The organism is Rhodococcus sp. 06-418-5 (assembly GCF_002258285.1).
GTDB lineage: Bacteria > Actinomycetota > Actinomycetes > Mycobacteriales > Mycobacteriaceae > Rhodococcoides.
Window position 1 is genome coordinate 57,672 of record NZ_NOYE01000012.1, and the last position, 57,671, is coordinate 115,342.

Consider the following 57,671-nt stretch of genomic DNA (forward strand, 5'->3'; position numbering starts at 1 on the left):
GAGACCGGACACTCGGAGTTCGTGGTGCACGAGGTCTCCGACCGGGTTCGCGCAAGCTCGCAGGACAAGGCACGACTGATGCTGTGGGGTCGTCGTCTCCTCGGTGAGGCCATCACCCAGGCGCAGTTCGTGCTCGCTCGCCGCGAGTCGTTGACCGATCTCGTCATCACCGCGTCGGGAGATCTCAACGGTGTCGTCGCACTGTTCGATCGCATGCAGGAACAGCATGCGGAACGGATGTCCTCACTCGGCCTGGACTGACCGCACTGGGCGCTGTTCGCTGACAGCACAGGGCGTCGGGCATCCGGGGCGACCCCTCTGCACTAGCCTGGCGTGAGCAGAGTTGTCGAGAGTTCGGAGGTTGACCGTGGAGGTCAAGATCGGTGTTTCGGAGAGTTCCCGTGAGCTCGTCGTGAACAGCACGCAGTCCCCGGCCGAGGTCGAAGCGCTCGTATCGACCGCCTTCGCCGGTAAGGACGGAGTGCTGTCGTTGGAGGACGAGAAGGGACGCAAGTTCTTGATTCAGGCTTCCAAGGTGTCGTACGTCGAGATCGGTCCGTCCGATGCTCGCAAGGTCGGATTCGCGACCGCCTGAGACCGCGCGGAACGAAAAACACGCCCCTCACTCGGATCGAGTGAGGGGCGTGTTGCGTTCGTGGGTCCGTTCCCTACGGTGCCTGCAGGGGAACGTGTGACAGACCGCCCCAGGCCAGCGACACCGTGGTGTCGACGGCGTCTTCCTTGGAGATCGGCCGGTCGGCTTCGAGCCAGTACCGAGCGGTGAACTGACTGGCACCGACCAGGCCGACAGCCAGTACGCGGGCCCGGTACGGATCGAGTCCGGAGTCGTGAGCAACCAGGTCGAAGACGGCGTCGACGCAGGCTTCCGTCGCCTGCTCGACGCGCGCATTGACCTGCGGGTCGCCCATCAGATCGGACTCGAAGACCAAGCGGAAGCCCTGTGTGTCGGTGTCGACGAAGTCGTAGAACGCCAGCACTGCGGCGCGAACGCGCTGCCTGTTGTCCGTGGTCGAGCGCAGGGCCTGGCGGACTCCCGCGATCAGGGTGTCCACGTAGCTCTGCAGCACCGCCAGATACAGCTCGAGTTTTCCCGGGAAGTGCTGGTACAGGACCGGCTTGCTGACACCGGCGCATTCGGCGATCTCGTCCATTCCGGATGCGTGATATCCGCGGGTCACGAATATTTCGCTCGCAGCAGCGAGCAGTTGCGCCCGACGGGCATCGCGCGGCAACCGTGCGCCGCGGCGATTGCCGGTGGTGGCCGGCCGGTCGGAAGACCGCCGGTCGTCGAGATCTGTCATCAATTATGTTCCCATCCGCGTCGACAGCTGCGCTCGTCTTGGTTCGACAACGAAAGGTCCGGCATGAACTTCCGGCGGGTGGCCGTCGGTTCGGACCGTTCGTAGCGCAGATCACGGGCAACGATACTCGTGGCTGCCCACACTCACGGGATCCTGGGGGACCGTTGCGAAAAGTGGGCGATACCGGATCATGTCGAGCGGTTTGTTCGTACGATGTTTTCGTACCGAAAACCCGATAGTTCCGTTCCCGGTATCGGCGTGCCGAGCAGCGGGCGGTGAGGATTGTGAGATCGTGATCGAGTGACTGACCGAGGCGGGCCGCGTATCCGCGGTGGTGTGCAGTCGGGCGGCGTCGGCGAGAGCTACGACGATCGGTCGGACGACTTCCCACGCACCGTGGGAAGTCGTGGGTCGCATCAACCGCTCCGCGCGCAGTGGGACCCGACGCAACGCGAGGTCAAGCAACGCAGTCCCAGACCGGATCGCGATATCAGGAAACAGAGCAAGCTCGGAAAGTTCGCGTCCACGTACGGCTGGCGGGCGTACGCGGTTCCGATTCTGATCGTGGTGACCGCGCTCGTCGTGTTCGATGCCGTGCGTACCGGTGACCCCGTTACCGGCACCGCGGCGCAGTCCACCAATGTCGATCCCGGATTCGGCACCCTGAGTGCGGACACGACCTCGGGCACCGGAGTCATCGGCGTGCCGCCGCAGGCCGACGGCAACTTCGCGGAATCTATCTCCTCGGGTGAACTACCCGACGGTGGTCCGTTCGCGGTGCAGGGAGCCGGAACGTGGCACACCGTGCCGGGCACCACCGAGCAGGTGGGTCAGGGGACCGAGCGGGTGTTCACCTACACGGTCGAGGTGGAGGACGGCGTGGACACGGTCGGGTTCGGCGGCGACGAGTCGTTCGGCCGATTGGTGGATCAGACCCTCGCCAACCCCAAGAGTTGGACGAACGATCCACGGTTCGGATTTCGTCGAATCGATCAGGGCGATCCCGACTTCAGGATCTCGCTGACGTCGCAATTGTCGATCCGACAGGCCTGTGGCTACGACATCCAGCTCGAGGTCTCCTGTTACAACCCCGGCATCGAGCGAGTGGTGCTGAACGAGCCGAGGTGGGTGCGTGGAGCGATCTCGTTCCAGGGCGACATCGGCTCGTACCGCCAGTACCAGATCAATCACGAGGTCGGCCATGCGATCGGCTACCAACAGCACCAACCGTGCGAGACCGACGGCGGGCTCGCTCCGGTGATGATGCAGCAGACGTTCGGAACGTCCAACGACGACATCGCGCGACTGGACCCCGCGGGAGTCGTTCCGATGGACGGCAAGACGTGCCGATTCAACCCGTGGCCCTACCCCCGAGGCTGATCGGCTGGGTTCGGGACGGGCCGGGGGATTAGATTCGAACGTGGCGTGCCGGGTACTCGGTCGTCGTGTCGAGTCGAGGAGCGTCGCTGCGTCGTGGTCCATCTCCCCCCTCTGGTCGAACCCGCGGGCGAACTGACTCCCGAGGAAGTCGCCCGATACAGCAGGCACCTGATCATCCCCAATGTGGGAACGGACGGTCAGAAGCGACTGCGCAACGCACGCGTGCTCGTCGTCGGTGCCGGGGGGCTCGGTTCACCCGCGCTGCTCTACCTGGCAGCCGCCGGTGTCGGCACCCTGGGCATCGTGGAATTCGACGATGTCGAACTGTCGAACCTGCAACGGCAGATCATCCACGGCCGATCCGACGTGGGTCGTCCGAAGGCCGACAGCGCCAGGGACTCGATTCTCGAACTCAACGACGGCGTCGAGGTGGCGCTGCACCGTGTTCGACTCGACTCCTCGAACGCGCTCGAACTCTTTCGGCAGTACGACCTCGTCCTCGACGGGACCGACAATTTCGCCACCCGATATCTGGTCAACGACGCGGCCGCCCTGGTCGGAATCCCGTACGTGTGGGGTTCGATCTACCGGTTCGAGGGGCAGGTGTCGGTGTTCTGGGACGCCGCGCCCGGTGACGCAGGCATCAACTATCGCGACCTGTACCCCGAGGCTCCGCCGCCGGGCATGGTGCCCTCGTGCGCCGAAGGTGGGGTGCTGGGGGTGCTGTGTGCGTCGATCGGGTCGGTCATGGTGACCGAGGCCATCAAGCTGATCACCGGAATCGGCGAGACGTTGCTGGGTCGATTGATGATCTACGACGCGCTGGCGATGAACTATCGAACCGTCGGCCTGACTCGGGATCCGCATCGAACGCCGATCACCGAGCTGATCGATTACGAGGCATTCTGCGGAGTGGTCCCGGCCACCGAATCCACCGGAGAATCGATCACCCCGGCGGAGCTGCACGAACTGATGCAGTCCGGACGCGAGATCGCCCTCATCGACGTGCGCGAGCCGGTGGAGTGGGACATCGTCCGCATCGACGGTGCGCGTTCGATTCCCAAGGATCGAATCCTGTCGGGCGCGGTGATGGCGGAGCTTCCGCAGCACATTCCCATCGTGCTCTACTGCAAAACCGGCATCAGGTCCGCGGAGGTGCTCTCGGCCCTCGTCGGTGCCGGTTTCTCCGATGCCGCCCATCTGCACGGCGGAATAGTGGAGTGGGCCAAGCAGATCGATCCCGGTTTGCCCATGTACTGATGCGGTCCGTGTGCGCGTCGTCCGCAGTGGTGCCGCGATCGACGGTAGCGTGACGTTCGTGAGCTCTGTCGAACCTCCTCAGCACGTGATCTCTACGTTCGGGCTGCGCGATGTCGAGCCTGCACCGCTCGGTGCGGACTGGGACGGTGGATGGCGTCTGGGTGATGTCGTCCTGTCTCCGGTGGCAGACCATGCCCGAGCCGCGTGGTCGGCCAAGGTACGCGAGACGTTGACCGTCGACGGGGTTCGTCTCGCCCGTCCCGTGCGTTCGACCGACGGCCGATACGTCGTGTCGGGCTGGCGCGCAGACACGTTCGTCGCCGGCGAGCCGGAGCCCCGCCACGACGAGGTGATCTCGTTGTCGATGCGGTTGCACGCGGCGACCGCTCAACTCGAGCGACCCCGATTTCTGGTTCAGCCTCCCGTGGCCCCGTGGGCCGACGTGGACGTGTTCGTCGCTGCCGACAGGGCTGCCTGGGAGGCGGTCCCGCTGCGCTCCGCCCGCGGTGCAGGCGCACCCGAGCCGTCGTCCAGTGACGGCAAGAGCAGTCTGGAATTGGTCAAACAGCTTGCGACACTACGCAAGCCCGTCGAATCACCCGACCAGTTGGTGCACGGCGATCTGTTCGGAACGGTTCTGTTCTCCGGAAGCGAGGCCCCCGGGATCAGCGACATCACCCCGTACTGGCGTCCCGCGCCCTGGGCTGCCGGGGTGGCCGTGGTGGACGCACTTTCCTGGGGTGACGCCGACGACGGTCTGGTCGGCCGCTGGGACGATCTTCCGGAATGGCCGCAGATGCTGTTGCGTGCGTTGATGTTTCGTCTCGCAGTCCACGCGCTTCACCCGCGATCGACGTCGGAGGCCTTCCCGGGCTTGGCGCGAACAGCAGATCTGGTGCGCCTCATTCTGTGAGATCCGCTGCGCGAGCTGATAGTTCCACCGCACGAGCCGGCGATTCGGAGAGTTCGTGGAACAGTGACCTGGCGGCCTGCATCGCACGGGCTGCGTCGCCGTCGATGACCGCCGCCACGAGTGCGGTGTGTTCGTCGATGTAATCGTCGTCGTGCTCGATCGCGTGATGTCGCATGGCGTCGTGGATCACCGGCAGCAGCGAATCGTAGAACTCCAGATAGATGGCGTTGTGGCTGGCCGCGACGATGGCGCGGTGCAGCCGTGCGTCGATCCGAACGGCATCGGCCAGCGGGGTGTCGTCGGACCACGCGGCGTTGCGATCGGCCAGCGCACCCAGCATGGCGCGGATGTCGGCGTCGTCGCGTCGGTCGGCTGCGAGTGCTGCCGCAGTGACCTCCAGGGTTTCGCGCAGCTCGGTGACGTCGCGGTGCCGGGCGTCCGAGAAGTACTTACCCAGTGTCCCGCCGAGGTCGGAGCACGTCATGACGAAGGTGCCCGAACCTTGTCTGCGTTCGACCATGCCTGCATGGACGAGTGCCTGCACTGCTTCGCGCACGGTGTTGCGCCCGGTACCGGTCATCTCGCACAGTTCGGGTTCGGTGGGAATCCGGGTACCCACCGGCCATCGCTGCGACGTGATCTCCTCGCGCAGTGCAGCTGTCACCTGGGATATCAGGCTCGATCGCTGGACCTGCCGCACGTGGGCTCCTCATGCCGGGGACATTGCAGCGTCGATAGTAGTACTTTGCACCCAATGATCCGGTCATCCTATGATTGCGCGGTGAGTGCGCCCACCGTCCCCGCCGGCCGAATCGTCGGTACCTCCCTCCTGCGCGGGCGAATTCTGGTCTTCTCCGCGATCATTCTCTCCGCATTGACTCTGCGCGCCGCCGTGACTTCGATCAGCCCGCTGTTCGGCAGAATCGGCACCGACCTCGAGTTCGGTGCCACGGTGATCGGCATCGTGGGCATGTTGCCTCCCGCGATGTTCGCAGTGTTCGGTTTGGCAACGCCGTTTCTCGCCAAGCGCACGGGGCTCGAGCGGGCCGCTCTGCTGGCCATGGCACTGACCACCGTCGGTATGGCCACCCGCGCGTTCGCGCCGAACACCGCGTCGTTGTTGGCGCTGTCCGCGATCGCCCTCGCAGGCATGGGCATCGGCAATGTCGTCATCCCACCGCTGGTCAAACGCTACTTCTCCGACCGGCTCGCCGTGGTGAGCACCATCTACATCTGCGCCCTGCAGGTCAGCACCATGGTGCCGCCTCTGCTGGCGGTCCCCGTCGCCGACGCCCACGGGTGGCGGCTGTCCATCGGAATCTGGGCGGTCGTCGGCCTGGCCGCAGCACTGCCGTGGCTCGGTGTCGTGGTGGCCCGACGCGGCCACGACGAGAAGGATGTGACGGCCGAGGCCGGATCGGACGCGGTGCACGTGGAGCCGAGCGGCCGAATCCACCGGTCCTCGCTGGCGTGGGGGATGGTCCTGATGTTCGCGATGACGTCCACGATCACCTATGCGATGCTGACGTGGCTGCCGACGCTGTTGATCGATGCGGGTATCGGCGAAGCCCTTGCGGGTGCGTCGGTGGCCGCATTCGGGGCGATGGGCCTGATCACGTCGCTGGCCGCACCCACTCTCTGCGCGCGGGTGCGCAACCCGTACGGCATCGTGGTGGTCGCAGCGGCGTGTTATCTCGGCGGCTTCGCGGGGCTGCACTGGTCGCCGACGGCCGGTACGGTCCTGTGGGTGTGTCTGGTCGGGCTGGGCACGATGACCTTCCCGATGTCGCTGACGCTGATCAACCTCAGGACGCGCACTGCGGTGGGCTCGTCCTCGCTGTCGGGATTCACCCAGGGGTTGGGCTACGTGGTGTCGTCGACCGGTCCGATTCTGTTCGGGCTGTTGCACACGCGGTCCGGTGGATGGGGACTTCCGTTGATACTGCTCACCGGATGCGTGGCAGTTCTGCTGGTCGGAGGGTTCCTGTGCTGCCGACCGCGGATGCTCGAAGACACCTGGTGACGCACGTCGACGTCGACGCGTCATCTCACGACGGTGCCGGTGGACGCGTGAGACCGAGTTAATCAGCGAGTCACCGCACGCAGCGCCGCTGCAACATGGCTTTCCTATGTTCGGTTCACACACCGATCAGGAGGCCACACGTGACCAGCCTTTCTCGCAGCGCTTCGGCAGATGCCGGCTCAGCCACTACGGCGACAGTTCCACCCGGAACAGTTCCCGTCTCCGTGAACCATCACATCGCGCACTGGAATTCCGAGGACGTCGAGGCCTGGGAGGCAGGTGGCAAGCAGATCGCCAAGCGCAATCTGATCTGGTCGGTCATCGCCGAGCACGTCGGATTCTCGATCTGGTCGATCTGGTCGGTGATGGTGCTGTTCATGCCGATGTCGGTCTACGGCATCGACGCGGCGGGCAAGTTCTTCCTGGTGGCCGTCCCCACACTCGTGGGCGCGATCCTGCGGATTCCCTACACCTTCGCCACGGCCAAGTTCGGCGGGCGTAACTGGACCATCTTCAGTGCTCTGGTGCTCCTGATCCCCACCGTGCTGACGATGTACTTCATGCTCAACCCGGCGTCGTACACCACGTACATCATCGTCGCGGCGTTCGCCGGACTCGGCGGCGGAAACTTCGCATCCTCGATGACGAACATCAACGCGTTCTATCCTCAACGCGAGAAGGGATGGGCGCTCGGCCTGAACGCGGGCGGTGGCAACATCGGTGTGCCTGTCATCCAGCTCATCGGCTTGCTGGTCATCGCTACCATCGGCAACACCGCTCCCGAGATCGTGTGCGCCGTCTATCTCGTCTTCATCGCGGTGGCCGCCGTCGGTGCCGCGTTGTTCATGGACAACCTCGACAACCAGAAGACCAACGGCCGCTCCATGATCGACGTGTTGAAGTTCTCGGACTCGTGGTGGATCGCCTTCCTGTACATCGGCACGTTCGGATCGTTCATCGGCTTCAGCTTCGCGTTCGGCCAGGTACTGCAGATCAACTTCCTCGCCGGACTCACCGACGGCGGCCCCTCGACTCCTGCTCTGCAGGCGCAGGCATCGCTGCAGGCCGCTCAGATCGCCTTCATCGGACCGTTGCTGGGATCGCTGTCGCGTCCGTTCGGCGGCAAGCTCGCCGACAAGATCGGTGGCGGCAAGATCACCCTGTACACGTTCGTGGCCATGACGTTCGCCACCGGAATTCTGGTCGCGGCCAGTACCTGGGACGATTCGACGCCAGGGGCGGCCAGCGGCACGGTGATGGTGCTCTTCGTCGTCGGATTCATCGCACTCTTCCTGCTCTCCGGTATCGGAAACGGATCGGTCTACAAGATGATCCCGGCGATTTTCGCAGCCAAATCGGTTGCACTGCAGGGTATGACGGCCGACGAACAGCAGCACTGGTCGCGCAAGATGTCCGGCGCACTCATCGGCATCGCCGGTGCTATCGGCGCTCTCGGCGGCGTCGGAATCAACCTGGTGCTGCGGGCGTCGTACTCGGGTACCGCGAAGTCCGCCACGACGGCGTTCTGGGTGTTCCTCGGCTTCTACGTCGTGTGCGCGATCGTCACCTGGGCGATCTACCTCCGCAAGACCGACTCCGCCGATGCGAACGCTCCGGTAGCCGTCTGAGGTTCCGGCACCGGCAAGAACGAAACGCACTGCACGGCAACGAAGATCGGAAGGACCCGCAATGAAGAACGCGGTAGTGGTAGGTCACGGGATGGTCGGACACCGATTCGTCGAAGCGCTGCGTGCGCGCGACGAGGCGGCCGAGTGGAAGGTGACGGTCCTGTGCGAGGAGGCACTGGCGGCGTACGACAGGGTGGGACTGTCGTCCTACGTCGGTGCGTGGGACCACAAGGAACTCGCGCTGGCGGGCAACGACTATCCCGGTGACGCACTCGTCGAGATGCGCACCGGAGTCCGTGCAGAGCGCATCGACCGTGACCATCGCACTGTCGTGACCTCGGCCGGGGACACCGTCGACTACGACGCTCTCGTCCTCGCCACCGGGTCCTACCCGTTCGTCCCGCCGATCGCCGGTCACGACCTGCCCGCGTGCTTCGTCTACCGCACCCTCGACGACCTGGACAGGATTCGTGCTCGCGCCGACGCTGCGGGCCCCGGAGCCGTCGGTGTGGTGGTCGGCGGTGGCCTCCTCGGTCTCGAAGCGGCGAATGCGTTGAAGAAGATGGGGATGACCCCGCACGTCATCGAGTTCGCTCCACGGCTGATGCCGTTGCAGGTGGACGAGGGCGGCGGCGCGCTGTTGGCTCGCCTCGTCACCGAACTCGGGTTGAACGTACATGTGGGAGTGGGCACGTCGTCGATCTCCGAGAACGACAGCGCCGGTCTGACGGTCGAACTGAGCGACGGCAGCAGCATCGACGCCGCGCTGCTGGTCTTCTCCGCCGGTGTTCGTCCGCAGGACCGACTGGCACGCGAGAGCGGTCTCGAGGTCGGTGAGCGCGGCGGCATCATGGTCGACATCGGTTGCAGTACATCCGATCCGGCCGTCTACGCGATCGGTGAATGTGCCGCCGTCGAGGGCCGGTGCTACGGCCTGGTCGCTCCCGGATATTCGACGGCGGAGGTGGTGGCCGACCGATTGCTCGGTGGCGCAGCGCAATTCCCGGGTGCCGACATGTCCACCAAGCTCAAGCTGATGGGCGTCGATGTCGCGAGTTTCGGCGACGCCATGGCGGCCACTCCCGGTGCGCTCGAGGTGGTGTTCAGCGATGCACCCAAGGGGACATACGCCAAACTCGTCGTGACCGACGACGCGAAGACTCTCCTCGGGGGCATCCTCGTCGGCGATGCCTCCGCCTACTCGCTGCTCCGTCCGCTCGTCGGACGGGAACTGCCCGGCGACCCGGGTGCCCTGATCTCACCGGCAGCCGAACAGGTCGGTATCGGTGCGCTGCCCGACGACGCCGAGATCTGCTCGTGCAACGGTGTGAGCAAGGGGGCGATCTGCTCGGCGATCGCCGACGGGGCCTGCGATCTGGCGGCCGTGAAGAGCTGCACCACTGCGGGCACCACCTGCGGTGGATGCCTGCCGTCCATCAAGTCGTTGCTGGCAGCATCCGGGGTGGTGCTCTCGAAGTCGTTGTGCGAGCACTTCGCTCAGTCCAGGGCCGAGCTGTTCGAGATCGTTCGGGCCACGAACACCCGCACCTTCTCGTCGCTGATTACCAAGTACGGCACCGGAACCGGCTGCGACATCTGCAAGCCCGTCGTGGCATCGATTCTGGCGTCGACGTCCTCGGATCACATTCTCGACGGCGAGCAGGCGTCACTGCAGGACACCAACGACCACTTCCTGGCCAACATCCAGAAGAACGGCACGTACTCGGTGGTGCCCCGGATGCCAGGAGGCGAGTGCACGCCCGAGCAGCTCATCGTCATCGGTGAGGTGGCCCGCGATTTCGGGCTGTACACCAAGGTGACCGGAGGCCAGCGCATCGACATGTTCGGAGCCCGCGTCGAGCAGCTACCGGCGATCTGGAAGCGCCTCGTCGACGCCGGTATGGAATCGGGCCAGGCGTACGGAAAGTCGCTGCGGACGGTCAAGAGCTGCGTCGGCTCCAGTTGGTGCCGCTACGGCGTCCAGGACTCGGTGGGAATGGCCGTCGATCTCGAGAACCGCTACCGGGGTCTGCGATCGCCGCACAAGATCAAGTTCGGTGTCTCGGGCTGCGCGCGCGAATGCGCCGAAGCTCGGGGCAAGGACGTCGGGATCATCGCGACGGAGGGCGGCTGGAATCTGTACGTGGCCGGGAACGGCGGTCAGTCACCCAAGCACGCTCAGCTGCTGGCCTCGAACCTCGACGATGCCACCCTGGTCAGCTACATCGACCGCTACCTCATGTTCTACGTGCGTACGGCCGATCGGTTGCAGCGCACTGCGCCGTGGCTCGAGTCGCTCGACGGAGGCCTCGACCACCTCAGAGCGGTCGTGTGCGAGGACAGCCTCGGCATCGGTGCGGAGCTGGAGGCCGACATGGAACGCCACGTCGCCGGGTACAAGGACGAGTGGGCGGGTGTGCTCGAAGACGACGAGAAACTCGGTCGATTCGTCTCCTTCGTCAACGCCCCGGACGAGGCCGACCCCACCATCGCGTTCGACGAGTCCGGGGCACGCAAGGTACCCGTGCTGATGGGAATGCCGAGCATCGGCGCGTGAACCGCCGAAGGAGCTGACAACCGGCAGGTCACGAGACTGAGTGCATGTGCACAGACGAGTAATCGCGACTTAACGGCCCAGAAACACAAGCAACGTGGAATAGCTGATCAGGAGGTGCGCCATGACTGTCATCGATTCATCAACAGTGAAGTCACCAACAGCGGTACCGAACGGCATCGCTCGTGATTGGACCCCGGCCTGCACACTCGACGCACTGATTCCAGGGCGCGGAGTGGCGGTGCTCCTGCGAGGTGGCACCCAGGCGGCGCTGTTCCTGCTCGACGACGGACGACTGTTCGCGGTGGGCAACATCGATCCGTACGGACACGCAGCAGTGATGTCACGCGGACTGGTGGGAGACCGCGGAGGCGAACCCACCGTCGCGTCGCCGTTGCTCAAGCAGGTCTTCTCCCTGGCCGACGGGCGCTGCCTCGACGACCCGCAGGTCACCCTCGGATCCTTCGAGGTCTCCTGCGTCGAAGGCGTCGTGCTCGTCCGCGGCGGATCTACGTGAGCGAAATCGCCGGGGCAGCACTGCCTCTGGCCGGGTTCACGGTCGGAATCACGGCGTCGCGTCGGGCCGAGGAGTTCGCGACTCTGCTCGAGCGGCGCGGTGCCACCGTGATGCATGCACCTGCAATCCGCATCATCCCTTTGGCCGACGACGCCGAACTCGAACGCGTCACCGCCGCGGTCATCGCGGATCCGCCCGAGATCACCGTTGCCACAACAGGAATCGGCTTTCGTGGCTGGATCGAGGCAGCGGACGGGTGGGGGCAGGCCGAAGAACTGGGGCGCGCACTCGGCGCGTCACGCCTGCTGGCTCGCGGGCCGAAGGCGAAGGGTGCCATTCGAGCGGCCGATCTGCGCGAGGAATGGTCGCCCGCCTCGGAGTCCTCGGCGGAGGTACTCGAACATCTGCTCGCCGAAGGGGTGGAGGGTAAACGCGTCGCGGTGCAGCTGCACGGCGCGACCACCGAATGGGAGCCTGTTCCCGACTTCTGCGAGGTGTTGCGCTGCGCAGGAGCCGAAGTGGTTCCGGTGCCGGTGTACCGCTGGACGGCGCCCGACGACCAGAGCCCGATGGACCGGATGATCGAAGCCGTCGTCGTCGGCGATCTCGACGCCCTCAGCTTCACCTCGGCACCGGCGGTGGCGTCGATGCTGATGCGCGCCGACGAGAACGGCGTGCTCGAACCCCTGCTGCAATCGATGAGATCGAGGGTGCTGCCTGCGTGTGTCGGGCCGGTCACGGCCGCGCCCCTGGAACAACTGAACGTGGCCACCACCCAGCCCGCGCGGGCGCGTCTGGGGGCACTCGCGCGGCACATCGCCGAGGAGCTGCCGAGGCGAACCGGCCGGCTGCATGCGGGCGGACACGTGGTCAGCGTCCGCGGTAAGTGCGTGGTGGTCGACGGGGAAGTTCGACCGGTGTCGCCGGCAGGCATGGCGCTGATGAAGACGTTGGCCCGCAATCCCGGACGCGTCGTCTCCCGCGAGGACCTGTTGGCGTCACTGCCCGGCGGAGGCGGCGACACCCATGCGGTGGAAACCGCGATGACCAGACTCAGATCCTCGCTGGGCGCGCCGAAGGCAATTCAGACCGTGGTCAAGCGTGGCTACCGTATCGCACTCGATCACATCGAGACCGAAACGGACTGCGACTCCGACGAATCGGCCTCGCGTTCGGCCGTCGTCGAAGGAGGGAAGTACTGATGACACCCACTCTGGTGTTGGTTGCACACGGCACCCGAAACCCCCGTGGTGTCGAGATGATCGCCGCCCTCGCCGATGCCGTGTCGACGCAGATCGGTACCACGCGCGTGGCGTTCGTCGACGTTCTCGGGCCGTCTCCGGCCGAGGTGCTGCGCGACACCGCCGAGTCGGCGGTGGTGGTTCCGGCTTTCCTTGCGTCCGGCTACCACGTGCACACCGATGTGCCGCGAGAGATCGCCGACAGCGCTCACACCTCGGTCGCGGTCACCCGCGCTCTCGGACCCGACCGCGTGCTGGCCGAGGTCATGGTCGACCGACTGCGTGATGCAGGTTGGCAGGCGGGTGACTGTATCGTGCTCGCCGCCGCAGGATCGTCGGACGCTCGTGCGTTGGAGGAACATCGGCGCGCGGCAGCGATGCTGACCGACGTCGCCCGGGTCCCGGTCCGTATCGGCTACGTCGCCACCAGTACCCCCACCGTGTCCGACGCGGTGTCGACTCTGCGTGACGACGGGCATGTGCGGGTGTTCGTGGCGTCGTATCTGTTGGCGCGCGGGCTCTTTCACACCCGTTTGGCCGACGCCGGTGCCGACGGCGTCGGTGAACCGCTCGGAGTGCATGCCGCGATCGTCGATCTCGTGGTTGCGCGCTACCGCGAGGGTGTTCGCTCTCTCGGTGAATCTAGTGGTGCGGTAACGGAAGAATTGTCACCGGCTCGTCGGCGCTGACGTCGGCCGGGATCACCGCCAGTGCGTCGCGGCCAACGAGGTGAGCCAGATGTGCCGTGCGGACCTGGGTATCTGCTCGCCACCGCGTGCCGTCCGCGGTGACCGGGACGATGCGAGGAGTCGAGGACCGAACCTCGGCGGCATTGGACAACAGGCCGATCCGCGATGGGCGCACCGTCCTCCCGGTCAGGGCGTCGACGATGGCGGGTGCGGTGAGCATCGCGGTGCCGACGGCGGCCAGCGGGTTGCCGGGTAGGCCGAGCACCACCGTGCCGTCGGGCAGCGCCGCGGTGATCTGAGAACCCCCGGGACGCATCCGCATTCGCCCGACGACGGTCTCCGCATCGAGGCCGACGAGGGTCGTGCGGAGCTGATCGGCGGCCCCGCCTCCGGTTGCCCCGACGACGATGATCACGTCCACGTCCTCGGTGCGGGTCAGCACGTCTCGAAACCCCGTCGCGGTATCGTCGAGCAGCGTCACATCGACGACGGTGATACCGCAGTGTGCCAGGTACTCCGGCAGCACCGATCCGAGAACGTCCCTCGTCTCGCCGGGGGCGAGTGGTCCGGTGGATCGAATCTCGTTGCCGCTGATGACAACTCGCCCGCGGACCGGGCCTCGAACCGCCATCTCGAACACCTCGCCGCTGGCGGCGAGCGACCGTACCGCGGCATCGATCGGGGTGCCTGCTGCGACGAGTTCTGTGCCGGGCAGCCAGTCCTCGCCGCGTCGACGCGTGTCGTCGGACTGCGGGGCCGTCGGCATTCGCCGAGCGGACCCGTCGGGCTCGCGGATCACGTGTTCGTCGCGAACCACCGACGTCGCTCCGGGCGGAAGCGCGGCTCCGGTCGCTATGCGCACCGCCGTACCGTCGGTGAGTTCGGCGATGTTCGAGCTTCCGGCGTACGCGATGTCGGACCGCAGCGTCCAGGGTTCGGTGCCGCAGACGGCGTAGCCGTCCATCGCGGAGATGTCGACTGCTGGCAATGCGGTCCGGGACACGAGTGGTTCCGCGAGAACGGTTCCGACACTGTCCCGCACCGTGACTCGATGGACCGGCAGGGGAGCGAGTCGACGCCGAATTCGCTCGAGCGCGTCGCCGACCTCCAACGTCTCCGGCAGCTGCGCGGCGCGGCGGGCCGCGAGCAGATCGGAACGGGTATCGCAGTCCTCGATGCCGGACATCGGGATGACCGTGTGTTCCGCGGGAACGATTCTGCGCATCGGTGCGCCGTCCACCGAATCGAGCTGTGCCACAGCAGAGCGCAAGGCAGACAGTTGCCAGATGCCGAGCAGGAACTGGGTGCGGCCGTGACCGTCGCGGGCGAAGACGGCGTCGGTGCGCGAGTGGGATATGGAACCGATCAGCGATTCGACCGCCGCGGCGTCGAGAAAGGGCAGATCCGACGCAACGACCACCACCAGATCTGCGGTGCCCTCCGACTCTGCGGAGTCGAGTGACTTCAGTCCGGCGGCGAGGGCGGCGACCGGCCCACCGCCTGCCGGCGACTCGCGAGTCTGCACCACGTGCTCGGGCACTCCGGTTCGGAGCGGACCCACGAGAACCGTTCTGCGACAGCTCGATACCGCGTCCACGGCGATGTCGACCATGCGACGTCCGCCGACGGTCATGGCAGGCTTGTCGACCCCCTCCGACGCAGCGGGGTGCTCGGGATCTGCCATCCTCGACCCTCGGCCGCCGGCGAGAACGATCGCGTCGCAGACCGGCCGTGTCACGGTGCGAGCTCGGTCATGTCGGCAGCGGCACGTTCTGCAGGCGAACCTGCCCTCGCGCAATGGTCTTGCCGCTGTCCGAGGCCGTGATCGTGACCAGCCACAGTTGCTGAACGCGGCCCTGCTGCAACGGTTCTGCGACAACGTCGACGCGACCGCCCTTGCTGGCGCGCAGAAAGTCGGTGCCGTTGTGTACGCCGACTGCGAATTCACCGCGATCCTTGACCGCCTCGCTGGCACCGATGCTGGCGGCGCTCTCGACGGCAGTGGTGTAGACGCCGCCGTGGACGACGCCCCACGGCGTGAAGTGCTCGTCCGTCAAATCGATGTGCCCCGCAACCCTGGTGCCCGAGACCTCGTCGACGACGAGACCGGCGGACGCGACGAAGCTGCTGGCCTTCGACAGAGCGAACTTCGCCGTGGGGCGTGGATCGAACTGCTCGAACGCGTCCCTGATGTTCATTCTCCGAGATTAGTGGTCGGCGCAGTCGGGGGTGGGAGCGCCCCGAGGTCGAACCGAATCGAGGTCAACGGCACGCGCCCGTCGTGACTCGGCACGCCTTCGTCGGCCAGGGCGGCGAGCTGTCTCGCGGCAAGGTGCGGGGCCGGCTTTCCGCTCGCGCCGAGGACTCGATGCCAGGGCAGGTCCGCTGAATCGGTGCGCATGATCCAGCCGACGATGCGGGGGCTGGACAGGTCCGCGGCAGCCGCGATGTCTCCGTATGTGGCAACGAATCCCGGGGGGATCGACGCGACCAGCGCGCGAACCCTTTCGACCTGGGCTTCGGTGATCGGGGCCATCTACAGCACAGATCGCACCAGTTCGGCGACCTCGACCGGCTTGGCCTGGCCGACCATGTGATCGCAGTCCAGCTCGACGGTACGCAGGTTCTCACCGAGTTTCCCTCGCAGTGCAGCAAGGAATTCGTCGGTGACATAAGGGGGTTCGACGCGCATGGCCCGAACCACGATGGTCGGCACGCTCTCGGCGGGGACCACGATCGGACGAGCGAGCTCGCCCCACGTCGCGACGATCGCCGGAATCGACATTCGCCACGCCACCTTTCCGCCTTCTGCGGGGACCAGGTGGTCGGCGACCTCGCGGTCGAGCAATTCGGTGGGCACGTCAGCCCACGCCCCGTGGATCTTCTCCGATCGCGCCTCGTCGGCGTCGGTGTAGTCAGGGGACTTCGCGGTGGCCTCGGCCACCTCGAGCAGCTCGTCCGGCGGCAGAGCGATCGCGGGATCGAGCAGAACCAGCGCCCGCACCGCGTCCGGGAACCTCTGTGCGAGGTGCACGGCCAACGCGCCGCCGTACGAATGCCCGAGCACCACCACCGGACCGCGCGCGTGGGCGTCCAATACGGCCTTCAGAGCCGTGACCTGCGCGTCGATGTCCCAGGGCGGCGTGGCCGGAGAATAGCCGTGGCCGATCAGATCAGGAGCCAGAATTCGGGCCTCGGGCAGGTGATTCTCGGCGAGATCCCACCAGCGGGCACCGTGGCCGGTCACACCGTGGACGGCAAGGATTTCGGGACCGTCTGCGGGTCCGAACGTATGCAGATTCAACTCGGGCACGTCGACCACTATGCCGTATGCGCGGTCGCGTCTCCGGTTCGACGGGTGTCGACGACTGCCGTGGCCCGGTCTGTCGGTGGCTCGTGATTGCATCTGTGTCATGAGCTCGGACGGCAGACACGGCGCGACGGTCACTCTCGTCCGTGCACCCAAGGTGGCTCGCCCGGCGCGGGAGTGGACCGGCTCGGCAGCTCGGCTGCTGTCGTCGACTCCCGACGCGGCAGCAGCGGCCGCGTCGGGTGCGCCGCGATGGAATCCATGGCAGATCCTGGGTGGTCCCGGCACGGGTAAGACTTCGCTCGTCGCCGATTACGCGGTCTCGCGCATCGTCACCGGTGATCCGGAGTCGGTTCTGGTACTCACCCAGTCCAAACGGGCGGCAACCGCGGTGCGCGAGGTCATCACCTCGGGTCTGTTCAGCGGCGATCACGCACTGCGGGCGACGCGTGAACCGTTGGTGCGCACGGTGCACTCCTACGCCTTCGCGGTGCTGCGGCTGCAGGCCTCGCTGTACGGCAATCCGCCACCGCGATTGCTGACCGGTGCCGAGCAGGACGCCGTGGTGCGCGAGATGCTGCGCGGAGATCTGGAGGACGGGGCGGTCGACTGGCCGGAGCGGCTGCGTCCGGCCCTCGGCACCGCGGGATTCGTCACTGCGGTGCGAGACATGATGCTAAGGTCCGCCGAACGCGGCATCGGACCTGAAGACCTGATCAAACTCGGCCGCAGGCACGGCAAGCCCGAGTGGGTCGCCGTCGGGAGGTTCGCTGCCCGATACGAGCAGGCCATGTTGCTGCGCGGTGCTGTGGGAGTGGAGGCGGCGGGAGCCACGGCTCCTGGTCTGGACGCCGCCGAGCTGATCGGTGCCGCGCTCATGGCGTTCGCCACCGATCCCGAACTGTTGCGCAGCGAACGCGCGCGTATCCGGCACCTCGTCGTCGACGACGCGCAGCACCTCGATCCGCAGGCGGCGCAGCTGGTTCGGTTGATCGGCACCGACACCGAATCGACAGTCGTCGCCGGGGATCCCGATCAATCCGTGTTCACTTTCCGTGGCGCCGATCCCGCTTTCGTGGCCGATCTGGTCGAGGCGGACTCGCCGCGCCGCGTGGTGCTCACACGCAACTACCGCTCCGTGCCCGAGGTCGCCGAACTGACCGACATCGTGGCGAGAAGATTGCCGGGCCTCGGTCGCCACCGCTGCCCCGAACCGGTGGGCAGGGCCCGATTCGGAGCGCTGGCAGCGCGGGTGCACGTCGTGTCCTCGCCTGCGAAGGAGGCGGCGATCATCGCCGACGCCATGCGTCGGGCCCACCTGATCGACGGCATGCCCTGGTCGGAGATGGCGATCGTGGTGCGGTCGGTACCGCGCACCCTCGCACCGTTGCGTAGGGCGCTGCACGGGGCAGGGGTTCCGATGATCACCCCGACCTCGGAGCTACCGTTGCACCGCCAGCACGGGGCCGTGGGTCTCCTGCTGGTACTGCGGGCGATCTCCGACCCGAGCTTCGACGGTGAAGATGCACTCGCGTTGCTCTCCGGGCCGATCGGCGGAGCCGACCCGGTGGGTCTGCGGCGATTGCGCCGCGGCGTGCGCAGGCTCGAGCTCGCATCGGGCGGCGAGCGCGACTCGGCGGAGCTGCTCAGAGTCGTACTCACCGACGACGCTCGGGGGAGTGCCGGGTGGACGAACGGACTGTCGGACGTGGAGTCCGCCCCGTTGCGCAGAGCCCTCGGTGTCATCCGGAAGGCGCGGGCTCTCGCCCGCACGGGCCGCGGGGTCGAGGACGTGTTGTGGGCGGCGTGGCAGGCTTCGGGACTCGAGCGGCGTTGGGCCGCGGCGTCCGCCTGGGGTGGCTCGGCCGGTGCTCAGGCCGACCGCGACCTGGATGCGGTGGTGGCGTTGTTCGACGCGGCGGCGGCATACGTGGACAGGTTGCCCCGGGCGCAGATCGGTGGATTTCTCGATTACATTGCGCAGCAGGAGATCCCCACTCTCAACTCACACCGCGCCACGGTTCGGGCCGACGCGGTGACGCTGCTGAGCGCGCATTCTGCCGCGGGTCGGGAATGGGAGCTCGTCGCGGTTGCCGGGGTGCAGGAAGGGCTGTGGCCGGGTCTGCGGTCACGCGGCAGTCTCCTGGGCACCGACACCCTGGTCGACCTCGCGTCCGGCAAGGTCGACGCGGCCGCGGCGCTCGACGGGCGACTGTCGAAGTCGGCACCGTTGCTGGCCGAGGAGCGCACCCTGTTTCTGGTGGCGTGCAGTCGCGCCCGATCGACCTTGCTCGTCACCGCCGTCGATTCCAGTACCGGAGATGCCGATCTGGTCCGGTCGCGATTCGTGGACGAACTCCGCGGCGTCGACGCGGGAGGTGAGTCGGATCTCGTACCCGAGCTCCCCGGGCCCGAGACCGCACACCGAGTGTTGGCGCTGCCGATGCTGGTGGCCGAACTGCGGAGTGTGGTGTGCGATCCGGTTGTCGCCGAGCAGGATCCGGACAAGCGAGCCCGAGCGGCCCGGCATCTGGCCACTCTCGCCGACGCCGGTGTCCGAGGTGCCCATCCCGACGAGTGGTTCGGGGTGGCAGGGCCCAGTACCGACGCGCCGTTGTGGCAGCTCGGCGACGGTCCGGTGCCGCTGTCGCCGTCCACGGTGGAACAACTCACCACCTGTCCGCTGCGGTGGATGCTCGAACGTCACGGCGGCAACGACGGCACCAACACCCATGCGGTCACCGGCACGCTCGTGCACACTCTCGTCCAGGCAGTGGCCGGTCGGATACCACCGGAGCAACTCCGTCGTGCTCTCGAAACAGCTTGGGATGCAGTCGATCTCGGATCGCAGTGGTACTCGCGACACGAGCTCGACCGAACCGGGGCGATGCTCGAGACCTTCGAGACCTGGCTGCAGGGCAGTCGAGGCGAGCTCACCGAGGCCGGAGTCGAAGTGCGCGTCGACGGCATACTCGACGCTCGGTCGGAGGACGAACCGGCGGTGGCGTTGCGCGGCCGCATCGACCGACTCGAGCACGACCCGGACGGACGGCCGGTGATCATCGACGTCAAGACGGCCAAGACCGTGATGTCCAAGGAGGATGCCCAGGGCCACTATCAGCTGGCCACCTACCAGGTCGCCGCAGCAGCCGGTGCGATCGAGGGCGAGCCTGCGGGCGAGCCCGGCGGAGCGCGGCTGGTGTTCGTGGCCAAGCCTCACAACAAGGACGGGGCGACGCAGCGCGTCCAGGACGTGCCGACACCGGAGAAACTCGAGGAGTGGCGAGACACCGTGCACCAGGCCGCATCGGCGACGCAGGGACCGACGTTCGAGGCGCGTGTCAACGACGGGTGCAGGCACTGCCCGGTCAAGTCCAGTTGTCCGGCACACGAGACGGGTAGGCAGGTGACCGAGCAATGACGACATCGACGAAGACACGGACCGGTTCGGTGCTGGTGTCGCCGGTCGAGCTCGCCCGGGCGCTCGGGCAGAAGCATCCACCGACCGACGAACAGGCCGCCGTGATCGCGGCCCCGCCCGGCCCGACGCTCGTCGTCGCGGGAGCAGGTGCGGGCAAGACCGAGACCATGGCGGCCCGCGTGGTGTGGATGGTGGCCAACGGTTTCGTCGAACCCGACCAGGTTCTGGGTCTGACCTTCACTCGAAAAGCCGCACAGCAGTTGACCTCTCGGATCAGAGCTCGGCTGGCTCGGCTGGCCGGATCCGATCTGGTGCGTGCACTCGATCCGAGTTTGGCGCTGCGCGAGCGAATCCTCGGTGCCGAGCCGGAAGTGAGCACTTACCACTCCTATGCAGGCCGCCTGCTCACCGAGCACGGCTTGCTGTTGCCGATCGAACCATCCGCGACACTGCTCTCGGAAACCGAACTGTGGCAGCTGGCCCACCGTGTCGTCAGTACCTGGGACGGCGACCTGGACACCGACCGCAACCCCACGTCGGTGACCGAGGCCGTACTCGCGCTTTCCGGTCAATTGGCCGAGCATCTGGTCGATCCCGAGGACCTGCGCCACGCGCACGTGGAGCTGGAGAAACTGGTGCACACTCTCGGGCCGGGGCCACGACAACGCGGCGGGCCCACCAAGGAGTTGCTGAACATTCTCGACGCGCAGCATCAACGAATCGGGTTGCTGCCGTTGGTGGAACGGCTTGCGCAGACTCTGCGTCGCGAGGGCGCACTGGATTTCGGCTCGCAGATGTCGATGGCGGCGCGGGTCGCCGCCGAGCATGCCGAGGTGGGAATCGCCGAGAGGCAACGGTTCCGGCTCGTGTTGCTCGACGAGTACCAGGACACCGGACACGCTCAGCGTGTTCTGCTGTCGTCCCTGTTCGGTTCCGGCAGCGACCCGCAGTTGGCCTTGACCGCCGTCGGCGACCCGATGCAGTCGATCTACGGGTGGCGCGGCGCATCGGCAGCGAATCTGCCGCGGTTCGCCACCGATTTTCCGAATGCCGACGGAAGCCCCGCACCTCGGCTCGAGCTGCTCACCAGCTGGCGAAATCCGCCCGAGGCATTGACGCTGGCCAACCTGATCACCGACCCACTGCGTCGCGTCGGCGTGCCGGTGCCGACTCTGCGGGCCCGCCCCGGTGCGGTTCCCGGTGATGTTCGCCTGGCCGTCACCGACACCGTGCTGGACGAACGAGAGTGGATCGCGGACCGGATCGCGGGGGAGTACCGCTCCGCCCTCGAGCAGGATCGCATGCCGCCCACCGCCGCGGTTCTGGTGCGCCGCAACGCCGACGCCGAGCCGATCGCGGAGGTGCTGCGCAGCCGCGGACTACCGGTGGAGGTCGTCGGGCTCGGTGGATTGCTGCACGTTCCCGAGGTGGCCGACATCATCGCGATGCTGCGACTGGTGGCCGACCCCACTGCCGGTAGCTCGGCGATGCGCATCCTCACCGGCTCTCGGTGGCAGATCGGGCCGACGGATCTGCGGGCACTCTCCCAGCGCGCCCGAGAGCTCGAGATCCGCGGCGGCTACGGCACCAGCGGACGCGTCGACGACCCACAGGCGCTCGAGGCGGCACTCGGTAGCGCTCTGCCCGGCGAGCAGTCGGAGCAGGCCGGTCTGGCCGACGCGATAGCCGATCCCGGTCCGGCCGAGCGGTACTCGGAGGTGGGGCACCGCCGGATCGTCGCCCTGGCAGGCGAGCTCCACCTGCTACGCGACCGAATCGGTCAACCTCTGACGGAGTTGGTCGGCGACATCGAGCGGATCATGGGTATCGGTGTCGAGGCTCAGGCTCGCACGCCGTTCGGCACCGACGGCGCGGTCGGTCGTGAACATCTCGACGAATTCGCCCATGTGGTGGCCGATTACGCCGACAATCCGACCGCCACGGTCACCGGATTCCTGTCGTTCCTCGCCGCCGCGGAGACGGTCGAGGACGGCCTCGCCCCCGGTGAGGTCGAGGTCGCTCCCCATCGCGTGCAGGTGCTCACCGTTCATTCCGCGAAAGGCCTCGAATGGGAGGTGGTGGCGGTCCCGCACGTGGCCAAGGGTGTGTTCCCCTCCTCGAACGCCTCCTCGACCTGGCTCGGGGCGATGGCCGAGCTGCCGCCGTCTCTGCGCGGTGACCGCGCGCTCGACGGCGAAGGCTCGGAAGGGGTTCCGGTCCTCGAACTCGACGGGCTCCACAATCGCAAGGACCTGGAGGACGCAGTCAAGAGTCACAAGGATGCGTTGGCGAGGCGTCGGCTCGCCGAGGATCGCCGACTGTTCTACGTGGCACTCACCCGAACCGAACGGGTGCTGCTGGTATCCGCGCATCACTGGGACGAGAGCGCCACGAAGCCGCGTGGGCCGTCGGAATTTCTCGAGGAGTTGCACACGCACGTCGAGGAGTTCGCCGACATCGCGGTGATCGAGCAGTGGGCCTCGGCCCCGGAGGACGGGGCGTCGAACCCACTCGGGGCCGTGCCGCACTCCGCGTCCTGGCCGCGCGATCCACTCGGTCCACGACGAGGAGCGATCGAGAGCGGCGTGCAGGAAGTACTGCGCGCGTTGGCAGACATCTCGGCCGCACCGAGCGAAGACGACGGCACCGATGATCGAATTCGGGAGGACCCCGAGAACTGGGCCGCGGACGTCGACACTCTGCTGGCCGAGCGGGCCGCGAGATCGGTCGCAGGAGTCGACGTGGCTCTGCCCGGCAACCTGTCGGTGACACAGCTGGTGGACCTCGCGGCCGACCCCGACGCGTTGGCGTCGCGCCTACGTAGGCCGCTGCCGTTCCCGCCGAACCCGTTGGCCCGCAGGGGAACCGCGTTCCACGCCTGGATCGAGCGGCGCTTCGGTGCGACCCGACTGCTCGACCTGGACGAACTTCCGGGGTCGGCCGACACCGGAGCCTCGGCCGACGTGGACCTGGAAACCCTCCAGCAGGCGTTTCTCGACTCGGAGTGGTCGCTCCGCAGCCCCGTCGAAGTGGAGGTGCCGTTCGAGACGTCCGTAGCGGGAACGGTGCTGCGAGGACGTATCGACGCCGTGTTCGCAGACCCCGACGGCGGGTGGACCGTCGTCGACTGGAAAACCGGTGCCGAGCCGACGGCGTCGGAGCAGCGGGCGGTGGCGATGCAGCTCGCGGCCTATCGGCTGGCGTGGGCCGAGCTGATGTCGATCGGGCGCAGCGAACCGGTACCGCTCGATCGAGTGCGCGCGGCGTTCCACTACGTACGCAGTGGTCACACCATTTCGCCCGAAAACCTTCCGGACGCAACAGAATTGGCCCAACTCCTGGAAGGCCCGGCCGGGCCCGAGCAACCGGGGGTCAGGGTGCGTTCCGACGAGCCTTCAGAGCCTCGGTGACCAGTGGAATCTGCATCGGCAGTCGGGCGATCATCGCTGCTTTGAGAGCCGGTGAGGTCTTCGGGCTCTGCACGTACTTCCACGCCAGGTTGATGTTGGCGGGGAAGACCACGACGAACAGCGCGGCCGCGAGTGCACCGCCCAGTCGACGGGTCCGCGGTGCGGCAAGCGTTGCGGCCACGGCGAGTTCGGCAACGCCGGAGACCTGCGTGTAGGTCCGCGCCGAGCCGGGCAGGGCCGTCGGTACCTGGGCATCGAAGAACTTCGGGGTGGCGAAGTGCAGAACTCCGGCTCCGGCGAGCAGTCCGGCGAGGCGCAGTGCGGCCGCCTGACTCGATCTCTGTGTCATGCCCATACCGTGCCACACCCGGCGTCGTCGGCACAGAAGCCTGGCATGGGGTTACGCTGCGTGCCGTGAATGATCTCGACTTCGGTGAGTACCTCGGCGGGCGACGTGGCAGGTAGGTTGCGAGCGCGGCTGAGTGACAGTGGCGCGCTGACCGACAAGCCCGACTTCGCGCTCGTCGGAGTGCTGCGGGTTCCGGAACTGGAGTCGAGTCCGTGGCGCGCCATCTACAAGCGGGTGCTGATGGCGCTCGGAATCCTGTTCCTCGCGGCATTCGTCGTCTATCTCGATCGAGACGGCTACAGCGACAACCAGAACGGCGAACTGTCGTTTCTCGACGCGTTCTACTATGCGACGGTGTCGTTGTCGACGACGGGATACGGTGACATCGCACCGATGAGTCCGTCGGCGCGCCTGGTCAACATCCTGGTCATCACACCCCTTCGGGTCCTGTTCCTCATTCTGTTGGTCGGTACCACGCTGTCGGTTCTCACCGAGCGATCCCGGCAGGCATTCAAAATTCAGCGATGGAGACGCAGCGTGCGCAATCACACCGTGGTCATCGGTTTCGGCACCAAGGGCCGTACCGCAGTCGACGCGATGCTCGGAGACGGTGTTTCGGCGTCCGACATCGTCGTCGTCGACACCGATCAGACGGTACTCGACGCCGCATCGGCCCTGGGCTTGGTCACCGTGCACGGGTCGGCGACCAAGTCCGACGTGCTCCGGCTCACCGGAGCCCAGCATGCGGCGGCCATCATCGTGGCGACCAACCGGGACGACACCGCGGTGCTGGTGACTCTGACCGCACGCGAGATCGCTCCGAAAGCAAAGATCGTCGCCGCCATCAGGGAAGCGGAGAACACGCACCTGCTGCGTCAGTCCGGTGCCGATTCGGTCGTCGTGTCGTCGGAAACCGCGGGACGTCTGCTCGGCATCGCCACGTCGACCCCGTCCGTGGTGGAGATGATCGAAGATCTGTTGACCCCGGAGGCGGGCTTCGCCATCGCCGAACGCGAAGTCGAGCGTGACGAGGTGGGCGGTTCTCCGCGGCACCTCACCGACATCGTCCTCGGAGTGGTGCGGGGCGGCAAACTGTTCCGAGTCGGCACCCCGGAAGTCGATGCGGTCGAGGCATCCGATCGATTGCTGTACATCCGTCGCGTGGGCGACTAGTCCCGGCCAAGTAGGGTCGTGCGCGTGCCGAAATTCCACCTCGCTCACCCACCTCGACTGTCCCGATCGCCACTGAACAGGGCAGAGGAACTGCGCCGAGACACCGCAACATTGACAGCGGGTTGGCCGACAGCTCGAATCCTGAACGTGGACGGCAGAGGCCGATTCCCGGTGGACGAGCACGGCCTGGTGCTCGGCTCCGCCGCGGACGTCGCCGCCGAGCCGACGGCCGATGCGGTCTTTCTCGGAATTCACGGCGATCGACACCTGTGGGCCAGGCGGGTCGAGGTGGTCGCGGGCACCCTCGGCGACCTGCGCACCGACGGTGATCGCCTCGACAGCGACGCGTTGTCGATGGTGACCGGAGCCCTGGCGATCCTCAACTGGCATGCGAGCGCACAGTTCAGTTCACTCGACGGTGCGCCGTCCGTTCCGTCGAGCGCGGGGTGGTCGAGGACGAGCACCTCCACCGGTCACGAGGAGTTCCCTCGTACCGATCCGGCGGTGATCTGTCTGGTTCACGACGGTGGCGATCGAGTGCTGCTGGCCCGAGCCCCTGCGTGGCCCGAGCGTCGATTCTCGGTGCTGGCGGGTTTCGTCGAGGCCGGTGAGTCGCTGGAAACCTGTGTGACTCGGGAGATCAGGGAAGAAGTGGGCCTCGACGTCTCCGACATCGAATATCTGGGCAGTCAGCCCTGGCCGTTTCCGCGTTCGGTGATGATCGGATTCTCCGCCGTCGCCGACCCGCAGCAACCGTTGCACTTTCAGGACGGCGAGATCGCCGAGGCCCACTGGTTCGACCGAGCAGAGGTGGTCGCAGCGCTCGAACTGGGTGACTGGGGATCGGATTCGACGTCACGGTTGCTGCTCCCAGGTTCGATCTCCATCGCGCGCGGAATGCTCGAGGCCTGGGCGGCGTCGGCCTGACGGTCGGTCAGAGCGACAGCGCGCGCTTGACCTCGGCCAGAGTGGGGTTCGTGGCCGTCGACCCATCGGCGAACAGCACGGTCGGCACCACATGGTTGCCGTTGTTCACGCTGCCGACGAAGTCGGCCGACTCCGGGTTCTGCTCGATGTCGATCTCGGCGTACTCGATTCCGGCCTGGTCGAGCTGGGTCTTGAGCCTGCGGCAGTAACCGCACCACGTGGTGGAGTAGACGGTCAGCGCGGCCGGGGTCTGTGGGGTGTTCTCGGTAGTGGTCACGCCAACAGTCAACAGGAGCGCCGACGCGATTGTTCCGGCCGACACCCGCATCGGGCCGTCGGACAACCGGTTCGGCCCCGGGTGGAGCTGTCGGTAGGCACTGACACAATGGACCTCATGGCTGACGACGCGATGACCGCCGGACTCGATCCGGAGCAATCCGCGGCAGTGTTGGCTCCCCGCGGCCCGGTCTGCGTCCTGGCGGGTGCGGGCACAGGAAAGACTCGTACGATCACCCGACGCATCGCGCACCTCGTCTCGGCGGGGCACGTGTCCTCGGGGCAGGTTCTCGCAGTGACGTTCACTGCGCGCGCGGCCGGCGAGATGCGCGGTCGCTTGCGTGAGCTCGGTGTCGGGGGAGACGGCCCTCCGGTGCAGGCTCGGACGTTCCACGCCGCGGCCATGCGTCAGCTCAAGTATTTCTGGCCGCAGGTGGTCGGCGACACCGGATGGCAGCTTCTCGATCGCAAGTTCACCGTCGTCTCGCAGGCGGCCAACCGCGCCGGGGTGTCCACGTCGACCGACGCCATCCGGGATCTCGCGGGAGAGATCGAATGGGCCAAGGGATCGTTGATCGCACCCGAGGACTATCCGCGCATCGCGGCGAGCAATCGCCGTGACGTTCCGATGGACGCGACCAAGGTCGCCGCCGTGTACGCCGGCTACGAGGAACTCAAGTCACGCGGCGGCGACGGGATGTTGCTCGACTTCGACGACCTCCTGTTGCACACGGCCGCCGCGCTCGAAGAACATTCGTCGGTGGCCGACGAGTTCCGCGAGCGCTACCGCTGCTTCGTCGTCGACGAGTACCAGGACGTGACGCCGTTGCAGCAGCGGGTGCTCGACGCCTGGGTGGGCGAGCGTGACGATCTCACCGTCGTCGGTGACGCGAACCAGACCATCTATTCCTTCACCGGCGCATCTCCGCGGTATCTCCTCGACTTCTCACGGAAGTACCCCGAGGCCACCGTGGTTCGGCTCGAGCGCGACTACCGTTCGACGCCCGAGGTGGTGTCGCTGGCGAACCGCGTCATCGGCGCCGCCCGCGGTCGCATCGCAGGCACCCGACTGCAGTTGATCGGTCAGCGCGAGCCGGGTCCGGAACCGGAGTTCTTCGAGTACGACGACGAGCCGGCGGAAGCGGACGGCGTGGCGCGAGCGATCAAGAGGTTGATCTCGAAGGGCGTGGAACCGGCCGAGATCGCGATCCTCTACCGCATCAACGCTCAGTCCGAGGCACACGAGCAGGCGTTGACCGAGCTGAAGATCCCCTATCAGGTGCGCGGCGGTGAAGGGTTCTTCACCCGACCCGAGGTGCGGCAGGGTGTCAACGCGTTGCGGCAGGCAGGCGGTCGCGACGATCTGCCCGACGGCGCGCAGGCGGGCGAGGGGCTACCGGCTCTGGTGCGAGCGGTGTTGGCTCCGCTCGGCCTGACTGCCACCGAGCCGACGGGTGCGCAGGCCCGCGAGAAGTGGGCATCGTTGGGTGGTCTGGTGCAGCTCACCGAGGAGCTGCTGGTGCACGAGCCCGACCTGACGCTCGACAAACTGCTGGGCGAGCTCGCAGCACGCGCCGAGGCTCGGCATCCACCGACGGTGCAGGGCGTCACGCTCGCCTCGCTGCACGCGGCGAAGGGACTCGAGTGGGACGCGGTATTCATCGTCGGTCTCGCCGACGGCACTCTGCCGATCTCGCACGCGATCGGCAACGACCCCAGCGCCAACAACGAGGCAGCCGTCGAGGAGGAGCGCAGGCTGCTCTACGTCGGTGTCACGCGCGCCCGTGTCCACTTGCATCTGTCCTGGGCACTCGCCCGCAACGAGGGCGGACGCAAATCACGGCGACGGTCGAGGTTTCTCAACGGTCTGATTCCCGAGGACTCACCCGCGTCGCGTATCGCCGCGCCTGCTGCCAAGAAGTCCGGTCCCAAGTGCCGGTTGTGCGGCAAGCCGTTGATCGGCACGTCCGCGACCATGCTCGGTCGGTGCGACAGTTGTCCGTCGAACGTCGACATCGCCCTGCTCGATGCGCTGAAGTCGTGGCGATTGGACAAGTCCCGCGAACTGAAGGTGCCCGCGTACGTGGTCTTCAGCGACAACACGCTGACGGCCATCGCGGAGCAGCAACCGCAGGACGAGCGTGGGCTGGTGGCGATTCCGGGAATCGGGGCCAAGAAACTGGAGCGGTTCGGCGAAGAGGTCCTCACCGTCGTGCGGGCCTCGGACGCGTGACGCAGAGGGTGAGAATTTCCGCGAAACCGCAGGTAGAAAATAACTTGTGCAGATATCGGCGGGGGGCTTAGTCTGTTTCACGTGCCGCGGGAGATCGCGCACTGTCCCATCCGCCGACGAGACCAGAACAGGAGCTGAAGAAAATGATCAACACATTGCACGCCGCCGTTGCCCACGCAACCGTCGCGTTCAGCCCTGTCCTCGGCACGGCACCCTTCGGAGTTGCCCCCCTCGGCACTCATGCCGCCGCCGCAGGCTCTGTTGCGCAGACGTGGATTCGTTCCTCCGCTTTCGGCCCCATCGACGAGTCCGCATACGCGGCCTCGGGTTCGAATTCCGCCCAGGTCGCCCTGGCACCAGGAGCGAAAGCCGTTGCTCAGGCAGCCCGACGTCACCGCGCACCACGTGCGTCCGTGCTCGACAGCAGACACCGACTTCACTGTCGGTAGACGCTTCGACAAGCCCCACCAGGCCACGGACCCGCACTCGCGGACCGTGGCCTTTCTCGTTCAGGTAGTTCCTCTATCCGAGCGTGAGGCCGACAGGTTCGCATCACCCCTCGAACCGATAACGACGCCGCACGAAAAGTAGAGGAGACCGACGTGTCAACCGCCACGATCCGGACGACATGCCGACCAGAGTCCGAGAGTGCCTACGCTGCACAGTATTCGACCGAATCGGTCGAGCTGGCACTGTCGGTGCCCTGCCGAGCGGCGAACCCCGACATGTGGTTCGCCGACACCCCTGCCGAACTCGAGCAGGCGAAGGCGCTGTGCGCCGAGTGCCCCATCCGGCGTACCTGCCTGAGCGCGGCCCTCGACCGAGCCGAGCCGTGGGGCGTATGGGGCGGTGAGATCCTCGAGCAGGGTGTCGTCATCGCCCGCAAGCGTCCCCGAGGACGGCCGCGGAAGAACGCAGCATGATGTCCGAGACCGGTGCCCGGTTTCGCCGAACGATCAGTCGGCGAAGCCGGGCAGCCACTCGGTGAGAATGGCCATGTACGGCGCGTAGGCGTCCAATTGCGCGCAGATACCGACCAGCCCGCCGAGCACTCGGAAGATCATCACGTACTCGGCAGGCATGTTCAACGCGCGAACGGTGCGGAACTGCGCACTGTTGAAATCCGCGGCGGTGCCCGCAGCCTTCTGCAACCAGGCCCTGGTGAAATGGAACGATTCGGTGTGAATCGGATCGGTGAACGGACGTAGATAGTCCTCGATCTCCTTCTGCGTCACCGTTCGCCCCGGCACCACGAAGCCGCTCTCGGTGAACAACACCACGAGTTCGTCGAACTTCTCGTCACGCGCGAGCGAGACCATTCTGCCGAGAACCGGAGGGAGGCCGTCGGGCATCGGAGCGCAGGCACCGAAATCGATGACGCCCATGCGTCCGTCCTCGAGCATCATGAAATTGCCCGGATGGGGATCGGCGTGCAACAACTTCGCCCGCGCCGGAGAGACGAATGCGAACAGTGCGAGCAGTTCGCCCGCCCGATTGCGTTCCTCGGCCGTTCCGTTCGCGATCACATCGGCCAGCGGCCGACCCGTCATCCATTCGCTGACAACCACTTTGGGTGCACTGGCGACGATCTTGGGAATGGCGAACTGTGGATCGCCCGCAAATTCCTTGCTGAAGGCGCGTTGATTCGCCGCCTCGATGCGGTAGTCGAGCTCGTCCTCGGTGCGAGCGGTCAATTCCTCGAGCACCGGCTTGACGTCCGTGCCCGCGAGCACCGTGCTGAACAGGTTCGCGAACCTGTTCAGCGTCTTGAGGTCGGAGCGCAATGCGTCGTCCGCGCCGGGGTACTGGATCTTCACCGCGACATCGCGTCCATCCGACCACGTAGCTCGGTGCACCTGTCCGATGCTGGCCGAGGCGATCGCAGTGTCGTCGAAATCGAGAAAACGTGACCGCCACGCAGTTCCGAGCTGTTGGTCCAACACCCGATGCACGGTCTTCGCGGGCATGGGCGGTCCCTGCGCCTGCAGCTTGGTCAGCGCCTCGCGGTACGGCTCCGAGAACTCCTCCGGAACGGCCGCTTCCATCACCGAGAGCATCTGCCCGAGCTTCATGGCACCGCCCTTGAGTTCCCCGAGGACGGAGAAGAGCTGTTCTGCTGCTTTGGCGGCCATGTCCGCGTCGATTTCGTCGCGATTGCCGCCGGCGAGCTTCTTGCCGAACCCGACGGCAGCACGACCGGCCATTCCGAGGGGAATGCTGGCCAGTTTTGCAGTACGAGTCGATCCACGGCGCGGTATGTCAGACACAGCTCCATCATGGCTGAACCTTCCGACAATTGCTCGGACCGCCCCGCACCGACCGCTGTCGGTCGAGGTGAACTCGCGTTCGGTGCGTTTCGTCAGTGCCAGCAATCGCAGTGCGGATGCTTGGACCACAGCCGTTTGTGCACGGTGGTTCCGGCTGCCGCGAAGTCCAGCTCCATGGTGCAGTCGGCGGTCTCGGGGAGCGCGGCGTCGGAACGGCCGATGAGGTTCTCCAACTGAGCGAACGCGAACGCTGCCGTGGCCAACACCGTCGCGCTGCTGGCTTGGCCGACCGTGCCGAGCAGTTGAGCGGACAGATGTGGCCACTCGGGCTCGAAGTCGCAGCGCGTCAGATCGGCACACCGCAGGCAACTGGTCCGACCGGGCACCACGAAAGGACCGACTATCCCCTTGCCGTCTCGTAGCCGCACCTGCAGATGTGGGGTGCGCAGGCGCACCAGATCGGTCACCAATCGAGGTTCGGCAACCAGATCGTCGGCCAACACCACGACGTCGTAGTTCCAGGACTTCACCACCGAGTGCGGGTAGCGCGTCGGAGTCAGACTCGTCCGGCTCACCGTCACTCCGGTACGACTCAGACCGGAGGCCAACGCGTCGGAGATCGGGCCTCGCCCCACCAGGTGGACGGTCTTCACCGCCCCCGATCCGGCCTGCGAGGCACCCGGTGAGGCGTCGGACACCACCGGTTCGCTCGTGCCGTGCAGCAGCAACCCGGAATCCTCCAGTTCGCCGAGCATCGCCGATGTCCGATTGGCGGACATTCCCAATGTCATTGCGTGACAGACGATGTGCGGTCTGGAGTGGCCTGCGGCGAGGAGTCGGAGAATGTCGAGTATCGAGCCCGGCTCGATGCCGGGAGGTGGAGTGACGACGACGCTGGTCTCGGGATTCCAACCCAACTGAACTGTGCCGTCTCGCCGCGGCAGAATTGCCACCGCAGGATCGAGTCGAACTGTCGGTGTGATCATGAAACACACTCTGGCAGCCCAGACCGCGAAGAACGCCCACTCGGAGCGCGTTATCCACAGGGTGGAAGGGCCTCCGAGCAGGCGTTCGACGAGCTGGATCGAAGCGGTGCGACACCGCCCGGGTCAGGTTGTGGATGAACCTCTGTCGGGACCGTCGGTGCCCTTGTCGTCGTTCTCCGCAGCGCGCTCGGCGCGCTCTTCGGCCTCCTTGGCCTCCATCGCTTCGAGCTGCGCGATCGGGTCGTCGAAGTTCGATGTTCCACCACCGACCACTCGGTCGATGAACGCCGCGGGATTGTCGAGATCCGACGAGTCGGGCAGCAGATCGGGGTGTGCCCACACGCCGTCACGCCCCTCGATGTCGGCGGCGGCGAGGAGCTGACGCCACAGATCGGCTGCCTCGCGGACCTTGCGGGGGCGCAGTTCGAGGCCGACCAGCGTCGCGAAGGTCTGTTCGGCCGGGCCCCCCGACGCCCGGCGGCGACGGATGGTTTCGCCGAGCGCGACGGCACCGGGCAGACGGTCGCCGAGAGCGGCCGCCACCACCGTTTCGACCCATCCTTCGACCAGGGCGAGCAGTGTCTCCAGACGCTCGAGTGCGTGCTTCTGCTCCGGCGTCGTCTGGGGCTCGAAGGCACCCTGCTGCAGGATCGCCTCGATCTTCGACGGATCGGTCAGCGCGGACGGGTCGAGTCCTGCGGCGGCCTCCTCGATGGCCGAGAAGTCCATCCTGATGCCGCGGGCGTACTCCTCGACGGTGGCCAGAACCCGCTGCCGCAACCACGGGACGTGGCTGTAGAGCCGCTGATGGGCGGCTTCACGAGCGGCGAGGAACACCAACACCTCACGGTCGGGCTGCTCGAGCCCCTCACTGAACGACGCGATGGCCGACGGCAACAACGCCGCCGTCCCCGACGGTCCGAGGGGCAGGCCGATGTCGGTGGACGTCAGCACCTCCTTGGACAGCTGGCCGAGAGCTTGGCCGAGCTGCGAGCCGAACGCCATCCCGCCCATCTGCGTCAGCATGCCCATCATCGGCCCGGCCATCTGCTGGGCCTCGGCGGGCAGTCCGGATGTCCACATCCCCGAAATCTGCTCGGCGACGGGGTCGCACAGGCGCTTCCAGGTGTCGATCGTGTTGTCGAGCCAGTCGACCGGTGTCCAGGCAACGGTCTTCGTGGCACCGGCAGGCAGCGTCGTCGCCCCGTCCAGCCACAGCTCGGCCAGGTGCGCGGCGTCGGTGACGGCCTCCCGTTCGCCCGCCGACACCGGGCTGAAATCGCCCATCTGCTGGCGTGCCAGCTGCTTGGCCAGGTCGTAGTTCACCGGCCCCGAACCGGTTCCGCCCGCAGCTCCCATTCCGCTGAGCATCTGACCGAACTGGGTGAGCATCTGGCCCAGCTGTGCGGGGTCGAAGCCCTCCGCACCGAACCCGAAGCCGGCAGGGTTGCCGGAGCCGTCCGGATCCTTCTTCTTGTCCGGGTCGTCGTCGGGGGCACCGAAACCAAAATTGCTCATGACTCAACGGTACAAGCCCGAAGAACGGAGAGAGTGGTGGATCGTCACGCTGACGGCGAACAGTCGGACCCGTGTGAAGCCGGCACCGACGCACTCGGTAGGGGCGGTCTGCACCGTGGACTTCGTTCGGATCTAGTGTCTACGGAGTGAACCGAAGGATCGCCACTCTCGTCGCTGCGCTGGTGCCCGTGGTGGTGCTGGGCGTCACCGGCTCGGTCGTCACCGTTCCCTTCGCCGCACTCGGCCCCGGACCGACGTACAACACTCTCGGCGACGTCGACGGGGTGCCCGTGGTGCAGATCGACGGAACCGAGGTCGACCCGACGACGGGTCATTTGAACATGACGACCGTGGCCGTGCGTGATCAGCTCAATCTGTTCGAGGCTCTCGGCTTCTGGGCGAGCGGACGCCAAGGCCTGGTCCCGCGTGAAGAGGTCTATCCGCCGGACATGACGAAAGAAGAAGTGCAGGAGGGCAATCAGGCGGATTTCGAGCAGTCCGAATCCAGCGCCGAACTGGCTGCTCTGCACCATCTCGATCTCCCCGTGTCACTGGCGGTGGCCAGTGTCGCCGAGGACGGCCCCGCTGCAGGCGTGCTGAATGTGGGGGACACGCTGGTGTCGGTCGGCGGCACGCCCGTCGCGACTGCATCGGCCGTTCGTGAGGCCGTCAGTTCCAGAGCGCCGGGCGATTCTCTCGACATCGAGTACGTGCGAGACGGGTCGACGCAGACCAGCGCAGTGGTGCTCGGTGCTCGGCCCGACGATGCATCCCTCGGATACCTCGGAGTCACGCCCGAGGAGCAGCCGGACGTGCCGTTCGACGTGAAGTTCAACCTCGCCGACGTCGGCGGTCCGTCGGCCGGACTGATGTTCAGCCTCGCCGTGGTCGACAAGCTCAGTCCCGGTGAGCTGAGCAACGGTGAGTTCGTCGCGGGCACCGGAACCATCGACGCCGACGGTACCGTCGGGCCGATCGGCGGCATTCCCTACAAGCTGATCGCGGCTCGCGAAGCGGGTGCCACCACATTCCTGGTGCCGGACGCCAACTGTGGTGAAGCCCAACAGAACGTTCCCGACGGACTGCGTCTGGTGCGCGTCGAATCGTTGGACAGTGCTGTCGACGCTCTGCAGGCGATCGGCTCCGGCGGCGACGCGCCGTCCTGCAGCTGACCGGGCCGAGCCGCTAGTCGTCGTCGACGACGTCGAACGTTGCGTAGAGGCCGTGCACGACGTTGGGGGCCAGATCCTCGGCGATGCGAAGGTCGATGGGCGCGAAGGGATCGGCGTCCTCGTCCGGGTGCAACTGCAGCAACGTCAGGGACGGGCCGTCCTTGAGCACCGCGACGATCAACCGAGCATCCCGTTTCTCGGGATGGTTCTCGGCGGCCGAGCGTGCGGCTTCGTCGGCTGCATCGGGATCTGCGAGCAACGGCATCAAGGCATCGTCGAGGGTCGATTCGGCAGTCGGTGGAAGCACGACAATCTCCTGAACCAGGGCGCATCCGACCACACCCTCGGGCCACGTGGAGGTGGCGAGGAACTCGTCCAGGGCGGGGGAGCCGCCGGTGATGTCCTCGGGCAGCGAGTGCTGCTGGATCGGCGTCAGTGCCGCACCGTCGGCGAGATCGTCGAGCAGGCCGGGCTCGGCCGCGGCGAGCGCTGCGGTCGGCACCAACGCGAACATCTGCGGGGCCTGGTGCCATCCGCCCGCGTCGACGAAATCCGCCACCTCGCGGGCACATCGAGCCAGAGCCTCCGCCACGTCCTGCCCACCCGACTCCGGGTCGAACTCGCTTCCGAAATCGTCTCTGCCGGGCAGTCCGTTGCTGTCGTTGCTCACCGCACTATCCTCGCATTCCGATGGTTCTGTTCGACGCGACGCTCCTGACCTGGGTTCGGCAGTGGCCGCAGTACGGTTGTCGCAGCCGTAGGATCAACGTACGTACAGTAGGGCGAAACGGACATGCGGTGCACACTGAGTGCATCGCCGAAGTCATCTGCGGTGCCGATCGGCGCCGCCCGAAGTTGGAGTGTGGCACGTGGGCATGAGGCCCCCCACCGGTATGCCGTCCTTGTCGCGGCGAAGCCGGATCTTGCTCGTATTGGCCTTGGTGGCAGCAGGTTTGCTACTCATCGGTCCCCGTCTGATCGACGTGTACACCAATTGGCTGTGGTTCGGCGAAGTCGACTTCCGTGGCGTGTACACCACCACTCTGCTGACGCGGTTGGTGATCTTCCTCGTCGTTTCCCTGGTCGTCGGACTCATCGTCTTCGCGGCACTGCTGTTGGCGTACCGCAATCGGCCGGTGTTCGTTCCGGTCGCCGGTCCCAACGATCCGATCGCGCGGTACCGCACCACGGTGATGAGCCGTCTGCGCCTGTTCGGCATCGGAATTCCGGTGGTGTTCGGTTTCCTCTCCGGCATGATCGCCCAGACCAACTGGGTGACGGTCCAGCTGTTCCTGCACGGCGGGGACTTCGGGATGACCGATCCACAGTTCAATCTCGACGTCGGGTTCTACTCGTTCGATCTGCCGTTCTACCGATTCATCCTCAACTGGCTCTTCGTCGCCGTCCTGGTCGCGTTCTTCGCGAACTTGGTGACGCAGTACGTATTCGGCGGAATCCGGCTCGCCGGACGTGAGGGAGCCCTCACTCGCGCAGCGCGGATCCAGCTCGCCGTCCTGGCGGGCAGCTTCGTTCTGCTCAAGGCCGTGGCGTACTGGTTCGACCGCTACACCCTGCTGTCGAGCAGTCGGAAAGAACCGACGTTCACCGGTGCCAGCTTCACCGACATCAATGCGGTGTTGCCGGCCAAACTGATCCTGCTCGCGATCGCCGTGATCTGTGCCATCGCGTTCTTCGCAGCGATCTTCCTGCGTGATCTTCGAATTCCGGCGTTGGCCACTGCGCTGCTGGTGCTCTCGTCGATCCTGATCGGTGCCGTCTGGCCGATGGTGATGGAGCAGTTCTCGGTGCGCCCGAACGCGGCGGACAAGGAGAGCACGTACATCGAGCGGAACATCGCGGCCACCAGAGCCGCGTACGGACTGACCGACGACGTGGTCACCTATCGGAACTACTCCGGTGAGGCGGCGTTGAGCCCCGGCGAGGTGGCGTCGGAGTCGGCCACGATGTCCAACATCCGTCTGCTCGACCCGAACATCCTCGCGCCCACGTTCACCCAGCAGCGTCAGATCCGTAACTTCTACGGATTCCCCGACACTCTGGCCGTCGACCGGTACCCCGATGCCGACGGCAACCTGCGCGACTACGTCGTTGCTGCCCGTGAGATCTCACCGCAGACCCTCGACGCGAACCAGCGAGACTGGATCAACCGCCACACCGTGTTCACGCACGGCAACGGTTTCGTCGCAGCGCCGGCCAACTCCGTCGACGAGGCCGTCGCCGACGAATCCAGCGGCGGACGCGGCGGTTACCCGAACTACCAGGTCAACTGGATCGAGAACGACTCCGAGGGCACCATCCGAAAGGACGGGCCCGGCGACCTGGACCAGCCGCGCATCTACTTCGGCCCGGTCATCGCGAACTCCGACGCGGACTACTCGATCGTCGGTTCCACCGGCGAGCCTCGCGAGTACGACACCGACAGCAAGAGCTACACCTACACCGGTGCAGCAGGTGTCGACGTCGGCAACTTCTTCAACCGGCTCGTTTTCGCCAGCAAGTACGCCGAGCGCAACATTCTGTTCTCCAGCGTGATCGGCGACGAGTCGAAGATCCTGTTCAACCGTGACCCCCGCGACCGCGTTCAGAAGGTCGCACCGTGGTTGACCACCGACGGATCGACCTACCCGGCGATCGTCGAGGGCAAGCTCGTCTGGATCATCGACGGGTACACCACGCTGGACAACTTCCCGTACGCCCAGCGGATGTCGCTCGAGGACGCCACGGCCGACAGCATCGAGTCGACGACGACACGAGCACTGCCGAGCCGAGAGGTGTCGTACATCCGAAACTCGGTGAAGGCCACCGTCGATGCCTACGACGGCACCGTCAAGCTCTACGAGCAGGACGAGAACGATCCCGTGCTCAAGGCATGGGAAGGCGTGTTCCCGGGAACCGTCATCCCCAAGGACCAGGTGTCCGACGAGCTTCGTGATCACTTCCGTTACCCGGAAGATCTGTTCAAGGTTCAGCGTGAACTGCTGACCAAGTACCACGTCAACGATCCGCGAGAGTTCTTCACCAACAACGCGTTCTGGGAAGTTCCGACCGATCCGACCGCAGAGAACACCGCGGCCAAGCAGCCTCCGTACTACGTCGTCGCATCCGACATCTCCAACGAGGAGAATCAGGCGTCGTTCCAGTTGACCAGTGCGCTGGTCGGATATCGCCGAGAGGTGCTGGGCGCGTACGTCAGTGCGGATTCGGACCCGGAGAACTACGGCAAGATCACCGTGTTGCGATTGCCGACCGATACGTCGACTCAGGGTCCCAATCAGGTGCAGAACCAGATGACGACCACGACGGACGTATCCGAGAGTCTCGGCATCGTGCGCCGTGAGAACACCGTGGAGTTCGGCAACCTGCTGACACTTCCGGTCGGCAACGGTGGATTGATCTACGTGGAGCCGGTGTACGCCTCTCGAACCAACGAGGCGTCCGCTTATCCGCAGTTGATTCGAGTACTCGTCTCGTACGAGGGCCGCGTCGGGTATGCCGCGACACTGCCCGAGGCCATCGAGCAGGTGTTCGGAGCGGGTGCCGGACGCACGGTCACCGCACCCGGTGAGACCGACGGAAATACGCAGCCCGGCGCTGTTCCCGAAACCGCGCCGTCCGACGGTGGCACGCCTGCGGCAACTCCTGCCCCCGCCACCGGCGGTTCGGCAACGAGGGATGCTGCCGTTTCCGGTTTGAACGCTGCACTCTCCGCTGTGCGCTCTGCGCAGCAGAGCGGAAATCTGGCGGAACTCGGCACTGCGCTCGAGAACCTGCAGACCGCGGTCGACACGTACAACCGGGCCGGCAACTGATCGGGTCGGGTCAGGTCTGCTGACCCGAACCGGTCGATACGAGCGAAAGGGCCGCCTCACCGAATGGTGAGGCGGCCCTTCCGTCGTTCGTCACCTGCTCGCGCGCGAGATACGAGGCAACGTGAGAGGCAGTTCGACGAACTGTTGGGTGATCAGCGTCCGATGGGCGCGAGCACCGGGGCGTTCGCTGCAACGAGGTGCTGGAACTGAGTGCTCAGGCCGTACTGGTCGGCGAGCTTGGACGCCGCGTCGAACACGCCCTGTGCAGCCTGCGTGGCTGCTGCGGCCTCGGGGGCCACGACCGGTGCCGGTGCCGGTGCGGGAGCTGGCTGCGGAGCCGGTGCGGGAGCTGCCTCGGGCTCGGGAGTGGAGGCACCCTTGGTCAGCTGCTGACCGCACACGGGCCATGCGCCCGGTCCCTGACTCTGCAGGGTGTTCTCCGCGACGCGGATCTGCTCGGCCTTGGATGCGTTGGCCGGCGATCCGGTTCCGCCGTTGGCCGTCCAGGTGCTCTGCGAGAACTGCAGGCCACCGTAGTAGCCGTTTCCGGTGTTGATGCTCCAGTTGCCACCGCTCTCGCACTGTGCGACTGCGTCCCAGTTGTTCGAGGCTGCGTTGGCGGTTCCGGCTGAAACGCCGAGGGGGATCGCTACGGCGGCACCTGCGATGGCGACCAATCCGAGAGCGCGCTTGCCGAAATTGTTCTGTGTGGTCATGCGGGGTGAATCCTCTCCGCGCTCGACTGGCGCGACTGGCCTGCAATCACCTCGCCGGGATGTACGGCGTTCGTGACCAGGCACTTCGTATCGTCGCGGCTCTGCCCCCGTACGTATTGGGGACCACACCCGCGGGGCAGAGCGAAGGAAGCGGCGGGGTGGTGCAGGCCCAGCGGTTTAGGGCCGCCCGTGAAGGTAGTCGAGGATCTGCTCACCGTCACTGAGCAGGAATGGGACAGCCGATGTCCACATACTGGGACTCGAGGGGGTATTTCGCCAGCTCAGGCCCGGTCGTGGCGCTAATGTTTCTACTTCGTAACCCGACCGTTATGTGACTCGAAACACGCACGAAAAGAGACGCGGAGCACTATTTCGAGCCGCCTGAACCGTGATAAGCGCGAGCCACAACCTGCCGCGGTGCACTTCGTCGAGCGGGTGACAGCGCTCGGAAGTCACGTGATTTGCATTGGCCGTACGCACGGTAGTAACTTCGTAGTTGCAACGCGGGGTGGAGCAGCTCGGTAGCTCGCTGGGCTCATAACCCAGAGGTCGCAGGTTCAAATCCTGTCCCCGCTACCACTGACGAAGACCCAGGACCTATGTCCTGGGTCTTTTTCGTATTCTCGTATGTGCAGAAACGGCCCGTTCGGCCCGAGGGCGAACGCGATACCGTCGAAAGGACGACTCGTGTGATTCTTCCCGCCGTCCGAGACCCTCGCCTCATCACCGTGCAGCGCGGCGGACTTCTGTCCGAAGACGACCATCGGAGCCTCGCGCTCTGGGCGGCCGAGTGTGCGGAACATGTCCTCCACTTGTTCGAGACGGTCCGACCCGTCGACCCGCGACCACGCGAGGCGATCGAGGCCACCCGTGCGTGGGTGCGCGGCGAACTCGCGATGATGGCCACCCGCGCCCTCGGTGGCCACGCCATGGGAGCAGCACGGCCGCTCGTCGGTTGCTCTCGCTTCGCCGCGTACGCCGCGGGCCAGGCAGCCTGCGTGGCTCACGTACCCGAACACGACCTCGGAGCAGCCGCCTACGCCATCAAGGCAGCGCGGGCGGCTGCACCTGCAGGCCGAGAGACGAGTGCAGGCAGGAAAGAGCTCGAGTGGCAGCGTGACCGGCTTCCGAAAAGCGTGCGCCGGCTGGTGTTGGAAGACCAGAAGAGAAGAAACAGCATCTGTTGGTCCGTGTTCGACTGATCCCGGCTACCGGTCGGTGTGTTCGAGCATTTCGGACAGTGCCGCGACGGTGGACATCCCGCGTCGGGTGCGTAGTCGCCGAGGCGAAACCTGGTGTGCGACAGATGATTCCGATCGACGTCCACCGACCGATCGTGTGTCGTCGTGGTCCGGCCGTGACGACTGGGTACCGTCGGTTCAGTCCGAAACCTGCTCGCGGGCATCGTCACTGGTGACCGTGTCGGAATCCTCGCCGTCCTCGGAGGCGTCGGCGGTGAGGTCGACCGTGTCCACGCCCTCGAGTGCCGTCAACTCCTGTTCGGCCTCGGCGATGAGACCCTTCGCGTTCTCTTCGATCTTCTTGACCCACTCGGCCATGACGGTCACACCCTTCACTCGATTCCGTACCACCGGTCTACCAGATTTCCTCCCCGTAGGATCCGGCGTGTGCGAATACGAACCTCGCGTCTCGACCTCGACGAGCCGGCCGTCGCCGATCTCGATGAGTTGTACGCGATCTGCAGCGACCCGCAGTCGTGGACCCACTTTCCGAGCCTGCGGCACACCGATCCCGGCGTGACCGAACGAATGGTGCAGGGCTGGTCGGAGCAGTGGCGGCGGGATGGATTGTCCACCTGGATGATTCGTGAGCGCGGCAGCCACACGCTCAGTGGCTACGGCGGATGTTCGAAGCGCCGCAACGCCTTCTGGAATCTCGGCTATCGCCTCCATCCCGACGCGCAGGGCAACGGGTATGCCGCGGAGATGTGTGAGATCGCAGTCGAGTGCGCGCACCGAACCGAGCCCGAACTGCCGATCGTGGCATACCTGCTCGAACACAATGTCGCGTCGGCGCGGGTGGCCGAACGCGCAGGCCTGGAGTTGATCACCCGCGGACCCGACGTCGGCAATCCGGATGTCGACGCAATTCGCGTGGTGTACGCGGACCGTGCGTTGACGGCAGATCAGGTGGGCGCGGTTCTGTCGGCCTGACCGCGGCAGGTGCTCACTTCCGTGAGCCGACGTCGGAGCAGGCGTTTCTCCGGTGCGGTTCGGGCGAAATCCAACGCACGGCGATACTGCACCGCCGCCTCCTCGAACCTGTCGAGTCGTTGCAGCAGATCGGCTCTCGCCATGGGATACGGATGATATCGGCGCAACGACGCCTCGTCGGCAAGCCGGTCGAGCTCGCGCAGACCGGGCTCGGGACCGTCGCGCATCGCCAGTGCGACAGCCCTGTTCATCGCGACAATCGCATTCGGTGTCCGTGTCATGAGCACGTCGTACAGCGCAACGATCTGGGGCCAGTCCGTGTTGTCGGTGTCGGGTGATTCTGCATGCAGCGCAGCGATGGCCGCCTGCACGGCGTACGGACCGCCCCGGCCGCCGCTGAGGGCCTCGACCACGAGTTCCGTCCCTTCGGCGATGATCTCGGCGTTCCAGAGTCCACGGTCCTGATCTGCCAACAGCACGATGTCACCATCCGAGTCGGTGCGAGCGTCGCGTCTGGCGTCGATGAGCAGCATCAACGCCAGCAGGCCTGCCACCTCGGGCTCGGTCGGCAGTGCGGTGTGGAGAAGTCGTCCCATACCGATGGCTTCCGAGACGAGATCGACTCGCCCGACACTCTCACCCGAGGTCGCCGAATAGCCCTCGGTGAAGATCGAATAGACCACCTCGAGCACCATCGGCACCCTGCCTGCCAGCTCGTCCGGGCCCGGGAGGCGAAACGGAATCCGTGCGGCCCGAATCTTGTTCTTGGCCCGCACAATTCGCTGCGCCGCCGTGGCCGGAGGGATGAGCAGCGCACGGGCCACCTCGCCGGTACCGAGACCGGCCAGGCATCGAAGCGTCAACGCGAGTCGGTCACCGGCCGCAAGCGCCGGGTGTGCACACGTGAAGAACAACTGCAGCCGGTCGTCGGGCAGAGCATCGTCGAGCGAATTCGGGCTGCTCGGTTCGCTGCGATCCGTATCCGCCTGCAACACTCCGACCTTGGCGGCCAGGCTCTGATCGCGGCGCAGCCGATCGACCGCCTTCCGGCGGGCAGTGGTGAGTAGCCACGCCCCCGGCCGTGACGGGACGCCATCGACCGGCCAGTGTTTGAGGGCCGACTCGATGGCGTCCGAGGTCACTTCCTCGGCGAGGTCGAGGTCGCGGTACCGCTGTACCAACGAGGCGAGCAGAATCGAGCGCTCGGCTCGGAAGACCGATTCGAGCGCTCGATGAACCCCCGACTCGTTCACCGAGGAATCCTGCATGGCGGGACTGCGCCGGTCAGAATTCTGCAAGGGGCCGCACGATCACCGCGCCGCCGTCCTTGGAGCCCGGGCATCGGGCCGCCCACTCGAGTGCCGCGTCCAGGTCGGGGACGTCGATCACGTCGTAGCCGCCGAGAACCTCGTGCGACTCGGCGTACGGGCCGTCGGTGACGGTCCGTTCCTCGGTGCGCGGGTCGACGCGCACCGCGGTGGCGGTCGTCAGATCGGCCATGGCGTACCCGGAGACGAAGACGCCGGCTTCCTTCATCTCTTTCTCGTAGGTCATCCAGTCCTCGACACTGCTGCAGCCCGGTGCTGCTCCGGGCGTGGTGTCGGCGTTGATCAAGAGGATGTACTTCATGGTGCGCTCCTGGGTTCGGTACCTCGTTGTCGCGGCGCGAGTCGCCGTTCACGATGACGACGTCCGGCAGACCACGATATCGACACCGTCCCGGAATTTTTCTTTCCGACGCACGAAAAACGGCATCGGACGCGGGGTCCGATGCCGTTTCGCGGCGACATCTCGGCTCGACGACGAGCCAGGTATCACTTCAGTTCTGCGGACGACTTCCCGAGTACTCGACGAGCAACGATCAGCTGTTGGATCTGCTGAGTTCCCTCGAAGATGTCGAGAATCTTGGAGTCGCGGCTCCACTTCTCGAGCAGCGGGCGCTCGGAGTAGCCGTAGGTACCGGCGAGTTCCACTGCCTTGAGGGTGATGTCGACTGCCGAGCGGCCCGCCTTGGCCTTCGACATCGATGCCTGCAGCGAGTTGGGCTCCTTGTTGTCGGCCATCCACGCTGCCCGCAGTGCGAGCAGATGTGCTGCTTCCCAGTCCGCTTCGAGGCGGAGGAACTCTGCGGCCGCCGCGTGCTGGTTGTAGGCGGGTGTCTCGTACGAGATGTCGACTCCGGCATCGACCAGGATCGATCGCAGCTCTTCGAGTGCCGCCCGCGCCACACCGATGGCCATACCGGCCACCAGGGGGCGGGTGTTGTCGAAGGTCTGCATGACGCCTGCGAAGCCCTTTTCGACGTTCACCTCGGCGGTGCCGAGCAAATTGTCCTTCGGGATGCGGCAATCCTCGAGCAGCAGCGCAGCGGTGTCGGACGCCTTGATGCCCAACTTGTGCTCGAGACGTGCAACCGACAGGCCCGGTGCGTCACGCGGAACGACGAACGACTTGATGGCCGCGCGGCCGAGCGACTTGTCGACCGTCGCCCATACGACGATGTGGGTGGAACGCTCACCGGCGGTGACGTAGATCTTCTCGCCGTTGAGTACCCACTCGTCACCGTCGAGGACGGCGGTGGTGGTCACCGCTGCGGAGTCCGAGCCGAAGCTGGGCTCGGTGATGGCCATCGAGGCCCACACCTTGCCGAAGCGCTCGAGCTGCTCGTCGGTGGACACCGCTGCGATGGCCGAGTTACCCAGGCCCTGGTAGGGGATCGACAGCGTCAGGCCGACGTCGCCCCAGCAGGTCTCGATCACGTTCACCAGGGCAGACATGTTGCCGCCGTTGGCGTTCGCGGTCTTGCTGGGCTTGGCCGACTCGCTGTCCTTCTCGCGGCCACCGGCGGCTCCGCCGATTTCGCCACCGGCGTCGGACATGCCTTCGACCATCGACGCCATGGTGTCGAGCTCGACCGGGTACTCGTGCTCGGCGAGGTCGTACTTGCGGGAAATCGGGCGGAAGATCTCGGCAGCGACCTGGTGAGCCTGATTCGCCTGCGCCCGAAGCTTCTTGGGAAGTTCAAGATTGATCATGGTGTGTGTCCTTGGGTGAGTGCCATGGAATTCGGGGGCGGACGGCTAGATGAGAACGATGCCTTCGGCGACGCCGACGGATCGCAGATCGCGGTACCACCGCTCCACCGGGTGCTCCTTGGTGAAGCCGTGACCGCCGAGCAACTGAACGCCATCGGAACCGATCTGCATGCCCTTCTCGGAGGCGAGTCGACGCGCGAGCGCCGATTCGCGGGCGAACGACAGTCCCTGCTCGGCCCGCGAAGCGCCGCGCAGCGTCACCAACCGCATGCCGTCGAGCTCGATGGCGATGTTGGCGACCATGAAGGCCACGGCCTGGCGGTTGCTGATCGGCTCGCCGAAGGCCACACGCTCGTTCACGTAGGGGACGACGTAGTCCAGCACGGCCTGGCTCGTACCGACGGCCAGCGACGCCCAGCCCAGTCGTGCGAGACCGATGGCAGCGCTGTATTCGGCGGCCCGCTGGTCCGCGTCACCGTCACCGAGCAATGCCGACTCGGGAACTGCGACGTCGGTCAGGATCAGGCGACCGAGTCCGGCAGCACGCAGTCCCATGCTCGGATCGGCCTCGACGACGAGACCCTTCGAGTCGGACTCGACGATGAAGAATGCCGGGCGGCCTTCGAGTTCTGCGGCGATGACGAACAGCTCGGAGCTGCCTGCAGCAGGCACCAGGCTCTTGACGCCGTTGAGCTTGTAGCCGCTGGGGGAGCGAACGGCCTTGGTCTGCAACGCATACGGATCGAAGAGCGCGCGGGGCTCGTTGACGACCACCGCAGCGTTCGGAACCTTCTCGCCCACGAACGCGGGCAGGTAGGTCTTCTGCTGTGCGTCCGTTCCCCATTGGGTCAGCGCGACGGCAACGCCGGAGGGGGCGAGGATGGGCAGGGCCAGGCCCATGTCGCCGTGCGCCAGCGCCTCGGCGACGAGCGAGTTGGTGACGGCCCCGCGCTCGGTGGCAGCGCCGTCGAGCTCCTCGGGAACGTTGATGAGGGTGATGCCGAGTTCGGCGGAGCGACGCACGAGGTCCTCGGGCGAGGACGCGTTGTGGTCTGCATCGAATGCGGCAGGCCGGAGGATTTCCTCGGCGAACTCCTTGACCGTCTCGACGATCATGCGCTGCTCGTCGTCGGGCGTCAGGTCGAAGTAGCTCAGGTTCTTGGCGGCACCGTCGTCGAGACGCTTGGGCTTACCGCCACCGGTGACCTTGGCGAACGTGCGATTTGCCGCGCCGAGAGTCTTGAACCCGGTCTTGGTGCTCTCGTACGTCACCCGGTCGATCGTCTGACGAAGGTTGTACTTCTCCGCCAGTTCGGATCCGGTGATGGCGGTCAGAACGCGCATCGCGGTTCCGATCGCATCCCTCTTGAACGGGTTGAGGCCAACCGCAGAAGTATCGCGGGGCACCTTGGGGGCCTTCGCGTCGACCACACTGTCTTGCTTGCTCATGATCACCAGTTCCTCGGCGTCGGTCACGGACTCCACAGATCTTACTCCCGAGTAAGATAGCTGTCTACTATCGAGTAAGTTCACGCACCGAGCCGAGTCGTTGCCGAGTGCATCACGCCAGGCCGGGCTGGATGTGGCACGCTGATCCGGTGCATCCGATCGCCCAGGTTTTCGCCGGCCTCGCCGCGGCCCTCCACGTCGTCATCTTCGTCATGGAGAGCGTGGCCTGGTCCAGGCCCGCAGTATGGTCGCGTTTCGGCGTCGCCAGTCAGCACGACGCCGACGTCGTCAAACCGATGGCCTTCAACCAGGGCTTCTACAACCTGTTCCTGGCCATCGGCATCGTGGTCGGCCTCGTCGTGGGCGGCTCCGCGGGCGACGCCGTCGTGTACTTCGCCTGCGCGAGTATCGTCGGCGCGGCACTCGTGCTCGCGACCGGTGGCGCGAAGTACTTTCGAGCGGCGTTCGTTCAGGGCATCACACCGCTGATCGCGCTGGTTGTGGCTGCAGTTCTCTAGGCGAGTGTCAGGCCCGAGGGGACAGGTGCTCGAGGACCGCGTGCTGCAGTAGGCCGTTGGTGGCCACGGCACTGCCACCGTGTGGGCCCGCGGTGCCGTCGAGCGCGGTGAACTCGCCGCCTGCCTCGCGCACCAGGACATCGAGCGCGGCCAGGTCCCACAGTGAGACCTCGGGTTCGGCGGCGATGTCGACTGCCCCCTCGGCGACCAGGCAGTACGAGAAGAAGTCGCCGTAGCCGCGCACCCGCCACACGGCGTCGGTCAGATCGAGGAACCGATCCCTGGTACCCAGATCCGCCCAGCCGGACAGGCTGGAGAAGCTCAGACTCGACGACGCCAACGAATCGACCTTCGAGACCTCGATCCGGCGCGGGGTACCGCCGTCCGATGCCGTCCAGGCCCCCTGATCGAGTGCGGCCCACCAGCGTCGGTTCAGGGCAGGTGCGCTGACGACTCCTACCCGCGGTACGCCGTCGTCGAGCAGGGCGATGAGGGTCGCCCAGACGGGCACGCCGCGGACGAAGTTCTTGGTGCCGTCGATGGGATCCACCACCCACTGGCGGCCGCTGAATGTCGCAGTACCGCCGAACTCCTCGCCCAGCAATGCGTCGGTGGGGCGCTGCGCACCCAGCGAGTTGCGGATTGCTGTCTCGACGGCCAGATCCGCGTCGGACACCGGGGTGAGATCCGGCTTGGAATCGACCGACAGGTCCATGGCGAGAAATCGTCGGCGTGTGATGGCGTCCGCCTCGTCGGCGAGAGTGAGGGCGAGAGCAAGATCGGAGGAGTAATCGGTCACGGGAGAAGACTATCGCCGCGCACGGGCTGCTCGTACGCGGCGACATGGGTGGTCGGGCCTATTCGGTGACTTCGTTCAGCTTTCCGGTTGCGACGTCGAAGACGAAGCCTCGAACGGATTCGTGCTTCGTGACGAACGGGCTCTGCTCGATGCGGGCGAGCGACTGGCGAACATCGCGGTCCAAGTCGGTGAACGACTCGGCAGCCCAGTGTGGCTTGATGCCCGTCTCGTCCTGTAGGTCTTTCTTGAACTCGTCGTCGGTGAAGGTGAGCATGCCGCAGTCGGTGTGATGGATCAGGATGATCTCTTTCGTGCCGAGTAGACGCTGACTGATGGCCAGTGAGCGAATCTCGTCGTCGGTGATGACACCGCCCGCATTGCGGATCACGTGTGCTTCGCCGTCGTGGAGACCGAGGATGCGGTAGACGTCGAGTCGGGCGTCCATGCACGCCACCACTGCCACGTGCTTCGACGGCGGCAACGGCAGGGGACCGTCGAACGTCGCGGCGTACGCCTTGTTGTTCTCGAGGTACTGGTCGGTGACGGTCATGCGACGCTCCTGTGTACTGCGGGTGTGGCCGGCACCGGGCGGTGGCAGGCATGTCGAGATGCGAATATGTCGATGAGCCGAAAGCTAGCAGTCCACCGATGGCCTGACGAGAGTTGAAATCTGCGCGGTTCGAACCCTCGACGTCGGTGTCCGTTCGGCTCGTGGGGGCCGGGGGAATCGGGGGCGGTCGGGTTCGGGTTCGCGTGCCGGTAACCTTGACTCTCGTGCATCCCGACGTTTCTGCAGACCTGGCCGAGCTCGACACCACTCTGTCCACCGTCGAGTCGGTGCTCGACGTCGAGGAACTGCGGCGACGCATCGACGAACTCGAGCATCAGGCGGCGTCGCCGGACCTGTGGAACGACCAGGAACACGCGCAGCAGGTGACCAGCCAGCTGTCCCATGCGCAGGCCGAGCTTCGCCGCGTCGAAGAACTCAGGCAGCGCCTCGAGGACATGCCGGTTCTGTACGAGCTCGCCGAGGGTGAAGAAGGCGAGGCAGCCGAATCCGCCACCGCCGATGCCGACGCCGAACGCGCCGCGCTCCGGGAGGACATCGCAGCCATGGAAGTGCGGACCCTGCTCTCCGGTGAGTACGACGCACGCGACGCACTGGTCAACATCCGTTCCGGTGCAGGCGGAATCGACGCGGCCGACTGGGCCGAGATGCTCATGCGTATGTACATCCGCTGGGCCGAGAAGCACGGCTACGGCGTCGAGGTCTACGACACGTCCTACGCCGAAGAGGCCGGTATCAAGAGCGCGACGTTCGCGGTCAAGGCTCCGTACACGTACGGCACGTTGTCGGTGGAACAGGGGACGCATCGGCTGGTGCGGATCAGCCCGTTCGACAACCAGGGTCGTCGCCAGACCTCGTTCGCGGAGGTGGAGGTGCTTCCGGTCGTCGAGACCACAGACCACATCGAGATCCCGGAGAACGACATTCGCGTGGACGTGTACCGCTCGTCCGGTCCGGGTGGGCAGTCGGTCAACACCACCGACTCCGCCGTTCGGTTGACGCACATCCCGACGGGGATCGTGGTGACCTGCCAGAACGAGAAGTCCCAGCTGCAGAACAAGGTCTCGGCCATGCGGGTGCTGCAGGCCAAGCTGCTCGAGGTCAAGCGCAAGGAAGAGCGTGCCGAGATGGATGCGCTCAAGGGTGACGGCGGTAGCTCCTGGGGTAACCAGATGCGCTCGTACGTTCTGCACCCGTACCAGATGGTCAAGGATCTGCGTACCGAGTACGAAGTCAACAATCCGTCTACAGTTCTCGACGGGGACATAGACGGATTCCTGGAATCGGGAATTCGTTGGCGAATGCGAGGGGAGCAGTAGATGACCGGTCATCGCGCAGGATCCGCTCCGTCGTTCCGATGACCAGCTGGCTGAACCCGACGCTCGACCTGAAGCTGAACGCCCTCGGGATCGTGCTGTACATCCTGGGCGGAATGCTGGCTGCGCGGTTCGTCACCTGGACCGGGTCCCGCATCACTGCCCGAATCGATCAGAACTACCAGCACAGCGATGCGCTCGTGCGGTCCGAGGCCGCCAAGCATCGGCACGCGCTGGCCCAGGTCATCACCTGGGTCGTGGTCACCCTCATCTACATCCTCGTCACCATCGAAGTGCTGCGTCGCTTCGGATTCGGCGTCGGCGGGCTCGTGGCACCCGCGACGGTCATCGGCGCAGCGCTCGGCTTCGGTGCTCAGCGCGTGGTCCAGGACATTCTGGCCGGGTTCTTCATCATCACCGAACGTCAGTACGGATTCGGTGACGTCGTGCAGATCGCCGTCAACGGTTCTGCCGAGGACGCCGAGGGCACGGTCGAGGACGTGACACTGCGCGTCACCCGGGTCCGCAGCGTCGACGGTGAGGTCATCACCGTGCCGAACGGGCAGATCGTCAAGGCGATCAACCTGTCGAAGGATTGGGCGCGCGCCGTCGTCGACGTTCCCGTGCCGAGCACCGCCGATCTCACCCAGGTGAACGCGCTGCTCCGATCGGTCGGCCGCGACGCGTTCGCAGACGCTCGGTTGCGTCCGCTGTTGCTCGACGAACCGACCGTGATGGGTGTGGAGAGCATCGAGGTGGGACAGGTCAACGTTCGCCTCGTTGCGCGAACATTGCCGGGTAAGCAGTTCCAGGTAGGACGAGAACTTCGAGTCCGAGTGGCCGCCGCGCTGCGACCCGAGGGCATCAGCGTTGCTCCCGACGTCAGTACGGCCGGGGTCGCGCCGGAAGCGTCGGGATTAGATCGGACGGAGGATCGATGAATACGCCCGATACCGGAGCCGAACGGCCGCAGCGGAACTGGCGACAGTGGCGCATTCCGGCCAAGATCAACGGCCGCGTCCGCACGTCCACAGTCGCGTTCGGGATCTGTTTCGTGCTCACCGGTCTGTGGTACGGCCAGGTCAGTGCAGAGATCGCCGAGAGGGACAGCGAACGTATCCAGGGCCCGGTTGCCGTGGACCCGGGCGAACTCACCCCCTACACCCAGCCGCAAGCCGTGGAACCGACCTATTCGAGTACCACCGTCACACCCACCCCGACCGCCACCACCGATCCCGACGGATCGGGAAGCGTCGACGAATCAGGGCAGCCGGCGACCACGACGACCCTGCCGTCGACGACCACCGCGCCGTTCGGTGTCCCGCTGCCACCGGTGATTCAGTCGCTGATACCCAGCCAGCCTGCGCCGACGTCGTCTCGCTGAGGCATCCTTTACCGTCTCTCGGGACTCGCCGCGGTGCTCCCTCGGTTCCGGCGGTTACCGGACGGTAAGGACTACACTGGCGACCCGTGATCAGCACCTCGAATGTCTCCAAGTCTTACAAGACCTCCACCAGGCCTGCCCTGGACAAGGTGACGGTCTCCATCGACAAGGGTGAGTTCGTGTTCCTGATCGGTCCGTCCGGTTCGGGCAAATCGACGTTCATGCGGCTGCTCCTCAAGGAGGAGACGCCCACCTCCGGCGACATCCACGTCGCCGATTTCCACGTCAACCGACTGGCGGCCCGACGCGTCCCCCGGCTGCGGCAGAGCATGGGCTGCGTGTTCCAGGACTTCCGCCTGTTGCAGCAGAAGACGGTGGTGGAGAACGTGGCGTTCGCTCTCGAAGTGATCGGCAAGCCGCGCTCGATGATCAAGCGCACCGTTCCCGAAGTTCTCGACCTGGTGGGACTCGGCGGTAAGTCGGATCGTCTGCCCAACGAGTTGTCCGGTGGAGAACAGCAGCGGGTGGCGATCGCTCGCGCGTTCGTCAATCGTCCACTCGTGCTGCTCGCGGACGAGCCGACCGGAAACCTCGATCCGGACACCAGCCAGGACATCATGCTGCTGCTCGAGCGCATCAACCGCACCGGAACCACGGTGCTGATGGCCACCCACGACAACCACATCGTCGACTCGATGCGCCGACGCGTCGTCGAACTCGACAACGGACGAGTCGTTCGTGACGAGGCCCGCGGGGTCTACGGCGTCGGTCGCTGACGCCGCCGCCGACTCAGGACCGCACAGACGTCACGACCGAACGAATCGAAGGGCTCGGATTCCGCGATGCGCGCAAGTTTCATCTTCAGCGAGGTCCTCACCGGACTTCGCCGCAACATCACCATGACGATCGCCATGATCTTGACGACCGCAATTTCTCTCGGCCTGTTCGGCGGTGGCCTGCTCGTGGTCCAGATGGCGGGGAAGACTCAGCAGATCTTCCTCGATCGGGTGGAGGTGCAGATCTTCCTCACCGACGACATCTCGGCGAGCGACGCCGATTGTGCGCAGGAGACCTGTGCCACCCTGCGATCGGATCTCGAGAACACTCCGTCGGTGGTCTCGGTGCAGTACCTCAATCGTGAGGATGCGGTGAAGGACGCCACCGAACGCGTGTTCAAGGATCAGCCGGAGTTGGCCGAACTGGTCAGTGCCGACAGCTTTCCCGCGTCGTTCAAGGTGCGTCTGAGCGATCCCGAACGGTTCGGGGTCATCAACGACAACTTCGAGAATCGACCGGGCGTGCAGAGCGTTCTCAATCAGCGCGATCTCGTCGAGCGTCTGTTCAGTGTGCTCAACGGCGTGCGCAACGCGGCTTTCGCCATCGCCACGGTGCAGGCGATCGCGGCAATCCTGTTGATCGCCAACATGGTTCAGATCGCTGCGTTCACCAGGCGAACCGAGGTGGGCATCATGCGGTTGGTCGGTGCCACTCGGTGGTACACGCAGTTGCCCTTCCTCCTGGAGGCGGTGGTGGCGGCGTTGATCGGCTCGGCGCTCGCGATCGCCGGCCTGTTCACCGCGAAGAACATGTTCATCGACGACGTTCTGTCGGATGTGTATCAGGCCAACATTCTGGCCCGAATATCGAACAGTGACGTTCTGCTCGTCTCGCCGTTCCTCGCGCTGGTGGGAGTGGGAATGGCTGCGGTGACGGCGTACATCACGCTGCGGTTGTACGTGCGCGAATAAATTCGGTTGCCGTTCGGTTCTATGCTGGAGCGGTTGCCCGTGGAACCGATCCACGCGGCGCATGCTCGAGAAAGGGCCCTGCAGTGAGAGAGAAGGGCCGCAAGGCCATCGCGACCAATCGCAAGGCGCGGCACAACTACTCCATACTCGACGTCCTCGAGGCCGGAGTCGCCCTCGTCGGTACCGAGGTCAAGAGTCTGCGCGACGGTAAGGCCTCACTGGTCGACGCCTTCGCGACCGTCGACGACGGTGAAATCTGGCTGCGCGGGCTGCACATCGCCGAATACACGCTCGGGAGCTGGACCAACCACGCGCCGCGGCGAAACCGCAAACTGCTCCTTCATCGCCGCGAGATCGATCGCCTGGCAAGCAAGGTCAAAGAGGGAAACCTGACGCTGGTGCCGTTGTCGATGTATTTCTCCGACGGCAAGGTCAAGGTCGAGCTGGCACTGGCCAAGGGCAAGCAGGACTACGACAAGAGACAGTCGCTGGCCAAGCGCACCGCCGAACGCGAGGTCACTCGCGAGCTCGGTCGTCGCGTGAAGGGAATGCGCTGACCGCTGTACTGCTCGCCCTGGTAGCCGCCGTCGGCTACGGAGTGAGCGATTTCGTCGGCGGAGTCGCATCCCGCCGAGTCGCCGCCCTCCGGGTGGTCATCGTGTCGTACCCCCTGTCGCTGTTGATCGTGCTGCTCGTCGCACCGTTCGTCGGCGGCACGATCGAGCTCCCGGCGATGCTCTGGGGGCTGGCATCGGGTGTCGCCGGTGGCGTTGCGGTGTGGTGGTTCTACCTGGCCCTCGCTGCCGGGCCGATGGCCGTGGTCTCACCGGTCACCGCCGTCCTGGTCGCCGGGATCCCGGTCCTGGTGGGGCTGTCCATGGGTGAGCGTCCGGGAATCATCGCGTTCGTCGGTATCGCCGTAGCACTGGTGGCCGTGGTGCTGGTGAGCAGAGAATCCCCGGACGAGGTGACCGGCGAGGTGGCCGGCGGACGCGAGATGAAGTTCACCCGAACGGTCGCCTGGTTGACGGTCGGTTCGGGGGTGACGTTCGCTTTCGCGTTCATCTTTCTGCACCGGATCGGCGACGGCAGCGGGCTGTGGCCGCTGGCGGCATCGCGCGCGTCCGCGACCGCGGTGGTCTGGATCGTGGCCCTCGCTTCCGGTCACTTCGCACCGCCGCACGGCAGCGTGCTCAAACTCGCGGCCTTCGTCAGCGTGCTCGACGTCGTCGCCAACGCTGCGATGATCTACGCCTATCAGGGTGGTCTGCTCTCCTTGGTCAGTGTCATCGCGTCGCTGTATCCGGCGGCGACGGTACTGCTGGCGATGGTGATGCTCGGCGAGCGAGTGGGAATGTTGCAGAAGATCGGAATGGCGTTGGCGCTCGGTGCGATCGCGATGATCGCGCTCTCTGGTTGAACCGCACCGCCCGGGGGTAATGACTCCGGTTATGACAGCTTTCGACTCTGCCTCCGACACCGCCGCGCCCGAGAAGTCGCCGCGCGTCCTCGTCACCGGTGCCACGGGATATCTGGGCGGTCGGCTGGCCCCGCGACTGCTCGACGAGGGGTACACGGTCCGCGTGCTGGCACGCACGCCCGCCAAGCTCGACTCCGTGCCGTGGGCGACCGATGTCGAGATCGTGCAAGGCGATCTGAGCGATCGGGAATCGTTGAAGGAAGCGCTCAGCGGAGTCGACGTCATGTATTACCTGGTGCACTCGATGGGCACCGCAGGGCACTCGGATTTCGCCGACACCGAACGCGACAGCGCCGAGAACGTCGCGGCCGTGGCGGCGGAATGCGGTGTGGGGCGCATCGTCTACCTCGGCGGGTTGCATCCGCCGACCGGTGAACTCTCGCCGCACCTGAAGTCGCGTGCCGAGGTGGGACGCATTCTGATCGACTCGGGAGTCCCGACGATCGTTCTGCAGGCCGGTGTTGTGATCGGATCCGGCTCGGCGTCGTTCGAGATGATCCGGCACCTCACCAATCGGCTTCCGGTGATGACCACACCGCGGTGGGTACACAATCGCATCCAGCCCATCGCTGTGCGGGACGTGTTGCACTACCTGATCGGGGCCGCGAGTGCGCCCATCACCGAATCCAGGACATTCGACATCGGCGGTCCCGATGTCATGCAGTACGGCGAGATGATGAACATCTATGCCGACGTCGCGGGTCTGCGGCAGCGTCGGATCATCGTGCTCCCGGTGTTGACTCCGCGACTGGCCGGTCACTGGATCGGGCTGGTGACTCCCATTCCGCGCGGGCTGGCGATGCCGCTCATCGAATCACTGCAATACGACGCCATCGGTCACGAGATGGACATCGATGCCGTCGTCCCGCGCCCGGAGGACGGCCTGACCGGCTACCGCGATTCCGTGAGATTGGCGCTGCGCAAGATCGACGACGGCGAGGTGGAGACTCGGTGGACAGATGCCACCGGTACCGCGGCACCGTCGGATCCGTTGCCTTCGGATCCGACCTGGGCAGGCGAGGTCGTCTACACCGACACCCGGGTCGCCCGCAGTGCAGCGCAGTCGACCGCGATCAGGCCCGCACTCGAACGATTGGCCGACGCCGACGTTCTCACCGGCTGGCATCGCGACGTCACCGGACCCGACGCATCCGCGTCGGGCACCGAGCACACCACGCGGCTCAAGTCCTCCACACGACTTCCCGGCGAGGCCTGGCTGGACCTGACGGTCGGGGGAACTGCGAAGCAGCCGACGATCGAGCAGCGGTTGGTGTTCTTCCCTCGTGGACTGGCCGGCCGAGCGGTCTGGTACGCCTCGCTGCCCGTACGCCTGGTGATGGCCCGTCGGATGCTGCGCACGGTGGTGCAACGAGTCGACGCCGACGCTGCCTCGAATTCTGCGGATCGCCGAGTCGGCCGTTAATGGAATGAATGTGTCCGGGGGAGGCGTTACACTGAACAGCCCGGACACGGTGTTCGGGAACATACGGGGCTGAACGGTTTCGACTTTGTATGTTGAGTCAGGGGAAGCGTGTCGGTGCAGGCGAGAGACCACCGTAAGCGTCATCGCAACCTTATAAGCGCCGATTCCAATCAGCGCGACTACGCACTCGCTGCCTAAGTAGCGACTGCGTGTCTGTCAGTCCGGGCTTGCCCTCGGCCCGGGTACTGGCATCAGCTAGAGGGCTCACCGATTCATCCGGCCGCGGGATGATGAGGAACATCAAACAGTGGCTGGGATCGTCATCCTGACTTGTTCGCGAGATCGGGAGATCCAAGTAGAGGCATAGCGGACTGCACACGGAGAAGCCCTGGCAATGCAGCAGAGGACCCGGGTTCGATTCCCGGCAGCTCCACCGACGAAGACCGGGCCGAGAGACACTCTCGGTCCGGTCTTCTTCTTTGTCGGCCAGGTCACAATCGACTCGGTCGAACTCATCCAACCCGAAGCGACCGCGGTGTCGAATAGTGGTCATGAGCAACGAGCCCACTCCAGTTCTGCATACCGGCAGACCGGTGCGCGCGCCGTCACTGGTCGTGCTGGTCCTCGGCGGCGGGAAAGACGTGAGTCGGGCCCGCAGTCGGCCGTGGCACCTGGCCGGTCTGCGCATGTGGACGTTCACCTGGATGCTTCGGCGCGTCGGCCGTACACGCGGCATATCGGTGCAGCAGTTGCAGTACCGGTTCCGGGGCTGGAACGCGCCCGAACGGTCTCCGGTCGAGGATGCCCGATGGGCGCTGAACCGAATTCACGACGAGTACCCGGACGTTCACGTGGTGGTCGTCGGCCATTCGATGGGTGGCCGCACCGCCGCTGCACTGGTCGACGATCCTTCCAGCCCAGGAGTGGAGCCTGCAGGAACGACCCAGAAGATCGTGGGTGTCGTGGCCCTGGCTCCGTGGTGGCCGGAGGGCACGGAGGTCGATGCGTTCGAACCGGGTAGGAAGCTGCTCGTGATGCACGGAACTGCCGACAGGTGGACCGATCCTCGAACGTCCCGCCGGGCGACCGAACGTGCGGCGGCGCGCGGGGTGGACGCTCGCTACCTCTCGGTGCCGGGTGGGCATTTCATGCTGCGCAATCCGCGGGTCTGGTCCAGGGCAACGCGCGACTTCGTTCTCGGTATCGCTGCCGATGCGCCGGCCGACTGCATGGGCAGGCAATCGTGACGCGGCGCCGGGTCGCGGTGGTGGGGAGCGGTGTTGCCGGTCTGACGGCGGCGTACGCGCTCTCGTCGACGTCGTCGGTGACGTTGTACGAGGCGGACTCCCGTCTCGGCGGCCATGCGGACACCCACTACGTGGACGGACCCGATGGCCGCGTCGGCGTCGACACCGGGTTCATCGTGCACAACGACCGGACGTATCCGACGCTGCTTCGACTGTTCGACGAGCTCGAGGTGCCTACTCAGGATTCGGACATGAGCATGTCCGTGCGGTGCGACGGGTGCGGCCTCGAATACTCGGGCGGCCAGGGCATGCGCGGAATCCTCGCGCAACGCACAGCGGTGTTCAAGCCGCGATTCGTCTCGATGCTGCTCGACGTCAAGCGTTTTCATCGCCTGGCCAACGAACTGCTGGACAGTTCCGAACCGGTGGAGTCCGAGACGACTCTCGCGCAGTTTCTCGCAGAGCACTCGTTCTCGGCGTACTTCGAAGCACACTTCATGACGCCGCTGGTGTCCGCGGTGTGGTCGTGCAATCCGGACACTGCTCTCGCGTACCCGGCTCGCTACCTGTTCACCTTCCTTCGGCACCACGGGATGCTCACCGTCACCGGCTCTCCCACCTGGCGCACCGTCACCGGTGGATCCATCGAATACGTTCGCCGGGTTGCTCGGCACATCGACGAGGTGTTGCTCGATACCCCCGTGCACGCGGTCTACAGGTCCGAGGACTGCGTGCAGATCCGAGACGCCCGCGACGACCTGCGTACGTTCGACGCTGCCGTGATCGCGGTGCACCCCGGTGCCGCGCTGAAGATGCTCGCAGAACCGACTGCGCTCGAGCACAGCATCCTGGGAGCGATGCCGTACTCGACCAATCACACGCAACTGCACACAGATTCGTCGGTACTGCCGAAGAACACGAGGGCGCGAGCGTCGTGGAACTATCACCTCCCGTCGTGCGCGGCCAAACCCGACCGGGTGCTGGTCAGCTACGACCTGACCAGGTTGCAACGCCTGGGGGAGACCGATCGCAGAATGCTGGTCACCCTCGGTGGAGCGGATCGTATCGACCCGGGTCGGGTGCTGGACGAGATGACCTACGAACACCCGCAGTACACCCCGGAATCGGTTGCAGCGCAGCGTCGACTTCCCGAATTGGACACCGACACCGTGGCATTCGCCGGTGCCTACCACGGCTGGGGATTTCACGAGGACGGTGCGCTCTCGGGTGCGCGGGCCGCGCAACGGGTGGGTGCCACGTGGCTCTGACGTCCCTTCTGCCGGCCACCCGCGCGCACGGGGCGGCTCTGTATCGCACTCGAATCGACCACGTTCGGCGCGCGCCGATTCGAAACACGTTCTCGTACCGGAGCTACAGCTGGTTCGTCGACCTCGACGCGCTTCCCGAGTTGCCCC

The 57,671-nt window shown here is 65.9% G+C and carries 54 protein-coding genes, 1 tRNA gene and 1 other RNA gene (2 of these 56 cut by a window edge); 36 read left to right on the forward strand and 20 right to left on the reverse strand.

Going from position 1 to position 57,671, the window contains the following annotated elements:
• Together CH274_RS05920 and CH274_RS05925 are read left to right on the forward strand one after the other, a co-directional pair.
• Nucleotides 1-261 carry the 3' portion of a ferritin-like domain-containing protein gene (locus CH274_RS05920; RefSeq protein ID WP_256993487.1) on the forward strand. 471 nt of this gene lie to the left of the window's left edge, so 261 of the gene's 732 nt are visible here — the last part of the coding sequence; the start codon falls outside the window, past its left edge; its stop codon occupies nt 259-261.
• Nucleotides 262-367: 106 nt separating this feature from the next.
• Nucleotides 368-595 (forward strand): DUF3107 domain-containing protein, encoded by a 228-nt coding sequence (locus CH274_RS05925; protein WP_032397679.1) that lies wholly within the window; start codon nt 368-370, stop codon nt 593-595.
• Nucleotides 596-668: 73 nt separating this feature from the next.
• Here CH274_RS05925 and CH274_RS05930 read toward each other — a convergent pair whose 3' ends face one another.
• Complete coding sequence (locus CH274_RS05930; RefSeq protein ID WP_032397680.1) at nt 669-1,322, reverse strand: TetR/AcrR family transcriptional regulator; 654 nt, start codon at nt 1,320-1,322, stop codon at nt 669-671.
• A 300-nt stretch (nt 1,323-1,622) separates the two neighbouring features.
• Here CH274_RS05930 and CH274_RS05935 point away from each other — a divergent pair, with 300 nt between their 5' ends.
• The 3 genes from CH274_RS05935 to CH274_RS05945 all read left to right on the forward strand — a co-directional run bounded on the left by CH274_RS05935 (nt 1,623) and on the right by CH274_RS05945 (nt 4,875).
• Nucleotides 1,623-2,702, forward strand: a complete 1,080-nt coding sequence (locus CH274_RS05935) for a DUF3152 domain-containing protein (protein ID WP_032397681.1) — start codon at nt 1,623-1,625, stop codon at nt 2,700-2,702.
• Between the two features lie 93 nt (nt 2,703-2,795).
• On the forward strand, nt 2,796-3,962 hold the full coding sequence (gene moeZ / locus CH274_RS05940) for an adenylyltransferase/sulfurtransferase MoeZ (RefSeq protein ID WP_045199971.1): 1,167 nt from the start codon (nt 2,796-2,798) through the stop codon (nt 3,960-3,962).
• Nucleotides 3,963-4,020: 58 nt separating this feature from the next.
• The gene (locus tag CH274_RS05945) at nt 4,021-4,875 is read left to right on the forward strand and encodes a TIGR02569 family protein (RefSeq protein ID WP_032398302.1); all 855 of its coding nucleotides are present in this window, start codon (nt 4,021-4,023) and stop codon (nt 4,873-4,875) included.
• On the opposite strand, the gene CH274_RS05950 is transcribed toward CH274_RS05945, so the two are convergent.
• Entirely contained in the window at nt 4,865-5,575 is a 711-nt protein-coding gene (locus CH274_RS05950) for a FadR/GntR family transcriptional regulator (protein WP_032397682.1), read from the reverse strand. The genes CH274_RS05945 and CH274_RS05950 overlap by 11 nt on opposite strands.
• A gap of 81 nt (nt 5,576-5,656) precedes the next feature.
• Here CH274_RS05950 and CH274_RS05955 point away from each other — a divergent pair, with 81 nt between their 5' ends.
• The 6 genes from CH274_RS05955 (at nt 5,657) to CH274_RS05980 (ending at nt 13,527) form a co-directional block, all read left to right on the forward strand.
• Nucleotides 5,657-6,898, forward strand: a complete 1,242-nt coding sequence (locus tag CH274_RS05955) for an MFS transporter (RefSeq protein WP_094657229.1) — start codon at nt 5,657-5,659, stop codon at nt 6,896-6,898.
• A gap of 224 nt (nt 6,899-7,122) precedes the next feature.
• Nucleotides 7,123-8,526 carry a nitrate/nitrite transporter gene (locus CH274_RS05960; protein WP_052050432.1) on the forward strand — a complete coding sequence of 468 codons (1,404 nt, stop codon included), beginning with the start codon at nt 7,123-7,125 and terminating at the stop codon, nt 8,524-8,526.
• A 61-nt stretch (nt 8,527-8,587) separates the two neighbouring features.
• Nucleotides 8,588-11,083 (forward strand): nitrite reductase large subunit NirB, encoded by a 2,496-nt coding sequence (nirB, locus tag CH274_RS05965; protein WP_094656964.1) that lies wholly within the window; start codon nt 8,588-8,590, stop codon nt 11,081-11,083.
• Nucleotides 11,084-11,204: 121 nt separating this feature from the next.
• Nucleotides 11,205-11,597 (forward strand): nitrite reductase small subunit NirD, encoded by a 393-nt coding sequence (gene nirD / locus CH274_RS05970; RefSeq protein WP_032398305.1) that lies wholly within the window; start codon nt 11,205-11,207, stop codon nt 11,595-11,597.
• A complete protein-coding gene (locus tag CH274_RS05975; RefSeq protein WP_094656965.1) occupies nt 11,594-12,799 on the forward strand; it encodes a uroporphyrinogen-III synthase in 1,206 nt (401 codons plus the stop codon). The genes nirD and CH274_RS05975 overlap by 4 nt, the downstream gene beginning before the upstream one ends.
• Nucleotides 12,799-13,527 carry a sirohydrochlorin chelatase gene (locus tag CH274_RS05980; RefSeq protein WP_094656966.1) on the forward strand — a complete coding sequence of 243 codons (729 nt, stop codon included), beginning with the start codon at nt 12,799-12,801 and terminating at the stop codon, nt 13,525-13,527. The genes CH274_RS05975 and CH274_RS05980 overlap by 1 nt, the downstream gene beginning before the upstream one ends.
• Here the strand turns inward: CH274_RS05980 and CH274_RS05985 are convergent.
• From CH274_RS05985 to CH274_RS06000, 4 genes are read right to left on the reverse strand one after another with little or no spacing between them, the layout of a single operon-like run.
• Entirely contained in the window at nt 13,481-15,265 is a 1,785-nt protein-coding gene (locus CH274_RS05985) for an NTP transferase domain-containing protein (protein WP_256993488.1), read from the reverse strand. The genes CH274_RS05980 and CH274_RS05985 overlap by 47 nt on opposite strands.
• A gap of 13 nt (nt 15,266-15,278) precedes the next feature.
• Nucleotides 15,279-15,725: a PaaI family thioesterase gene (locus CH274_RS05990; RefSeq protein ID WP_045195734.1), complete on the reverse strand. Its 447-nt coding sequence runs from the start codon at nt 15,723-15,725 to the stop codon at nt 15,279-15,281.
• On the reverse strand, nt 15,722-16,063 hold the full coding sequence (locus CH274_RS05995) for an MGMT family protein (protein ID WP_094656968.1): 342 nt from the start codon (nt 16,061-16,063) through the stop codon (nt 15,722-15,724). The genes CH274_RS05990 and CH274_RS05995 overlap by 4 nt, the downstream gene beginning before the upstream one ends.
• Nucleotides 16,064-16,840: an alpha/beta hydrolase gene (locus CH274_RS06000; protein WP_094657230.1), complete on the reverse strand. Its 777-nt coding sequence runs from the start codon at nt 16,838-16,840 to the stop codon at nt 16,064-16,066.
• Nucleotides 16,841-16,940: 100 nt separating this feature from the next.
• Between CH274_RS06000 and CH274_RS06005 the strand changes: the two genes are divergently transcribed.
• Nucleotides 16,941-20,258 carry an ATP-dependent helicase gene (locus tag CH274_RS06005; RefSeq protein ID WP_094657231.1) on the forward strand — a complete coding sequence of 1,106 codons (3,318 nt, stop codon included), beginning with the start codon at nt 16,941-16,943 and terminating at the stop codon, nt 20,256-20,258.
• Nucleotides 20,255-23,668 (forward strand): ATP-dependent helicase, encoded by a 3,414-nt coding sequence (locus CH274_RS06010; RefSeq protein WP_094656969.1) that lies wholly within the window; start codon nt 20,255-20,257, stop codon nt 23,666-23,668. Before CH274_RS06005 ends, CH274_RS06010 begins: the two co-directional genes overlap by 4 nt.
• Here the strand turns inward: CH274_RS06010 and CH274_RS06015 are convergent.
• Nucleotides 23,631-24,017 carry a DoxX family protein gene (locus CH274_RS06015; RefSeq protein ID WP_032398310.1) on the reverse strand — a complete coding sequence of 129 codons (387 nt, stop codon included), beginning with the start codon at nt 24,015-24,017 and terminating at the stop codon, nt 23,631-23,633. The genes CH274_RS06010 and CH274_RS06015 overlap by 38 nt on opposite strands.
• Nucleotides 24,018-24,122: 105 nt before the next feature.
• Here CH274_RS06015 and CH274_RS06020 point away from each other — a divergent pair, with 105 nt between their 5' ends.
• Nucleotides 24,123-25,190 carry a potassium channel family protein gene (locus CH274_RS06020; RefSeq protein WP_032398311.1) on the forward strand — a complete coding sequence of 356 codons (1,068 nt, stop codon included), beginning with the start codon at nt 24,123-24,125 and terminating at the stop codon, nt 25,188-25,190.
• 24 nt (nt 25,191-25,214) lie between these two features.
• Entirely contained in the window at nt 25,215-26,117 is a 903-nt protein-coding gene (gene nudC / locus CH274_RS06025) for an NAD(+) diphosphatase (RefSeq protein ID WP_032398312.1), read from the forward strand.
• Between the two features lie 7 nt (nt 26,118-26,124).
• Here nudC and CH274_RS06030 read toward each other — a convergent pair whose 3' ends face one another.
• Nucleotides 26,125-26,394, reverse strand: coding sequence for a mycoredoxin (locus CH274_RS06030; protein WP_032398313.1), 270 nt, complete (start codon nt 26,392-26,394; stop codon nt 26,125-26,127).
• Nucleotides 26,395-26,511: 117 nt separating this feature from the next.
• Between CH274_RS06030 and CH274_RS06035 the strand changes: the two genes are divergently transcribed.
• From CH274_RS06035 to CH274_RS06045, 3 genes are all read left to right on the forward strand, one after another.
• Nucleotides 26,512-28,626, forward strand: coding sequence for an ATP-dependent DNA helicase UvrD2 (locus CH274_RS06035; RefSeq protein WP_371828390.1), 2,115 nt, complete (start codon nt 26,512-26,514; stop codon nt 28,624-28,626).
• Nucleotides 28,627-28,769: 143 nt separating this feature from the next.
• Nucleotides 28,770-29,075 (forward strand): hypothetical protein, encoded by a 306-nt coding sequence (locus CH274_RS06040; protein ID WP_032397689.1) that lies wholly within the window; start codon nt 28,770-28,772, stop codon nt 29,073-29,075.
• 153 nt (nt 29,076-29,228) lie between these two features.
• A complete protein-coding gene (locus CH274_RS06045) occupies nt 29,229-29,549 on the forward strand; it encodes a WhiB family transcriptional regulator (protein ID WP_037189857.1) in 321 nt (106 codons plus the stop codon).
• 33 nt (nt 29,550-29,582) lie between these two features.
• On the opposite strand, the gene CH274_RS06050 is transcribed toward CH274_RS06045, so the two are convergent.
• From CH274_RS06050 to CH274_RS06060, 3 genes are all read right to left on the reverse strand, one after another.
• Nucleotides 29,583-30,893, reverse strand: a complete 1,311-nt coding sequence (locus CH274_RS06050; RefSeq protein ID WP_032398314.1) for an ABC1 kinase family protein — start codon at nt 30,891-30,893, stop codon at nt 29,583-29,585.
• Between the two features lie 92 nt (nt 30,894-30,985).
• The gene (locus CH274_RS06055) at nt 30,986-31,879 is read right to left on the reverse strand and encodes a hypothetical protein (protein WP_094657232.1); all 894 of its coding nucleotides are present in this window, start codon (nt 31,877-31,879) and stop codon (nt 30,986-30,988) included.
• A 123-nt stretch (nt 31,880-32,002) separates the two neighbouring features.
• Complete coding sequence (locus CH274_RS06060) at nt 32,003-33,397, reverse strand: zinc-dependent metalloprotease (protein ID WP_094656970.1); 1,395 nt, start codon at nt 33,395-33,397, stop codon at nt 32,003-32,005.
• A gap of 146 nt (nt 33,398-33,543) precedes the next feature.
• Between CH274_RS06060 and CH274_RS06065 the strand changes: the two genes are divergently transcribed.
• A complete protein-coding gene (locus CH274_RS06065) occupies nt 33,544-34,569 on the forward strand; it encodes a YlbL family protein (RefSeq protein ID WP_032397692.1) in 1,026 nt (341 codons plus the stop codon).
• A gap of 13 nt (nt 34,570-34,582) precedes the next feature.
• Here CH274_RS06065 and CH274_RS06070 read toward each other — a convergent pair whose 3' ends face one another.
• Complete coding sequence (locus tag CH274_RS06070) at nt 34,583-35,161, reverse strand: PPA1309 family protein (RefSeq protein ID WP_094648193.1); 579 nt, start codon at nt 35,159-35,161, stop codon at nt 34,583-34,585.
• Nucleotides 35,162-35,438: 277 nt separating this feature from the next.
• Between CH274_RS06070 and CH274_RS06075 the strand changes: the two genes are divergently transcribed.
• Complete coding sequence (locus CH274_RS06075; protein ID WP_176459168.1) at nt 35,439-38,399, forward strand: UPF0182 family protein; 2,961 nt, start codon at nt 35,439-35,441, stop codon at nt 38,397-38,399.
• A gap of 152 nt (nt 38,400-38,551) precedes the next feature.
• Here the strand turns inward: CH274_RS06075 and CH274_RS06080 are convergent, their stop codons facing one another.
• Nucleotides 38,552-39,115, reverse strand: coding sequence for a transglycosylase family protein (locus CH274_RS06080; RefSeq protein ID WP_032397693.1), 564 nt, complete (start codon nt 39,113-39,115; stop codon nt 38,552-38,554).
• Between the two features lie 502 nt (nt 39,116-39,617).
• Here CH274_RS06080 and CH274_RS06085 point away from each other — a divergent pair.
• Together CH274_RS06085 and CH274_RS06090 are read left to right on the forward strand one after the other, a co-directional pair.
• A tRNA-Met gene (locus CH274_RS06085) sits at nt 39,618-39,694 on the forward strand.
• 110 nt (nt 39,695-39,804) lie between these two features.
• Nucleotides 39,805-40,317 carry a putative immunity protein gene (locus CH274_RS06090; RefSeq protein ID WP_094648136.1) on the forward strand — a complete coding sequence of 171 codons (513 nt, stop codon included), beginning with the start codon at nt 39,805-39,807 and terminating at the stop codon, nt 40,315-40,317.
• 177 nt (nt 40,318-40,494) lie between these two features.
• Here the strand turns inward: CH274_RS06090 and CH274_RS06095 are convergent, their stop codons facing one another.
• On the reverse strand, nt 40,495-40,692 hold the full coding sequence (locus CH274_RS06095; protein ID WP_235387136.1) for a hypothetical protein: 198 nt from the start codon (nt 40,690-40,692) through the stop codon (nt 40,495-40,497).
• A 51-nt stretch (nt 40,693-40,743) separates the two neighbouring features.
• Between CH274_RS06095 and CH274_RS06100 the strand changes: the two genes are divergently transcribed.
• Nucleotides 40,744-41,289 (forward strand): GNAT family N-acetyltransferase, encoded by a 546-nt coding sequence (locus CH274_RS06100; protein ID WP_094648135.1) that lies wholly within the window; start codon nt 40,744-40,746, stop codon nt 41,287-41,289.
• Here CH274_RS06100 and CH274_RS06105 read toward each other — a convergent pair.
• The 4 genes from CH274_RS06105 to CH274_RS06120 form a co-directional block, all read right to left on the reverse strand.
• Nucleotides 41,262-42,557, reverse strand: coding sequence for an RNA polymerase sigma factor (locus CH274_RS06105; protein ID WP_094656971.1), 1,296 nt, complete (start codon nt 42,555-42,557; stop codon nt 41,262-41,264). The two genes, CH274_RS06100 and CH274_RS06105, sit on opposite strands and share 28 nt — an antisense overlap.
• A gap of 16 nt (nt 42,558-42,573) precedes the next feature.
• Nucleotides 42,574-42,918: a YciI family protein gene (locus tag CH274_RS06110; RefSeq protein ID WP_045195714.1), complete on the reverse strand. Its 345-nt coding sequence runs from the start codon at nt 42,916-42,918 to the stop codon at nt 42,574-42,576.
• Between the two features lie 185 nt (nt 42,919-43,103).
• A complete protein-coding gene (locus CH274_RS06115; RefSeq protein ID WP_032397698.1) occupies nt 43,104-44,324 on the reverse strand; it encodes an acyl-CoA dehydrogenase family protein in 1,221 nt (406 codons plus the stop codon).
• 45 nt (nt 44,325-44,369) lie between these two features.
• Nucleotides 44,370-45,779 (reverse strand): acyl-CoA dehydrogenase family protein, encoded by a 1,410-nt coding sequence (locus CH274_RS06120; RefSeq protein WP_094629880.1) that lies wholly within the window; start codon nt 45,777-45,779, stop codon nt 44,370-44,372.
• A gap of 143 nt (nt 45,780-45,922) precedes the next feature.
• Here CH274_RS06120 and CH274_RS06125 point away from each other — a divergent pair, with 143 nt between their 5' ends.
• Nucleotides 45,923-46,291 (forward strand): DUF1304 domain-containing protein, encoded by a 369-nt coding sequence (locus CH274_RS06125; protein ID WP_094648191.1) that lies wholly within the window; start codon nt 45,923-45,925, stop codon nt 46,289-46,291.
• Between the two features lie 7 nt (nt 46,292-46,298).
• Here the strand turns inward: CH274_RS06125 and hisN are convergent, their stop codons facing one another.
• Both hisN and CH274_RS06135 read right to left on the reverse strand, forming a co-directional pair.
• Nucleotides 46,299-47,090 (reverse strand): histidinol-phosphatase, encoded by a 792-nt coding sequence (gene hisN / locus CH274_RS06130; protein ID WP_094629872.1) that lies wholly within the window; start codon nt 47,088-47,090, stop codon nt 46,299-46,301.
• A gap of 58 nt (nt 47,091-47,148) precedes the next feature.
• Entirely contained in the window at nt 47,149-47,640 is a 492-nt protein-coding gene (locus CH274_RS06135; RefSeq protein WP_094629871.1) for a beta-class carbonic anhydrase, read from the reverse strand.
• A gap of 224 nt (nt 47,641-47,864) precedes the next feature.
• Here CH274_RS06135 and prfB point away from each other — a divergent pair, with 224 nt between their 5' ends.
• The 12 genes from prfB to CH274_RS06195 form a co-directional block, all read left to right on the forward strand.
• On the forward strand, nt 47,865-48,977 hold the full coding sequence (prfB, locus tag CH274_RS06140) for a peptide chain release factor 2 (RefSeq protein ID WP_032398321.1): 1,113 nt from the start codon (nt 47,865-47,867) through the stop codon (nt 48,975-48,977).
• A gap of 38 nt (nt 48,978-49,015) precedes the next feature.
• Nucleotides 49,016-49,915, forward strand: coding sequence for a mechanosensitive ion channel family protein (locus CH274_RS06145; RefSeq protein ID WP_094656972.1), 900 nt, complete (start codon nt 49,016-49,018; stop codon nt 49,913-49,915).
• Nucleotides 49,912-50,358: a hypothetical protein gene (locus CH274_RS06150; RefSeq protein ID WP_094656973.1), complete on the forward strand. Its 447-nt coding sequence runs from the start codon at nt 49,912-49,914 to the stop codon at nt 50,356-50,358. Before CH274_RS06145 ends, CH274_RS06150 begins: the two co-directional genes overlap by 4 nt.
• 86 nt (nt 50,359-50,444) lie before the next feature.
• Nucleotides 50,445-51,134: a cell division ATP-binding protein FtsE gene (ftsE, locus tag CH274_RS06155; protein ID WP_027496574.1), complete on the forward strand. Its 690-nt coding sequence runs from the start codon at nt 50,445-50,447 to the stop codon at nt 51,132-51,134.
• Between the two features lie 66 nt (nt 51,135-51,200).
• Nucleotides 51,201-52,106 (forward strand): permease-like cell division protein FtsX, encoded by a 906-nt coding sequence (gene ftsX / locus CH274_RS06160; RefSeq protein ID WP_094629868.1) that lies wholly within the window; start codon nt 51,201-51,203, stop codon nt 52,104-52,106.
• Between the two features lie 83 nt (nt 52,107-52,189).
• Entirely contained in the window at nt 52,190-52,663 is a 474-nt protein-coding gene (smpB, locus tag CH274_RS06165; protein WP_032397704.1) for an SsrA-binding protein SmpB, read from the forward strand.
• A gap of 8 nt (nt 52,664-52,671) precedes the next feature.
• Nucleotides 52,672-53,526 (forward strand): DMT family transporter, encoded by an 855-nt coding sequence (locus CH274_RS06170; RefSeq protein ID WP_094629867.1) that lies wholly within the window; start codon nt 52,672-52,674, stop codon nt 53,524-53,526.
• Nucleotides 53,527-53,557: 31 nt separating this feature from the next.
• Nucleotides 53,558-55,009 carry an SDR family NAD(P)-dependent oxidoreductase gene (locus tag CH274_RS06175; protein ID WP_254924073.1) on the forward strand — a complete coding sequence of 484 codons (1,452 nt, stop codon included), beginning with the start codon at nt 53,558-53,560 and terminating at the stop codon, nt 55,007-55,009.
• Nucleotides 55,010-55,074: 65 nt separating this feature from the next.
• Nucleotides 55,075-55,445: a transfer-messenger RNA gene (gene ssrA, locus CH274_RS06180) on the forward strand.
• A 115-nt stretch (nt 55,446-55,560) separates the two neighbouring features.
• The gene (locus tag CH274_RS06185; RefSeq protein WP_256993489.1) at nt 55,561-56,256 is read left to right on the forward strand and encodes an alpha/beta hydrolase family protein; all 696 of its coding nucleotides are present in this window, start codon (nt 55,561-55,563) and stop codon (nt 56,254-56,256) included.
• On the forward strand, nt 56,235-57,524 hold the full coding sequence (locus tag CH274_RS06190) for an NAD(P)/FAD-dependent oxidoreductase (protein ID WP_373453539.1): 1,290 nt from the start codon (nt 56,235-56,237) through the stop codon (nt 57,522-57,524). The genes CH274_RS06185 and CH274_RS06190 overlap by 22 nt, the downstream gene beginning before the upstream one ends.
• Nucleotides 57,515-57,671, forward strand: partial view of a DUF1365 domain-containing protein gene (locus CH274_RS06195; protein WP_094648130.1) — the 5' end (the start) only. Its footprint extends 623 nt past the window's final position; the window shows 157 of its 780 coding nt (coding positions 1-157); its start codon is at nt 57,515-57,517; its stop codon lies off the right edge, out of view. Before CH274_RS06190 ends, CH274_RS06195 begins: the two co-directional genes overlap by 10 nt.

Coding starts and splice junctions, on each gene's coding strand:
- CH274_RS05930 (WP_032397680.1), bottom strand. CDS start 1,322: ATGACAGATCTCGACGACCGGCGGTCTTCCGACCGGCCGGCCACCACC.
- nirB (WP_094656964.1), top strand. CDS start 8,588: ATGAAGAACGCGGTAGTGGTAGGTCACGGGATGGTCGGACACCGATTC.
- nirD (WP_032398305.1), top strand. CDS start 11,205: ATGACTGTCATCGATTCATCAACAGTGAAGTCACCAACAGCGGTACCG.
- CH274_RS05980 (WP_094656966.1), top strand. CDS start 12,799: ATGACACCCACTCTGGTGTTGGTTGCACACGGCACCCGAAACCCCCGT.
- CH274_RS05990 (WP_045195734.1), bottom strand. CDS start 15,725: ATGAACATCAGGGACGCGTTCGAGCAGTTCGATCCACGCCCCACGGCG.
- CH274_RS05995 (WP_094656968.1), bottom strand. CDS start 16,063: ATGGCCCCGATCACCGAAGCCCAGGTCGAAAGGGTTCGCGCGCTGGTC.
- CH274_RS06005 (WP_094657231.1), top strand. CDS start 16,941: ATGAGCTCGGACGGCAGACACGGCGCGACGGTCACTCTCGTCCGTGCA.
- CH274_RS06010 (WP_094656969.1), top strand. CDS start 20,255: ATGACGACATCGACGAAGACACGGACCGGTTCGGTGCTGGTGTCGCCG.
- CH274_RS06015 (WP_032398310.1), bottom strand. CDS start 24,017: ATGACACAGAGATCGAGTCAGGCGGCCGCACTGCGCCTCGCCGGACTG.
- CH274_RS06035 (WP_371828390.1), top strand. CDS start 26,512: ATGGCTGACGACGCGATGACCGCCGGACTCGATCCGGAGCAATCCGCG.
- CH274_RS06040 (WP_032397689.1), top strand. CDS start 28,770: ATGATCAACACATTGCACGCCGCCGTTGCCCACGCAACCGTCGCGTTC.
- CH274_RS06055 (WP_094657232.1), bottom strand. CDS start 31,879: ATGATCACACCGACAGTTCGACTCGATCCTGCGGTGGCAATTCTGCCG.
- CH274_RS06060 (WP_094656970.1), bottom strand. CDS start 33,397: ATGAGCAATTTTGGTTTCGGTGCCCCCGACGACGACCCGGACAAGAAG.
- CH274_RS06080 (WP_032397693.1), bottom strand. CDS start 39,115: ATGACCACACAGAACAATTTCGGCAAGCGCGCTCTCGGATTGGTCGCC.
- CH274_RS06105 (WP_094656971.1), bottom strand. CDS start 42,557: ATGCAGGATTCCTCGGTGAACGAGTCGGGGGTTCATCGAGCGCTCGAA.
- CH274_RS06110 (WP_045195714.1), bottom strand. CDS start 42,918: ATGAAGTACATCCTCTTGATCAACGCCGACACCACGCCCGGAGCAGCA.
- CH274_RS06115 (WP_032397698.1), bottom strand. CDS start 44,324: ATGATCAATCTTGAACTTCCCAAGAAGCTTCGGGCGCAGGCGAATCAG.
- CH274_RS06135 (WP_094629871.1), bottom strand. CDS start 47,640: ATGACCGTCACCGACCAGTACCTCGAGAACAACAAGGCGTACGCCGCG.
- CH274_RS06145 (WP_094656972.1), top strand. CDS start 49,016: ATGACCAGCTGGCTGAACCCGACGCTCGACCTGAAGCTGAACGCCCTC.
- CH274_RS06150 (WP_094656973.1), top strand. CDS start 49,912: ATGAATACGCCCGATACCGGAGCCGAACGGCCGCAGCGGAACTGGCGA.
- ftsX (WP_094629868.1), top strand. CDS start 51,201: ATGCGCGCAAGTTTCATCTTCAGCGAGGTCCTCACCGGACTTCGCCGC.
- CH274_RS06175 (WP_254924073.1), top strand. CDS start 53,558: ATGACAGCTTTCGACTCTGCCTCCGACACCGCCGCGCCCGAGAAGTCG.
- CH274_RS06185 (WP_256993489.1), top strand. CDS start 55,561: ATGAGCAACGAGCCCACTCCAGTTCTGCATACCGGCAGACCGGTGCGC.